This is a genomic window from Companilactobacillus crustorum JCM 15951 (genome assembly GCF_001434585.1).
Classification (GTDB): domain Bacteria; phylum Bacillota; class Bacilli; order Lactobacillales; family Lactobacillaceae; genus Companilactobacillus; species Companilactobacillus crustorum.
The window spans coordinates 1-46,555 of the sequence record NZ_AZDB01000017.1; the positions used below are offsets into that span (position 1 = coordinate 1).

General features: G+C 34.9%; 41 protein-coding genes, 1 tRNA gene and 1 pseudogene. 11 read left to right on the top strand and 32 right to left on the bottom strand.

The features are described 5' to 3' along the window. Positions 1 to 884: 884 nt before the first annotated feature. Genes FD26_RS06015 through FD26_RS06025 form a run of 3 tightly spaced genes read right to left on the bottom strand, consistent with a single transcriptional unit; the run spans position 885 to position 4,431 of the window. Positions 885 to 2,039 (bottom strand): hydroxymethylglutaryl-CoA synthase, encoded by a 1,155-nt coding sequence (locus FD26_RS06015; RefSeq protein ID WP_057867529.1) that lies wholly within the window; start codon positions 2,037 to 2,039, stop codon positions 885 to 887. After that, positions 2,039 to 3,280 carry a hydroxymethylglutaryl-CoA reductase, degradative gene (locus FD26_RS06020; RefSeq protein ID WP_057867530.1) on the bottom strand — a complete coding sequence of 414 codons (1,242 nt, stop codon included), beginning with the start codon at positions 3,278 to 3,280 and terminating at the stop codon, positions 2,039 to 2,041. The genes FD26_RS06015 and FD26_RS06020 overlap by 1 nt, the downstream gene beginning before the upstream one ends. Next, positions 3,277 to 4,431: a thiolase family protein gene (locus tag FD26_RS06025; protein ID WP_057867531.1), complete on the bottom strand. Its 1,155-nt coding sequence runs from the start codon at positions 4,429 to 4,431 to the stop codon at positions 3,277 to 3,279. The genes FD26_RS06020 and FD26_RS06025 overlap by 4 nt, the downstream gene beginning before the upstream one ends. Positions 4,432 to 4,523: 92 nt before the next feature. Here FD26_RS06025 and FD26_RS06030 point away from each other — a divergent pair, with 92 nt between their 5' ends. After that, on the top strand, positions 4,524 to 4,808 hold the full coding sequence (locus tag FD26_RS06030) for a hypothetical protein (protein ID WP_057867532.1): 285 nt from the start codon (positions 4,524 to 4,526) through the stop codon (positions 4,806 to 4,808). Here FD26_RS06030 and galU read toward each other — a convergent pair whose 3' ends face one another. The 3 genes from galU to map are packed head-to-tail and all read right to left on the bottom strand — an operon-like array spanning position 4,809 to position 7,498. Continuing rightward, a complete protein-coding gene (gene galU / locus FD26_RS06035; RefSeq protein WP_057867533.1) occupies positions 4,809 to 5,729 on the bottom strand; it encodes a UTP--glucose-1-phosphate uridylyltransferase GalU in 921 nt (306 codons plus the stop codon). Further along, entirely contained in the window at positions 5,729 to 6,688 is a 960-nt protein-coding gene (locus tag FD26_RS06040) for a YihY/virulence factor BrkB family protein (RefSeq protein WP_057867534.1), read from the bottom strand. The genes galU and FD26_RS06040 overlap by 1 nt, the downstream gene beginning before the upstream one ends. A 15-nt stretch (positions 6,689 to 6,703) precedes the next feature. Then, positions 6,704 to 7,498, bottom strand: coding sequence for a type I methionyl aminopeptidase (gene map / locus FD26_RS06045; RefSeq protein WP_057867567.1), 795 nt, complete (start codon positions 7,496 to 7,498; stop codon positions 6,704 to 6,706). Positions 7,499 to 7,631: 133 nt separating this feature from the next. Here map and FD26_RS06050 point away from each other — a divergent pair, with 133 nt between their 5' ends. Both FD26_RS06050 and FD26_RS06055 read left to right on the top strand, forming a co-directional pair. Further along, positions 7,632 to 8,087 carry a flavodoxin gene (locus FD26_RS06050; RefSeq protein ID WP_057867535.1) on the top strand — a complete coding sequence of 152 codons (456 nt, stop codon included), beginning with the start codon at positions 7,632 to 7,634 and terminating at the stop codon, positions 8,085 to 8,087. A 2-nt stretch (positions 8,088 to 8,089) separates the two neighbouring features. Beyond that, positions 8,090 to 8,548: a GtrA family protein gene (locus FD26_RS06055; protein ID WP_057867536.1), complete on the top strand. Its 459-nt coding sequence runs from the start codon at positions 8,090 to 8,092 to the stop codon at positions 8,546 to 8,548. 128 nt (positions 8,549 to 8,676) lie between these two features. Here FD26_RS06055 and wecB read toward each other — a convergent pair whose 3' ends face one another. Continuing rightward, complete coding sequence (wecB, locus tag FD26_RS06060; RefSeq protein ID WP_057867537.1) at positions 8,677 to 9,819, bottom strand: non-hydrolyzing UDP-N-acetylglucosamine 2-epimerase; 1,143 nt, start codon at positions 9,817 to 9,819, stop codon at positions 8,677 to 8,679. Between the two features lie 397 nt (positions 9,820 to 10,216). On the opposite strand from wecB, the gene fba reads away from it, so the two are divergent. Further along, positions 10,217 to 11,086, top strand: a complete 870-nt coding sequence (gene fba / locus FD26_RS06065; RefSeq protein WP_057867538.1) for a class II fructose-1,6-bisphosphate aldolase — start codon at positions 10,217 to 10,219, stop codon at positions 11,084 to 11,086. A 527-nt stretch (positions 11,087 to 11,613) separates the two neighbouring features. Here fba and FD26_RS06070 read toward each other — a convergent pair. Further along, a complete protein-coding gene (locus FD26_RS06070; protein WP_057867539.1) occupies positions 11,614 to 12,966 on the bottom strand; it encodes an FAD-dependent oxidoreductase in 1,353 nt (450 codons plus the stop codon). A 209-nt stretch (positions 12,967 to 13,175) separates the two neighbouring features. Between FD26_RS06070 and FD26_RS06075 the strand changes: the two genes are divergently transcribed. Next, entirely contained in the window at positions 13,176 to 13,610 is a 435-nt protein-coding gene (locus FD26_RS06075; protein WP_057867540.1) for a GNAT family N-acetyltransferase, read from the top strand. Between the two features lie 61 nt (positions 13,611 to 13,671). Then, positions 13,672 to 14,355 (top strand): EAL domain-containing protein, encoded by a 684-nt coding sequence (locus FD26_RS06080; protein ID WP_057867541.1) that lies wholly within the window; start codon positions 13,672 to 13,674, stop codon positions 14,353 to 14,355. A 67-nt stretch (positions 14,356 to 14,422) separates the two neighbouring features. Here the strand turns inward: FD26_RS06080 and FD26_RS06085 are convergent, their stop codons facing one another. Beyond that, positions 14,423 to 15,787 (bottom strand): FAD-dependent oxidoreductase, encoded by a 1,365-nt coding sequence (locus tag FD26_RS06085; protein WP_057867542.1) that lies wholly within the window; start codon positions 15,785 to 15,787, stop codon positions 14,423 to 14,425. Between the two features lie 276 nt (positions 15,788 to 16,063). Between FD26_RS06085 and FD26_RS06090 the strand changes: the two genes are divergently transcribed. Next, the gene (locus FD26_RS06090; RefSeq protein ID WP_057867543.1) at positions 16,064 to 17,260 is read left to right on the top strand and encodes a GGDEF domain-containing protein; all 1,197 of its coding nucleotides are present in this window, start codon (positions 16,064 to 16,066) and stop codon (positions 17,258 to 17,260) included. A gap of 904 nt (positions 17,261 to 18,164) precedes the next feature. Here the strand turns inward: FD26_RS06090 and FD26_RS06095 are convergent. The 4 genes from FD26_RS06095 to FD26_RS06110 form a co-directional block, all read right to left on the bottom strand. Beyond that, a complete protein-coding gene (locus tag FD26_RS06095; protein ID WP_307724362.1) occupies positions 18,165 to 18,749 on the bottom strand; it encodes a DUF6198 family protein in 585 nt (194 codons plus the stop codon). 204 nt (positions 18,750 to 18,953) lie between these two features. After that, entirely contained in the window at positions 18,954 to 20,414 is a 1,461-nt protein-coding gene (locus tag FD26_RS06100; protein WP_057867544.1) for a multicopper oxidase family protein, read from the bottom strand. Positions 20,415 to 20,684: 270 nt separating this feature from the next. After that, the gene (locus tag FD26_RS06105) at positions 20,685 to 21,314 is read right to left on the bottom strand and encodes a DUF421 domain-containing protein (RefSeq protein ID WP_057867545.1); all 630 of its coding nucleotides are present in this window, start codon (positions 21,312 to 21,314) and stop codon (positions 20,685 to 20,687) included. 8 nt (positions 21,315 to 21,322) lie between these two features. Next, positions 21,323 to 21,772: a DUF3290 family protein gene (locus tag FD26_RS06110; RefSeq protein WP_057867546.1), complete on the bottom strand. Its 450-nt coding sequence runs from the start codon at positions 21,770 to 21,772 to the stop codon at positions 21,323 to 21,325. A gap of 194 nt (positions 21,773 to 21,966) precedes the next feature. Between FD26_RS06110 and FD26_RS06115 the strand changes: the two genes are divergently transcribed. Beyond that, complete coding sequence (locus tag FD26_RS06115; RefSeq protein WP_057867547.1) at positions 21,967 to 22,365, top strand: MarR family transcriptional regulator; 399 nt, start codon at positions 21,967 to 21,969, stop codon at positions 22,363 to 22,365. A 143-nt stretch (positions 22,366 to 22,508) separates the two neighbouring features. Here FD26_RS06115 and FD26_RS06120 read toward each other — a convergent pair whose 3' ends face one another. From FD26_RS06120 to FD26_RS06140, 5 genes and pseudogenes are all read right to left on the bottom strand, one after another. Further along, positions 22,509 to 23,015 carry an acyl-CoA thioesterase gene (locus FD26_RS06120; RefSeq protein WP_057867548.1) on the bottom strand — a complete coding sequence of 169 codons (507 nt, stop codon included), beginning with the start codon at positions 23,013 to 23,015 and terminating at the stop codon, positions 22,509 to 22,511. A 275-nt stretch (positions 23,016 to 23,290) separates the two neighbouring features. Next, positions 23,291 to 23,364: transfer RNA gene (locus tag FD26_RS06125), tRNA-Arg, on the bottom strand. A 163-nt stretch (positions 23,365 to 23,527) separates the two neighbouring features. Continuing rightward, complete coding sequence (locus tag FD26_RS06130; RefSeq protein WP_057867549.1) at positions 23,528 to 24,103, bottom strand: hypothetical protein; 576 nt, start codon at positions 24,101 to 24,103, stop codon at positions 23,528 to 23,530. 224 nt (positions 24,104 to 24,327) lie between these two features. Then, on the bottom strand, positions 24,328 to 25,548 hold the full coding sequence (locus tag FD26_RS06135; protein WP_057867550.1) for a DEAD/DEAH box helicase: 1,221 nt from the start codon (positions 25,546 to 25,548) through the stop codon (positions 24,328 to 24,330). Position 25,549: 1 nt separating this feature from the next. Continuing rightward, positions 25,550 to 26,545: pseudogene (locus tag FD26_RS06140) on the bottom strand (Gfo/Idh/MocA family protein). A gap of 123 nt (positions 26,546 to 26,668) precedes the next feature. On the opposite strand from FD26_RS06140, the gene FD26_RS06145 reads away from it, so the two are divergent. The 3 genes from FD26_RS06145 to FD26_RS06155 all read left to right on the top strand — a co-directional run bounded on the left by FD26_RS06145 (position 26,669) and on the right by FD26_RS06155 (position 30,291). Beyond that, positions 26,669 to 28,009 (top strand): APC family permease, encoded by a 1,341-nt coding sequence (locus FD26_RS06145; protein WP_057867551.1) that lies wholly within the window; start codon positions 26,669 to 26,671, stop codon positions 28,007 to 28,009. Positions 28,010 to 28,078: 69 nt separating this feature from the next. Continuing rightward, on the top strand, positions 28,079 to 29,404 hold the full coding sequence (locus FD26_RS06150) for a PTS transporter subunit EIIC (protein WP_057867552.1): 1,326 nt from the start codon (positions 28,079 to 28,081) through the stop codon (positions 29,402 to 29,404). Continuing rightward, positions 29,404 to 30,291 (top strand): alpha/beta hydrolase, encoded by an 888-nt coding sequence (locus FD26_RS06155; protein WP_057867553.1) that lies wholly within the window; start codon positions 29,404 to 29,406, stop codon positions 30,289 to 30,291. Before FD26_RS06150 ends, FD26_RS06155 begins: the two co-directional genes overlap by 1 nt. A 211-nt stretch (positions 30,292 to 30,502) precedes the next feature. Here the strand turns inward: FD26_RS06155 and FD26_RS06160 are convergent, their stop codons facing one another. The 14 genes from FD26_RS06160 to FD26_RS06225 all read right to left on the bottom strand — a co-directional run. After that, positions 30,503 to 30,685, bottom strand: coding sequence for a hypothetical protein (locus FD26_RS06160; RefSeq protein WP_057867554.1), 183 nt, complete (start codon positions 30,683 to 30,685; stop codon positions 30,503 to 30,505). 9 nt (positions 30,686 to 30,694) lie between these two features. Next, on the bottom strand, positions 30,695 to 32,053 hold the full coding sequence (gene rlmD, locus FD26_RS06165; RefSeq protein WP_057867555.1) for a 23S rRNA (uracil(1939)-C(5))-methyltransferase RlmD: 1,359 nt from the start codon (positions 32,051 to 32,053) through the stop codon (positions 30,695 to 30,697). A 406-nt stretch (positions 32,054 to 32,459) separates the two neighbouring features. Next, positions 32,460 to 33,464 (bottom strand): diacylglycerol kinase, encoded by a 1,005-nt coding sequence (locus FD26_RS06170; RefSeq protein WP_057867556.1) that lies wholly within the window; start codon positions 33,462 to 33,464, stop codon positions 32,460 to 32,462. Between the two features lie 12 nt (positions 33,465 to 33,476). Next, positions 33,477 to 34,907, bottom strand: coding sequence for an Asp-tRNA(Asn)/Glu-tRNA(Gln) amidotransferase subunit GatB (gene gatB / locus FD26_RS06175; RefSeq protein ID WP_057867557.1), 1,431 nt, complete (start codon positions 34,905 to 34,907; stop codon positions 33,477 to 33,479). Then, positions 34,907 to 36,364, bottom strand: a complete 1,458-nt coding sequence (gatA, locus tag FD26_RS06180) for an Asp-tRNA(Asn)/Glu-tRNA(Gln) amidotransferase subunit GatA (RefSeq protein ID WP_057867558.1) — start codon at positions 36,362 to 36,364, stop codon at positions 34,907 to 34,909. The genes gatB and gatA overlap by 1 nt, the downstream gene beginning before the upstream one ends. Further along, on the bottom strand, positions 36,364 to 36,663 hold the full coding sequence (gatC, locus tag FD26_RS06185; RefSeq protein WP_057867559.1) for an Asp-tRNA(Asn)/Glu-tRNA(Gln) amidotransferase subunit GatC: 300 nt from the start codon (positions 36,661 to 36,663) through the stop codon (positions 36,364 to 36,366). The genes gatA and gatC overlap by 1 nt, the downstream gene beginning before the upstream one ends. 12 nt (positions 36,664 to 36,675) lie before the next feature. Further along, positions 36,676 to 37,809 carry a CamS family sex pheromone protein gene (locus FD26_RS06190; protein ID WP_057867560.1) on the bottom strand — a complete coding sequence of 378 codons (1,134 nt, stop codon included), beginning with the start codon at positions 37,807 to 37,809 and terminating at the stop codon, positions 36,676 to 36,678. A 10-nt stretch (positions 37,810 to 37,819) separates the two neighbouring features. After that, positions 37,820 to 39,838, bottom strand: coding sequence for an NAD-dependent DNA ligase LigA (ligA, locus tag FD26_RS06195; RefSeq protein WP_057867561.1), 2,019 nt, complete (start codon positions 39,836 to 39,838; stop codon positions 37,820 to 37,822). 11 nt (positions 39,839 to 39,849) lie between these two features. Further along, entirely contained in the window at positions 39,850 to 42,078 is a 2,229-nt protein-coding gene (pcrA, locus tag FD26_RS06200) for a DNA helicase PcrA (protein ID WP_057867568.1), read from the bottom strand. A gap of 279 nt (positions 42,079 to 42,357) precedes the next feature. After that, entirely contained in the window at positions 42,358 to 43,653 is a 1,296-nt protein-coding gene (gene purB, locus FD26_RS06205) for an adenylosuccinate lyase (RefSeq protein WP_057867562.1), read from the bottom strand. 3 nt (positions 43,654 to 43,656) lie between these two features. Next, a complete protein-coding gene (locus tag FD26_RS06210) occupies positions 43,657 to 44,787 on the bottom strand; it encodes an ATP-grasp domain-containing protein (protein WP_057867563.1) in 1,131 nt (376 codons plus the stop codon). Between the two features lie 18 nt (positions 44,788 to 44,805). After that, a complete protein-coding gene (locus FD26_RS06215) occupies positions 44,806 to 45,387 on the bottom strand; it encodes a xanthine phosphoribosyltransferase (RefSeq protein ID WP_057867564.1) in 582 nt (193 codons plus the stop codon). 51 nt (positions 45,388 to 45,438) lie between these two features. Beyond that, positions 45,439 to 46,083 carry a glycoside hydrolase family 73 protein gene (locus FD26_RS06220; protein ID WP_057867565.1) on the bottom strand — a complete coding sequence of 215 codons (645 nt, stop codon included), beginning with the start codon at positions 46,081 to 46,083 and terminating at the stop codon, positions 45,439 to 45,441. Between the two features lie 92 nt (positions 46,084 to 46,175). Then, positions 46,176 to 46,555 (bottom strand): MFS transporter (locus FD26_RS06225; RefSeq protein ID WP_156401777.1); only part of this gene is annotated, 380 nt, incomplete at its 5' end.

Here is a 46,555-nt window from a genome sequence, read left to right on the forward strand (position 1 = left end):
TATCAACTCTATTTATCGTACAGCCTTTAATTTAGACACAAAAAGAACCCTCACCTACTGACGATGAGAGTCCTTTAAAAATAAGTGGCAAGATGAAATTTACTGTAGTTTCATCAACGTTAAATGAATCTAAACTTTAAATGAACCTTACTACTTTTAAAACATATCTTATTAAAAATAAATATGTTACTCGTTCAACTAATGAATCCTAGCACACCCATATATTGTGCGCGCGACTACTTTTATAGGTCGATCTTATGTTAACTTTTGGTGCTAGTTTCAAAAATGTCTTCCAAACTGTACAGACACTAACTTTTTCTTTGTTTTTACTGATCTTACCAAATACGATAAACTTTTCGAATCAAAAATATTTTTAGGCCTACAGTTTTATGACACTTCATCTTTACCACAACCTTAATATATCATCTTCCGAAATCGTTTACAACAATTATGTTTATTACAACTTTATGCAAAAAAAAAGAGCTCCCTCTCTATGGGAACTCCTAGTTAGATATAAGTGGTAAGATGAAATTTACTGCAGTTTCATCGAATTCAAAATGAATCTAAATCTTAAATGAATCTTACTACCTAAAACATATCTTACTATATGTATATTTTTGTTCAACTATAGGATCCTAGCGAACTATGTATTGAGCTTGCGCGACTACTTAATTAGGTCGATTTTATGTTAACTTTTATCGCTAGTCCCTAAAATGCCGTTGAACTGTAATACCTCAATTTTCTTTTGTTTTATACTAATCCTACCATCTCCTGAAAAACGATAAAATTTGTTTAATCAAAATCCTTTCTTAGTTTTACAGTTCCTAGCACTTCATCTTTACCACGTCTTTAATATAGCATTTTGAGTAAGCGCTTGCAACATTTTAATTTAACTTTTTATAAAGTCGTTCGTTTTCTTTAATTTCGCTCAAATAGAACTTTTCTTGTACCGTTTTAGGATCGACAATTGTTCCATTTTGATATTCAACTTGATACATTTTCTCATAATCAGCAATGCTCATTTTTTGACGATTATCTAATAAATTCAATATTTTATCTTTATTGATTGCCTTGTCAAAACCAGGTTGAATTTGGCCACTATATAGTTCACCTACGGCACCGGAGCCATAGCTGAACAAAAGTAACTCTTCATTAGGTCGAGCACCATTAACTAAATATGACAATAATCCCAAATAAAGTGAACCAGTGTAAAGATTTCCAACTTCACGACTAAATTTGATACTTGCTTGATAATGATCAGTTAACTCTGCATACTTCTCATCGCTAACTTTACCCTCAAGAGTTCTAAGTGCTTTGGTACCCATTTTCGTATAAGGAATATGGAACAACATGGTTGAAAAATCATTGGCTGTAACATCAAATTTAGCCTGATACTTTTGCCAAAGTGTCTGAAAGAAATCAACATAAACTTGATTGGAGAATTTACCACGAGCAAAAGCTGTCTTAGAAAATGTTGGACGCCAGAAATCACCAATGTTACGAGTCATATAAACTGACTTATGTTCTAATTTCAAAATACGTGGGTTCTCACTGATGACCATTGCCACAGAACCTGCTCCTTGAGTAACTTCACCTGGAGTTTTAATTCCATAACGGGCAATATCAGTGGCAATAACAAGTGCTTTTTTGCCTGGGTTAAGACTGACAAAATCAAAAGCACTTTGTAAACCTGCCGTGGCACCAAAACAAGCTTGTTTAATTTCGAAAGCTCTGATATCTTCGGGAAGCTCCAGTAGATCCATCAAAAAAGCTGCAGTTGATTTAGACTCATCAATACTGCTTTCCGTACCGACAATTAACAAGCCTAAATCTTTCTTATCCTCGGCTGTCAAAATACTATCAGCAGAACTAGCTGCCATAGTTACAGCATCTTGATAAGGCTTAGGAACTGCTTGCTTGTCTTGACCAATTCCAATAGTAAACTTGTCGGGATCAACATCCCGAGCCTTTGCTAATTCAACTATATCAATATAATTCTGAGGTACATAAAAACCTATTTTATCAATACCAATATCCATTATTTATTTCTCAACTCCAATAAAATATTTTGAGCATTTTTAATCGTGTAATCTTTAGTCTGATTTAATTTAGCAGAAACTTGATCAATTTCCGTTCCCACTGCCCCAGCAGAGACAGCCAAGGATTTACTTTGTAAAGACATATGTCCAGCTTGAATACCAGTTGTTACTAAAGCTCTTAACGCAGATAGATTGTTAGCTAAACCTACCGCTCCAACAACTGATTGCAATTGCTTGCTATCTTTAATTTTCATAATAGCTAAACTCAATTGTGCCATCGGCAAAGCACGAATTGCTCCACCAACGCTGCCTAATTCAATTGGCATCTTTAAAGTCCCAATCAATTTAGTTCCACTTACTTTCCAAACAGTAAAAGGTTGATACTGTCCAGATTCTAAAGCATAACTGTGAGCCGCTGCTTCTTGAGCTCGAAAATCATTTCCCGTTGCCAACAAAACGGCATCAATTCCATTCATGATTCCTTTATTGTGAGTAACTGCCCGTTTAACTGACACCTTAGCAAAGTTCGCTAGCTGAACAATTTTTTGAGCAACCTCTGAGCCAGTCATACTTTTAGTACTCAATTGTTCGAAATCAACCACTGCTTCAACTGTAATGATCTGCCCTTGTCCACTATTAGACAAGATGCTGCACAGAATTTTGGAGGATACCATTGTAGAAATCTTTTGAGCCGTTTTTTCCAAAATAGTATTAACAAGATTAGCGCCCATCGCATCAACGGTATTAATGCCTAATTCAACTTCTAAATAGTCGTCGTATCGATTGAACTTCAGTGAAACAATGCCACCGCCACGTTTAATTAAACTAGGATGGGCTTCTTGAGCAAACTCAAAAATTTCAGCATTATGTCGTTCTAATTCATCAACTTCTGATTTTGTTACCTTTTCCAAAACTATTTGACCATAAACTATTCTTGCGGTTGGAAAAGTCTTAAAACCACCACTATTTTTGATTCTCTTAGCTGCATTAGAAGCTGCTGCAACTACAGAAGGCTCCTCAATGACCATCGGTACCAAATACTCTTGATCATCGATCAAAAAGTCAGTTGCAAAGCCATATGGCAAACTAAAGCTTCCAATTTGATTCTCGCTCAAACTGTCAGCCAGGTCTGTTGAAATTGTAGCTCGATCTTCTAACAGTTTTGCTTGTTGCTTAGTAATATAACCACCATCAACTAATAACTTTCGTCTTTGCTCATCTGTCATTTCATAAATTTTCATACAAGTTTCACACCCATAGCCATACCCATGCCACCACCAATACATAATGAGGCTAAGCCAGTAGCCTTTTGTTCTTGCTGCAAAGAATTGATCAGAGTAGCAATCATTCTTGCTCCTGTGGCTCCTAAAGGATGTCCTAAGGCAATTGCGCCGCCATAAATATTTAAACTGTCTTCAGGCAATTTCAAATCTCGACTAACGGCCACAGCTTGAGAAGCAAAAGCTTCATTAACTTCATATAAGTCATAATCAGCTACACTAGTCTTGTAACGATCAAAATACTTCTTAATAGCATAATATGGTGCATAGCCCATATAATTAGGGTCGATTCCAATCTCAGTATAACCTGTAACCTCTGCTACGTAATTAAGTCCTAATTCCTTAGCTCGACTGGCTCTCATTAAAATTAGAGCAGCAGCACCATCATTAATTGGTGATGAATTACCGGCAGTAACTGTACCTTTTTTGTCAAAGACAGTTCTTAGTTGTCCCATTTGTTCCAAAGTTGTAGTAGGACGAATTGATTGGTCAGTATCAACTTGATTGCCATCAACATCAATTGCCAAAATTTCCTTAGCTAGCTTATCATGGGCCTGATGAGCTTTTTGATGAGAACTATATGCAAACTCATCTTGCTGTTGCCGAGTTACATGATATTTTTTAGCAATGTTTTCAGCAGTGATACCCATTGGTAAATGATTGAAGGCATCATTTAGGCCATCATTAAAGAGTGAGTCAGACAATTTAGGACTAACTTCCATTTTGCCAGTTCTAGGTGCATAAAATGGAGCATTCGACATGCTTTCAACTCCACCGGCAACAACGATTTCAGCATTTCCCATCGTAATAGCGGAAATTCCCTCATAGATAGCCTTCATCCCTGAGCCACAAACCTGATTAATTGTCATGGCAGTAGCATCGACGCGTCCACCAACATCCAGTTCAATCTGTCGAGCAGTATTTTGCCCCATACCAGTTTGATAAACATTTCCAAAAATAAATTGATCCACAATTTTAGGGTCAACCTGATTATTTTTTAATAGTTTTGAAACTAATTGCGTTCCTAATTGAACTGCCGTCAAATCAGCAAATTGCCCTCTGAATTTGCCAATCGCAGTTCTCTTTGCATCTATAATTACAATTGGATCCATAATTTTTTCCCTTCAAACTTGGTAGAATATCTTTAAGCCTTAATCATAATTTAATTAACCAATAAAAACAAATAAAACGGTGGAAAATTCTTATGCGTACTATTGATTTAATCTTATTATTAAACGATTTTAAAAAGAATAATCGAATTTTCGTTGAATCTAATGATCAAAAATTGCCAGTCGTTGATATTGAGATTGTCGACGATGAAGTTATTCTTAAAACATCTTCTCAAATGCACGGTCTCAAGAACTGGGAGTTCTTAATTTTGCTTAATCAAAAAGCTTATTATGAAATGCCGATATTCTTCAATAATAAAAACAGCCATCAACAGCTCTTTGGATTCAGAGTTGCTAATGACTGTCTATTACTCGGTTAATTATTTAGAAGACTTTTTGCTGTTATTGGCAGGTTTGTCTTCTGCTTGAATCTTTTTAGCCAAATCAAGAATATAAGGCTTTAATTCGTCCTTAACTTCAGGGTGAGTCAAACCATATTCAATATTGGTCTTAACATAGCCAAATTTATTACCAACATCAAATCTTTGACCTTTGAATTCATGAGCAAAGACGCGTTGTGTCTTGTTCATACGATCAATTGCATCTGTCAATTGAATTTCATTACCAGCGCCTGGTTTTTGAGTTGCTAGTAAATCAAAGATTTCAGGTGTTAACAAATAACGACCAATAATAGCTAAATTACTTGGAGCATCTTCAACTTTTGGCTTTTCAACGAATCTCTTAACATTATATAATCCTGGTTCATTTTCACCTTCTGGATCAATGACACCATATTTAGAAACATCTTTTTCTGGAACCTTCATAACAGCAATAGTAGAAGCATGAGTCTTCTCATAATCTTCAATCAATTGCTTTGTCAAAGGAACCTTATCCTTCATCAAGTCGTCGCCTAGCATAACGATAAATGGTTCATCAGCAATAAATGATCTTGCTTGAGCAACCGCATCACCTAACCCATTTGGATGAGCCTGACGACTGTAGTACAAGTTGACACCTAAGTGAGTTGTATCTTGAACGACCTTCAATAATTCAGTCTTGTTCTTAGACTCAAGGTTTTGTTCCAATTCGGGTACGGAATCAAAATGATCCTCAATTGAGCGCTTATTCTTACCAGTAATAATCAAAATATCTTCAATACCTGAAGCCTTAGCTTCCTCAACGATAAATTGAATTGTTGGCTTATCAACAATTGGTAACATTTCCTTTGCCAAGGCTTTTGTAGCTGGCAAAAATCTTGTTCCTAATCCTGCTGCTGGTATAATTGCTTTTCTGACTTTCATTAATTATTCTCCTTTTCATGCGACTGCAAATAACTAGTTAATCTACCAGTACTTTTCCTTAAATATGGACCGCCGATTGCCTCGGCAAAAGCGACATTCATCGCGTTTCCAAATAAAAAGATTGTCACTGACATATTCACCCATAACAAAAACACAATGATGGCTCCAATCGCGCCGTAATTGTCCCAAGCTGATCCAAAATATTTTAAATAATACGAAAATAATTGTGATAAACCTAATAGACCAATACTTGTGATGATTGTACCCGTTATTATGTAATAAAATTTCAAATGAATATTCGGTAAAAAATAAAATAAAGCAAAGACGATCAAAAACATTATAACAATAGCGAACGGCCATTTCCATCTCATAAATTCTTCTAAAAGCCTAGAGTTCACGTGCCGCAATGGAATCAACCAATTTAAAAAAACTTGGCCAAATGTAAACGTTACAATTGCTGCTACACCAATAACTAATAACATTAACGTTGTCACAAAAGCCAGACCTCGTCGAATAATATAATTCAAAAAGGTTTTTTCAACAAACAAACTATTTACATCCAGACCGTACGCCTCATTCATGGTCATCTGTGCAATATTTAATCCACGGGAGATCGCCCAAAGAGATACGATAATACCAATCGACAAGATACCCTTATTAGAATTAGACAAAACCTTAATAATTGTCGGCAATAAATAATGATGCAAATCATCCGGTAAAATGAATTCAATATAACCAATAACCGTAGGTTTATCCAATCGCAATAATGGAATTAAATTTCCAATAACAATAATTGCTGGAAATAGCGACAACAGAATATAGTATGTGATTGCCTTGGAAGCCATGGGTACATTCGAATCGCTCATGGCTTGAGTAATATATTTAACAAAACCAATAAATTTTTGTTTTTTATTTATCGATTGCTTAAATAATGGTACCTGCTGTTTTTTATCTTCCATTGTTTACTCCAATAATTACAGTAAGTATTTAGCATCATACTCAGGATCTTGAGATGTTAAAATCTTCGGACCATCTTTTGTAATAGCAATGGTATGTTCATATTGAGCAGAGTCAGTTCCATCAGCTGAAACAAAGTATTCCCAACCGTCTGCTTTGACAAATTTATCTTTGATCTCCCAAGTACCGAGATTAACCATTGGCTCAATTGTAATCGTCATACCTTCACGTAATCTTAAACCTTGACCAGGTTCTCCATAATGAGGCACATTTGGTGCTTCATGCATTGTTGGCTGAATACCATGACCAATCAAATCACGAACATCCCCCATATGATTTTCATCTTCAACATAATGTTGAATAGCATAACCGATATCACCGATACGATTGCCAATAACTGCTTGGTCGATTCCTAAATAAAGAGCCTTATGAGTAACATCCATTAATTTTTGATCCTCAGCTGAAATATCTCCGACCGCATAAGTCCAGCAAGAGTCACTTTCATAGCCATTCAAATTAACAGTCATATCAACTTTTAGAACATCCCCACTTTTTAAAATAAGATTTTTTCTAGGAATACCATGTGCAACTTCGTCATTCACGCAGACACAAGTAGCATATTTATAGCCTTCAAAACCCTTTTCTGATGGATGGCCACCATGGGATTCAATATAATCGTTGGCAAAATTTTCAATTTCCATTGAAGAAATTCCTGGTTTGATAATATCACGCAAACCAATATGTGTATTAGCAAGCAGTTCTCCGGACTTTCTCATTCCTTCTATTTCTCTTGCAGATTTTAATGTAATCACTTTTTTAACATGTCCCTTCGAAAAAAATGTTAATTTCATTATAACATTTTGCTGGTTTTGGAATTAGTTAGCTGCTAATATTAATTTTTGCTATAATATCTCAAGATATATAAAAATGAGGCGACATATTAATATGACAAAAGTAAAAATCGTATACGCTAGTATTACCGGTAATGACGAAGATATTGCATACGTTTTAACAGAAAAATTTGAAGACCTTGGATGCAAAGTTGATATGAGTGAGGTTTCACAAACCGATGCAGCTGATTTTGAGGATGCTGACATCTGTGTTATTGCTAGTTACACTTACGATCAAGGAATTGTCCCCGATGAAGCCCTAGATTTCTATGATGACATGAAGGATTTGAATCTTAATGGCAAAGTATATGGCGTCTGTGGCTCTGGCGATACTTTCTATGAAGATTTCTGCCGTGCAGTGGAAGAGTTTGCTAAAGTCTTTGATGATGTTGGAGCTGCTAAAGGTGCTGACCTAGTCAAAATTGAACTTGATCCTAGTCAAGAAGATATTGATCGTTTGGATGACATGGCCGAAAAAATCTATAAAAAGGCACAAGAAATGGATCTTTAATAATGAACTTTATAAAAAAATATCGTAATTTTGGAGTCTATTGCTTCTTTGGTTTTCTTGCATCTTTAATCAATATCGCCATCTTCGACGTTTCCCACAACTATTTTCAAATCCCATTATGGATAGCTAATACTATCGCTTGGTTCGTTTCAAATTTCTTTTCATTTTTTGTAACCAAACTTTATGTTTTCAAATCTGAAATGGAAAGTTTTAAAAAACTTTTCCAAGAAGGTTTGATTTTCCTAGTTTCAAGACTATTTTCACTGATTTTTGATGATATTTTCATGATCGTAGCTGTTTTTATTTTTCCTTGGAACAATCTAATTATCAAAGCTATTGATCAATTAATCGTAGGACTATTCAACTACTTTTCTTCAAAACTGATTTTCAACTACAATAATCGTCATTTAATTGAAAAACTTAAGAGTTTGAAGAAGAAAGAAAGTCAGGATGAAATTTAATAGCGGAACAATTAATTGGAATCTCGTTCAGGGCATTTAACTTTTTCTTTACCTCACAAATAAAAATATCCTCATAATTATCGGCTACTTACCAATAATTATGAGGATATTTTAATGTAGATTATTTTTTATTCAAATTCGTTTGGTCTATCGTCTGTTTGTTTGAAGTAATAGCTTATTGAATCTAAGATACGATTGGAAGCTTTACCATCACCATAAGGATTCTTAGCATTTGCCATACGATCATACTCAGCTTTATCAGTGATTAAACGAGTCATTTCTTTTTCAACTACGTCAGCGTCAGTTCCAACTAATTTCAAAGTACCAGCTTCAACACCTTCGGGACGTTCGGTTGTATCACGTAAAACTAAAACTGGCTTTCCAAGTGAAGGAGCTTCTTCTTGAACACCGCCAGAATCAGTCATAATGAAATAACTTCTTGATGCTAGATTATGGAAATCTACTACATCTAATGGTTCAATCAGATGAACTCGATCAACCTTTCCCAAAATATCCTTAGCAGTCTTTTGAACAACAGGGTTCAAGTGCACTGGGTAAACTAATTCAATATCATCATGTTTTTCGACAACCTTCTTCATAGCTTGGAAAACTTGTTTCATCGGTTCGCCTTGATTTTCACGACGATGCATTGTGATTAAAATCATTTTCTTTTCAGGATCAATAACATCTAAAATATCATGATGATAATCCTTGTGAACAGTGCTTCTCAAAGCATCAATAGCGGTATTACCAGTTACAAATATATGCTCGCCATTGTGGTTTTCTTTAAGCAAATTAGCCTTGCTTTCACCAGTTGGTGCAAAGTAAATATCAGTTAAATCATCAGTCATTTGGCGGTTCATTTCTTCTGGCCATGGAGAATACTTATTCCAAGTTCTCAAACCAGCTTCAACATGTCCAATAGCAGTTTGATGATAGAAAGCAGACAAAGCAGCACTGAAGGTCGTTGTCGTATCACCATGTACTAAGACAATATCAGGCTTTTCTTTTTCAATAATGCCATCTAATTCTTTCAAAACTAAACCTGTGATACCGCTCAATGTTTGACGTTCTTTCATAATATTCAAATCATAATCGGGTTTTATTTTGAAGATTTCCAAAACAGAATCCAGCATCTCACGATGTTGTGCCGTAACAACGGTCACTGTTTCAAAACGATCACTATTTTGTTTTAATTTCAAAACTAATGGTGCCATCTTAATTGCCTCTGGTCTCGTACCAAAGACAGTCATAACTTTAATTTTATCCAAAATTATCACCTCAATAAATTAGTTCCAGTATATCAAAGATAACCGCATTAATATAGGTAGTCACGTTTCCTATCGCTTTATGAAAAGATATGTTTATAATTGGTTATTATGATAAATTTGACTGTATTAGTAATTCTAAGTATTTTAACAACCTTAATTGCTTTCTTTGCCGTCATGGCTCTCTACAACACTTTTATTAAATCTGACAGCAAAAAATATTGGTGGTTTATTTTGCTAATTTTAATAATCTTCTATTTAATTACCTTTTATATCTATTTTCATTTTAAGTAAAACGCTTACTGAAATAGTTTGTTAAAAAACGTATTAATTTCATTCACTTTGAGTTAAAATTACTATTGTATTCAAAATAATGAATGGAATTTTTGGAGGATTATCGATGGTTTTAACAAACGGTAACGAAATTTTCAATAACGCCCGTAAAGGCAAATATGCTGTTGGTGCTTTTAACATCAACGACTTGGAATGGACACGTGGTATTTTAGCCGCTGCTCAAGAAACAAATACACCTATCTTGGTTCAAACATCAATGGGTGCTGCTAAGTATATGGGTGGTTACGAACTATGTCTACACCTTGTACAAGACACAATCAAATCAATGGGTATTACAGTTCCAGTTGTAATGCACTTGGATCATGGTAACTACGAAGCTGCCAAGGAATGTATCGAAGTTGGTTACAACTCAGTTATGTTCGATGGTCATGACCTACCATTTGACGAAAACCTTGAAAAGACAAAGGAAATCGTTAAGTTAGCTCATGCTAAGGGTATGTCTGTTGAAGCTGAAGTTGGTTCAATCGGTGGTACTGAAGATGGTATTACTGGTCTTGGTGAATTAGCTGATGTTGAAGAAGCTAAGACACTTGCTGCTACTGGCGTTGACTACCTTGCTGTTGGTATTGGTAACATTCATGGTGTTTACCCTGACAACTGGAAAGGCTTAAGCTTTGACCGTCTACAAGAATTAGCTGCTGAAATCTCAACACCACTTGTTCTTCACGGTGGTTCAGGTATCCCTAAGGAACAAATCGTTAAGGCTATCTCAATGGGTATTTCAAAGGTTAACGTTAATACTGAATTGCAATTAGCATTTGCTAAAGCAACTCGTGAATATATCGAAGCCGGACATGACCAAGATGTTGATGCTAAGGGTTATGACCCACGTAAATTGCTTGCACCTGGTACAAAGGCTATTACTGATACAACTATCGAACGTATCAAGTGGTTCGGTACACCTTCAGTTAAATAATTTGACCGTAATTTTAAGACAAGGACTTTGGTTCTTGTCTTTTTTGTGCAAAAAAAATAATAATATAACTAGATCGTCCCCCTAGTCCTTTATTATCAATGTTTTTATTACTCTATGAATCTCTTTAAGGACAATCACTAATATTGTGAAATAAATTATTTCTTGCTATACTATAGTTGCACCAAATAAGAAAGCGCCAACATAGAGAAAGGAGGGGCTAAAATAACAACTTTGTTAATATTTGGAATAAGTTATCAAAGCTTATTTTTTGCCTCCCGTATGGAAAATTGTAATATCTATGACTAGATGCTTATTCCAGATACCAGTTGATTTATGTAATTAACAATTACATTGATAGGATAAAAAACTCATTTTTTAATTTGCCCAAAGATACCATTTAACCATAATAATCTCCCCGATTCATTGAATACCCCATCATTCAATGATGAAAATTAATTTCTTATTCCTATCAGTAAAATCAACCATATAAAAAAGACCAGTAGGTTCCCCGCCTACTGGTCTTTTCGTTACTCTACTTTTACTGCATCTTCTTTAGCTATTGCCTGCTGTGCCACTAAATTTAAATAATTAAACGGATTATCATAATTTGGTTGGAATAGCATGTCGACATATGCTAGATCATCAATTGTATTATTATTTTGAATACAGATGGAAATAGCATTTGCGGACTGAGCAACTTCATGTTTACTAAATAATTGAGCGCCTAAAACTTTTCTCGTATCTTTATCATAAATAAGATAAATAGTTAACATATCATTGGTTGGCATATAAATTGGACGATAATAACCATGGTAAACAACATAATCAGCATTAATTCCATTGGCTATGGCCTTTTTCAAAGTCAAACCAGTTTCTGCTAAGGTGTAACCAAAGATCTCCATAGCTGTTGTTGACTGGGTTCCCATATACTTACGAATATTACCAAAAATATTAATCCCAGCTAAGTTTCCTTGACGAACTGCACTAGAAGCTAAAGGAACGTACTTCAACTCACCAGTTGGATTAAATTTAACTACGCAAGAATCACCAGCTGCATACACATCTGGATCAGATGTCTGCATATAATCATTGATGATAATAGCACCATATCCATACATTTGAACTTGTCCACGTAGTAAGTCTGTATTAGCAAAAAATCCAGTACATACAATAACTAAGTCGGCCTTATATGCATGTCCAGCTTTAGTTTTAATGGTCAATTGATCGCCATCTTCAATTTCAGAAACACGCTCGCCTAATTGCACTTTTACGTCGTGCTCTTTTAATTGTTCAATAATCGCATCTGACAAACCATCGTCAACATAATTATTCAAAATCTGATCCCGTGATTGAATCAAAGTAACATCATGCACTGTATTAGCATAACTTTCTGCTAGCTCTACACCAACATAGCCTGCTCCCACAATAGCAATACTTGGATAATTCAAAGCTGATTCATAAATTTTCTTTGCTTGATCATAACTCTTACAGAGCAAAACTCTAGGATTATCCATTCCGCCAATAGGTGGAATACCCACTTCTGAACCTGTACTCATAATCAATTTATCATAAGTATCTTCAAAAATATCTTGAGTCTCTAAATCTTGTACTAGAATTTTTTTTTTTTTTGTATCAATCTTTAGAACATTATGTTTCATATGTACCTTAGCACCATAACCTTCAAGTGTGGTAGGGTCTGCATAAAACATATCTTCAAGACTATTTACTATTCTGCCCAAATACAAAGCAATTCCACATGACAAAAATGCAATATTATCCTCACGTTCATAAACTGTAACATCAGTTTCTGGATGCTTCTTTAGTATTTGTTCAACTGCAGCTGTTCCAGCATGTGTACATCCGACAACAATTACTTTCACTAGTCGGTTCCTCCTCTACAGTACCAATTCCAATTCGTACTTGCTTTCATTCTTTACAGCATAACACAACATATAAGTAAATTATATCAATCTAGTTTTTATTTCATTTATTAGATTATGTATTTTTTTCTATCAGTTTTAGAACCGTTATTCGAACATATTTGTAATATAATAGATGTGTATTTATTTTTTTAGACGGAGTTTATACTATGAAAAAAATCAGACACAGCAACAATCTAAATTCTGATATTTACCGTGATAGTCTTAATATTAGAAAAAACGTATTTATTATCGAACAACAGGTTCCAGAGAACTTAGAAATAGATAACTCCGAAAACAAATGTACTTATTTTGTATTGTATCTAGATGAACAGCCAGTGGCAACAGCCAGATTTTTCCCAACTGACGATCAAGGAATTCATATTCAAAGAGTTGCAGTTTTAAAACCATATCGACACCAAAATTTGGGATCAGAATTAATCAATCAAATAATTTCTTACGCTAAAAAGCAAAAATATAATTATGTTATTCTAGGAGCTCAAGATCACGCTCAAAATTTCTATAAAAGTCTAGGCTTCACAGTTGTTGGTCAACAATTTTTAGAAGCTGGCATCCTTCATCATGACATGAAATTAAACTTGTAGTAGTATTTAATTGATATGCAACAACCAGAAGTTATGGGGAGTGCTGTAAAGGAGTTTGACCATGTATAGATTTTTTATTCAACCTCAACTGGATAAAGTTAATAATTCATTAATAGGATACGAACTATTAATGAAGAAAAAAACGGATCAAGGTTGGAGACCACCAGCTAACTTTTCTGATGTGCCTTCACATACAATAGCCTCAGTTTTAGTCGCAACTACTAAATTATTGTCTTTAAAAATCGGCTCGGTTTCGTTCAATATCAATCGTAATCAATTGATGGACAAAGAAGTTCGTGAAGCAATTATTGAATCGCAACGGATTCTACGTCCTTTACGTGTAGTAGTAGAATTAACTGAAGATATTCCTGACAAAAATTGGCCTAGTGAACAACTAGTTCCTTTAATTAAGGACTTCATCAATTACGGTATGGATTTCAGTTTAGATGATTGTGGAACTGGCGTTAATCAGCTTGATCAAATTCAAGATTTGGTTCCATTAGCCTCTGAAATCAAATTTGCTATTCAAAATTTTGGTGAAAAATTACGTGATCCTGATATTGAGGACAAGGTTATTTTTTGGAGAGATTTTAGTAAAAAACATAATCTCCGTTTCATTCTTGAAGGTATCGAAGATGAAAATGATGATAAATTGGCAGATTCGTTAGATATCGACTTACGCCAAGGTTATTATTATGGCAAACCACGTTTGCTTAAATTAAAGCCTGATGACGATAAATTTTAATTTAATAATTTAAAAAAAACTAGGTAGAAGGTAATTATTTACCGACTACTTAGTTTTTTACTTATTACTATTTAGTTTCTGACTTTTTTTCCTGACGCTCTTTAGCTACAGCCTGTTGAGCAACTAAATTCAAATAGTTAAATGGATTATCATAGTTTGGTTGGAATAGCATATCCATAAAAGCCAAATCATCAATCGTATTCTTATTCTGAATACATACAGAAATTGTATTAGCAGATTGAGCAACTTCGTGTTTACTGAATAATTGGGCACCCAAAATCAAATGATTATCCTTGTTATAAACTAACTTGATCGTCAACATTTCAGTCGTAGGCATATAGTCTGGACGATAATAATCGTGATACTCAACAGTATCGGCATTAATGCCATTATCTAAAGCATGTTTATAAGTTAAACCAGTTGAAGCAATTGTATATCCAAACAATTCCATTGCTGAAGTGGCTTGAGTTCCCATATATTTTTGAATATCTCCAAAAATATTAGTTCCAGTTAGAGCACCTTGACGAATGGCATTAGTGGCTAATGGCATGTAAGCTGATTTACCGGTAGGATTAAAGTTAACGGTACAAGCATCCCCCGCTGCGTAAATATCAGGATCTGAGGTTTGTGTATATTCATTAATGATAATGGCACCGTGACGGTCCATTTCAACTTGTCCACGCAATAATTCAGTATTAGGGACAAAGCCAGTGCAGACGATAACCAAATCTGATTTATGATCAGCCTCATTTGTTTCAATCACAACGTTATCATCGTCGTCACGGTTAAAACCTGTAACACGTTCGTTCAAATAAACATCAACGTCATGCTTATTCAGTAATTCAATAACATTCTTCGACATATCGAGATCTAAATAGTTATTTAAAACTTGATCACGTGATTGAATCAAAGTAACTTTATGATCTGTATTGGCGTAGCTTTCAGCCAATTCAACTCCGATATAACCACCACCAACAATTGTAATATGTTTATATTCCTTAGCAGTCTCATAAATCTCTTCGGCCTGAGCATAACTCTTGCACATTAAAATTCTAGTATCAGAAATTCCCATAATTGGTGGTACTGCAACGTACGATCCAGTTGTCATGATTAATTTGTCATAAGAATCATTAATTATCTCATGTGTCTTCATATCTTCACACATAACGGTCTTATTCTTAGCATCAATTTTTAAAACATCATGCTTCATTTTTACTTTAGCACCCATTTTTTCCAAATCAGCCGGACTAGAGTAAAACATATCTTCCAAGCGTTTTACTTTTCTCCCCAAGTAAAGAGCAATTCCACAAGACAAGAATGAAATATTATCATCTCGTTCATAAACCGTTATTTCAGTTTCAGGATGCTCTTGTAAAATTTGATCTACTGCTGCCGTACCAGCATGTGTACAACCAACAACAATTACCTTCATAATTTGTTCCCCTCATTTTTCGAAATTTATTTATATGAAATTTTGGCCTTTTAACATAACTTTAAAAGAATAATAGCCCATGTAGACTATTATAACCTTATATTTTTATAAATGAATAAGTGTATATTAATAGTATGATTATTTAAAAATGTTTTTTTGCTAAGATTATAGATAATTATTTTTATTAATGTGATAATTATTAAGAAAAAGTGTTTATATATATTTGCTTATATAAAAGTCATAATTAAAATACAAATTATTAATTGAGGAGTAACATTGCCAGATATTATTTTAAAAAAAATCATCAGTAGTTACCTGAATATCAATTCAGCAATTATTACCTTAGTAACAATTGGCTTAATTACCATCATTACTATCGTAGCTTATTCGCTTGAAAGAAGAATTCGGAAAACTTCCCCATTTTATCGTCGAGCCACAGTCCATATCTTTGAAGGCGTCGTTTTAGGATTTAGTATGGTCATGTTGCAACAAATATTCCATATTCTCAATAACGGCTCAGTCAACGGTGGCGGGCTTTATGCCAATGCTCAGTTAACCATTTTGCTGTACTGCATGTATTTGATCCGCAATAAGATTACTTTGCTGATCAATATTTGTATGCCCTTCCTTTACTACAGCTCAATGAATACTGAACGGATGAACAACAAAGACTTGCCGTTATTTTTAATCTCCTATCTTTTTCTGGTTGCCATCGTTGCTTTTATTTACTGGCAAACTGACAATTTACAAAATTCTGAATGGAAATATACCATCATGCAAGTACTGTTTGGACTTTCCTGGTGGATTTTATTATGGGTCGATCATGATTTCCCTTTAATTGAGATTATCAATATGTTGATTGTCTTCCTAATTTACATGACTATTATTCGTTTCTGTGCTAAAAAATTACAGGAGACCATGATCGATTACAACGACTTACAAACTCAAGTTAATTATGATGAATTAACCGGTGTTCGAAACAGAGCTAACCTAGATAAAACTACTCAAGAAATTTTTAGTACCTATTCTCATGAAAAAGTTCCACTAACAATTGCTATGTTCGATATTGATCATTTTAAAGAATTTAACGATCAATACGGCCATTCGATTGGTGATGAAGTTTTAAAACATGTCGCCCACACCATGGAACGGGAAATGTTTTTAACTGATGCTAAGGGACAATTGTTCCGCTTTGGTGGTGAAGAATTTATTATTATCTTCCGTGGAAAAACACCTAATGAATGTAAACCTATCGTTATAGATTTACGCAATGCTTTAATCAACACTCCTTTGTTTATCAATGGTCAAAAACTTGATATCACTATTTCTTTTGGAGTTTCTAAATTAGCTGCACAAGATAGTAGTTTTAAGGATCTATTCAATCGTGTTGACCAATATCTTTACAAATCTAAAAATTCAGGTAGAAATCGCTTAACTGTTGAAGGAAATACTTTTGATTTTGAAAAGCCATAAAAGGGAAGCCGCTAAACATCCAATAATGGTTCTTACTCAAGTTTGGTTATAGCGTGAATATACTAACTGGTGTGGTTGAAATATGCCATCGTCCGCAAAAAATCTGTGGGCCACTGGAACGTGGTGGACGCGACTTAGAGCTAATAATTCCACACTTCGTGCGTAATTATGGATCTCTAAGATCGGTCTTGTACTAACCTTGCTTCGCAAGCTAAGTAGAATATCACCACTGAGGGCCCACAGATTTTTTACTACCGATTAAGTCCCTGGTTCTAATATTATTGAATAAATTTGCAGTGTAGGGATTTTTGTCTCTGTATATTAATTAAATAGAAACTTTAAATTAAAAAACGGCCACTATTAGGTATTCCAGACATACATTTATGCTTGGATTTCTTAACAGTGACCGTTTTTATATGCTATTTAAATTTTACAATAATTAATGAATAAAGTAGGAGTCAGTCCGGAGCAAAAAGTGGGAATGCGTTCAGCTATGAAATCATTGTTACCGGCTTTGCCGGTTACAATGAGGCCGAGTTTGGAAATCCATTATTTTGCACGAAGTGTAAAATGATTAGTTTCGAACCGGCCCATAGCGTTCCAACAGCATTCCCAATTTTTGTGGAGGACGGGAATTTAAACATACTTATGCTATAACCAAACTTGAGTAAGAGCCCGATAATTGATGTTTAGTAGCTTCTTTTATTTAATATTTGGACAAAAAAATAGTGAGAAATTAATCTCACCGTCGGGAAGGAATCAGTTGTTTTTGAATCTGGTAGTCCCTACTAGCAATAGTAAACCATGTGACCGTTCACCGCAAGCGTATAAGTAAATTATTTTACTCCTTTTATCGAATAAGTTATCAGTATTTACCTTTTTTTAATTGTATTGTTATAAAATTTTAAAATGAGTAATGATGCTTTAACGAAGGCAAAACAACTTTATTTGATATACCAATAATTACTCCTTGGCAAAACATCGCTAAAATTGTTCCTATACCAACGGACAATATTTGTCCGGTCACGCTAAAGCATATCGCCATAATGATCACTGGTGGCGTATAACTTATCAATTGTCCCCAACCGGCTGAACCATGTAAATATTTAAACCTTAATAAATAAGCCAATTCATCATTGGGATGTTGAATCAAATTACAACGCTGATAAATCGAAGTCCCTACTGACACGCCGATCAAACCTAAAATATCTACTAACAAGCGCCACACTACAGGCAAATTATTCAATTGCAGTGGATTCAAAATGTCTGAAAAAAATCCTACTAAATAACTAAAAGGCAATGAAAAAAGTAAATTAGATACAAAGATATTTCGATCAAATTTTTTGAGCAATATTTGATTGGCAATTGTAACAATCACTGCATAAACAAACAAAGTCGTTCCATAAGTCGAATGTAAGACAGATGATATATTGACCGCTGAGGCTGTCCAAACCGCGCTTCCCATATTGCTATTGATCATTAATAGCATTGGCAAAGGCATCTAGTACAATAGCCAAGCTCAAATACCCTAAACGAATTTTAAAACTTCCTTTTTCCAAATCTAATTTCACTTCTTCCAAATAAAAAAGTCCCCCTACAACCATTCTCATGGTCATGAGAGGAACTTTTCCTTGATGACATTATTGATTGCTTAGTTCAGTCTAAATTAGGCTGAAAGCGTTGTCAATAGTCTTTATTTACTAGGATGATTCATTTCATCCATACTAATCAAATGATACTTATGTTCATGATTTGGATCATAGGCTTCAATTTGTGCCATCATTCCGGTATCTTCGTGCTCTAGAATATGGCAATGATACATGTAAACACCAAATTTAGTGAACTGAACAGCAATTCTAACAGTTTCTCCAGCATTGACGCCAACGGTATCTTTCCAACCATGTTCATTAGGATATGGAGCTTTTCCATTCCGACTAATAACTAAGAATTGGCAACCATGCATATGGAATGGATGAATCATACCGCCATCCATATCATTAGTATTAACAACATCCCAAAGAACTGTATCTCCAATCTTTTGACGACGGTCAATTCTTTGCATATCAAAGAGTTTTCCATCAAGACGGACTTGATCGTCCATACCGGACATAACTGTTCTAGTAACTGGCAATCCTGGGGTAACTTCTGGAACATTAATGGTTGTAAGATGTTCTGGAAGTTTTGTATTATCAGGAGCATACTCGCCGATCTTAAATTTCATAAGAGGCACATTGTCAGACATTAATGTGACAACATCGCCTGGTTTCTTGTCACCGAAATCAACGATAACCTCGGCACGTTCAGCACAAGTCAACATCAATTTTGTAAACTTAACTGGTTCAGGTAAAGTTCCACCATCCGAAGCTATTTGGGTAAATTCATGATTATCATCAAAATGCAATCTCCATTCACGACGATCTGAACCATCCAAAATTCTTAAGCGAACTTTTTGAGTTGTAACATTGAAAACGCCATTAATTGTTCCATTAACCAAAGCATACTTGCCTAAAGTACCATCAACATCATAGTCGGCTTTATAGTCAAGCTGATTGTCATGATAACTTCTATCTTGTAAAATAACTGGAATATCATCAACACCATAGTTTCTTGGAAATGGCAATTTAGCTTCTTCATCATCAGTCACAACTACTGCTGCTGCTAAACCATTCCAAACCTGACGAGCAGTATTTGGACATGGATGTGGATGAATCCAATCAGTTTGAGCTGGTTGATCCAACGTAAAGTCAATATCACGACTGCCACCAGGATAAACAGGAGCATGTGGACCACCATCAACAATTGGACCTGTAACATTCAAACCATGCCAGTGGAAAGTGGTTACTTCTGGCAACTTATTAACGAGGTGAACATGGTAATGGACACCCTTTTTCAAAACAATCGTTTGCCCAAGCAATGAAGCATTATAGCCCCATGTCTTTGTCTTAGCACCAGGAAGAATCTGGGTTTCACCCTCTTGAGCTGTAATTGTGTAGTAAACATCATTTCCATCGACCTTATCTGGTTGCAAAGCCGTAGGGATGTTTAAAGGTTGATCAGGAATATCAACCTTTTCTAGTGGAACATATCCACCATCATGCAAATCAAAAATTGGTTCATCGAAAAAGTAATCTGTGTAAACTTTTGAATCTGACATTTATAATCGCCACCCTATTTAGTTTTTGATTGAAACGTGCAAATACAATTTACTAAAGCTTCTATAAACATACCGATTCCCATCATATACATTGCTATCATATTTTTATCAGCAAAGACAAAGTATAATAAAATTGCATAAAAAATAAGCATGAATAATGAAAAGACTCTAGATCCACCTGCCATGTTATCACCACCATAATTTAATACAACTCTATTTTAATACAGTTTCTGCTACTTTAAAAATAAACTTTGGCAAACCTAAAATATTTTAATATTTATAAATAATTAGCTGTCCATCAATATAATTGGCCAAATAAATTTCTGAAGCTTCAACCTTATGTTTGTCTAATTCGTTATCGATCCAGGCCTCGTCTTTGCCAATTGTCTCTAATTCTTCATAGTCAATCTTGCCATCTAAAATAATAGGATACTTTAGACTATCTTCATTTTTCATCACTATTGTCAACTGACCGTTACGTTCAAAAACAGCTCGCTTAACATTTCTTACATCCATCACGCCGGCCTGACGTAATTTGAAAGTAAAATCATTAGCCGAAAGACCATTGCGTAATGCCAAATTAACATCAATACGACCATTTTTTACAATTAATTGTGGCGTTCCTTCAATTACCTTTTTGAAGAAATTATTATGGTTCGTTAAAAATTTAGCTACAAACACTACCATTGTCCAAATCAACAAAACCATGGCAAATTGCATCAAGGAAATACTAGAGTTATAAATCATACCTCCGACAATTCCACCTAAAACGTAGTTTTGAAGCTGATCAATTGCACTGGTAGGGGCTATATTTCCTCGTCCAAATAAATTAATCTGTAACACCATGATCAAAAATCCAATAATAAATTTTAAAGTTAAATCACCGTAATCTAAAACCATTTGCGCACCTACTTCTTAATTAATGTAATTTTGCCCGAATTTATTAAACTAGCGTTCGACAAAGTATAACTGCTTAAATTATTGTCAAAGCTAACTCGATAAATATTTTTACCTGATTTAATCAACATACCTTCAGTTAAACTAGAACTGTTAGAATATAATTTTTTAGCCGATACCTTCTTGTCCTTAGCTACTGACCGCATCAACTCTAAAGTCTGGTTAGTTTTATTGTTAATATCCAATTGCTGCTCATAATTGTTGTAATTAATCCCTATAAACAAAACTATCCCAAAGGCAAAAATAATTAAAAGGGCACGATACTTATTATTAGACCGATTTTTAAAGTATAGAAAGGCCGTTACAAAAATAGCCAACGCTAAAATAATAATTCCAATAATGAAGAGAAAATTGGGTTCATTATTATGTTCCACTAAATACTGATACGAATAAAAGCTCATATACATACCTCACATCCATATATATACGATTAGTATAGCAAAAAATGATTTCTATATAGCTCGTAAACCATTTGATTTAATTAATTATCTTTGCTTGTGCAAACATTAAATAAGTTTCATAATACATAAATGTTAATATTTTTATGGAGGTGATTACTATCAATAATAATTCTAATCTTTGTACCTGGTTGAATATGAAACACTTTGAAAATGACATTCAAACCCGGTTAGAAAAAGTTTTACTAAAATATGACCTATCACCTGTAGAATTTAGCTTTCTACATTATTTATATGACCAATACGACGCCCAAGCTAGTCTATTGGAAATTAAAGATTCCTTGCATCTAAGTTCAGCTGCAGTCTCTCGAATGGCTGTCCGTTTGGAAGAAAAAGATTGCAAGCCAATCGTACGCTATCACAGCGATGACAATCACAAAGAAGTTTGCCTAAAAATGACTTCATCTGGCATTGAACATTTCAAGGAAACCTTTGGAGTCGTCGATCAAACCCTGAATGAACTATTTTCTAGCTCAGAATTTCAAAACTTACGTAAGGAAATTTTAAATATAGACACCACAACTAAAAAATCTTAATTAACTCTTTTTTATTTATCGGTTTTGGTGGTGTACTCTTTGCCATCTGTGCCCTGGTGGTTAATCTGAAATTTAAAAATGTAAACAAAAAAGTTACCGATTAATTTCGATAACTTTTTTTCTTGAAAAAATTTAATTCTACTTTATTGTTGCCAAGGAAATTTCAAACTTATATTCTTATTAAACTTTTCCTGTTCCATTAGCTTCTTTAAGCGTTCGCCTTGTCGATCATGGTAGCCGCTGCAGACGTACTCTGCTTCATCATTATCAGGCAGAACTGCTGGCAAAACAATTTCTTTATCCGTTACAACGAAGGTTGAAAAACAAGTTAATCCTAGGAACCTTTTACCAGTTTTTAAATGCTCTCCAATAATCTTGGTAAAGACTTCAATTGAACGACTACCTACTCCAGAAACATAGGATTCAGTACACATTGAATCTTGTAAACCAAATGGCAGGATAAAATTAACTTGATCAATTGAGGCCGTGACGGTTTCAATTCTAGCCACCCGCGACGCTGCAATTGAAGAATTATCATCAATTATCATCAACGTTCTGCCACCAAATACTGTATTATGCTCATTCAAATCTGAAGAAAAGACTCGATGATTACTAATTGAAAGTGTTTGACTACATTTAATTTCTTTCATAATATAACCTCTTTATATTGATAATAAAAAACTCACATCCACTTAAAATAGATATGAGTAATTCATTTATTCTCTCTAAAAAAACCTAAAATCTATCTGGTGCCTGTACTGATTTCAACTTTAAAAAAGTTTTCTAACTACCAAGTTTTTTTTAAGTAGCCGTATCAGTTATATCAATTTTTGCCAGTTGTTCATTCAGAACTTTACCAATATTAGGTAAATCTATTAGTCGATCTATATTCAATTCATCTCTAATATTTATTGTCTTAACAAAATGATCCCTCCCGGAATCGAACCGGGGACCTACTGCTTAGGAGGCAGTTGCTCTATCCAACTGGGCCAAGGGACCGAGATATTAAACTACTATATAAAATTATATTATCAATCCAAAAAGTATTCAACCTTATAAAATTTATTAATAAATAATTTGAATAAAAAAGCACAATATGGAAATTTCCATACTGTGCTTTTTTATATAAGATCCAAGTAATATTTATCTCTTACTCTTCTATTTAAAATCTAGCAGTTACATTGGTATCTTCTGTACTTAACCATTCATTAATTCCAATACGGTGAGCAGCTAATTCTACTGGAAAACCAGTTCCAATAACATACAGTTGATCGGTTCTCCAAGCTGTATTGGGATCAACAAATTTTCCAGTTTTATCACCATATGAATCATATACAGGCGCTTTGACATTATTTTTGACCGTTATAACTTTGGCATCGGAGTCAAAATAATTGTCAACCTGACCAGGTAATTTCTGAGTTGGCTGTGGTGCGATTATATTTATATCACGTTTTACCCACTCATTAGTAGCTACATGATAATAGGCTGCATCTGAGTTTTCACCGAAATTAACTTCCTTTAATTGATTATAATACCAAGCACTTTCTGGTCCTAAAGCCCTAGAAGTACTGGCCACAAAGTCTCCCTGATCATTTAAATTATAAATTGTTGTTTGCTTTCTAGCATATAGAATTCCCGTTACATCACTTGTGTTAGTGCTTGCCTTCACTGATGTTGAAAAGCCAAATACACTAACAAGCGTCAGAAGAACTGCTAATATAATTGAATGTCTTTTCATAGCTTATTCATCCCCTTAAACTGTTATCGGTTACAAATTAAATTTTATAACTTTTCTATAATCAAAGCCATCGTTTTCACGGTTTGTTCAAAGACAAAATGTAACTGTTTTCATTCATTTACAGCATAAATATACAACAGAACTCATTTTCTTCCGTTTCACGACAAAACGCACAATATTCATAATGCGAATATTGTGCGTTTTATGCTACTATATTTGATACTTTATTTTTTATTAGGATGGTAGCCTTTATTCTTTTGATCACGGCGTCTCTTTTTAGGCTTACTCTTATGAGTCTTTTCAACAGATTCTTCACGACGAACATTCTTTGTAAAGGGAACATATTCTTCAGTTAATTTACCATCATTGGTTATATAAGCTGTATTGACTTTAACTTCAACTAGATCTTTAAGGTTTCTAAAATCATGATTATTACCAAATGTTATAACATTACCCTTTTTACCCATTCGACCAGTCCGACCAGCACGGTGCACATATTCGCTATCATCACGTGGAATCATAAAGTTAACAATCGTATTAATGTTGTTAATATCCATTCCACGAGCTGCAACATCAGTTGTCAACATTAGATTAACTTTCTTGGTTGAGAATAGTTGTAACGCCGTTTTACGTTGCTGAGAACTCATTTTACTATCTAAAGAAACAAAGTTAGTTTTGTCATGGTTCAAACTACTAATAACTTTATGGAGCGAACGAGAATTATTGAAGAAAACAATTCCCAAGAACTTTTTATTGTGAGCTAATTCTCGAATCATTGCGCTCTTAATATAATCTGAATTTGCTTCGACAAAGTAATGCTTAATACCGGAAGTGTAGCTGGTATCATTACGTTGGTCAATCAACAAGAAATCTTGACCAAACCATTTGTGCATATCGTTATAAATATCATTACCTGTAGCTGAAAAGAAAGTCATTTGGACATCTGCAGGCATTTCAGATATAGTGCTACGAACGCTTTCTAGCTTGGATTCATTCAACATTTCATCCGCTTCGTCAACTATAACGGTGTTAATTTTCCCTAATTTAACTTTACGTGACTCAACTAATTCATTCAAACGTCCTAAAGTAGCCACAATGATCTCAGGCTTCTCTTTTAACTTCTTCAATTGGCGAACCGGGTTGGCACCTCCAGTTAAGGCTTGTACCTTACAATCAACAAGCTTAGCCAATGGTTGAATGACATCACGCACCTGCATAGCTAATTCTTGTGATGGCTCTAAGATCAAAACTTGTAATCCATCTTTGGGTACTATGGTTTCAAGCATTGGCATAACGAAGGCCAAGGTTTTTCCTGACCCCGTTGGAGCCATAGCGATTAAATCTTTACCCTCTTTGAACGGCATGTAGACCGTTTCTTGAATTTTAGTCAGAGCCTTAAATTCATTTTGTTTAAAATAATCCTGATATAATTTTGGTATTTCCAATTTATTTTTCCTCATCTGCATCGAAAACAAGTCCAGCACTCGTTCTGGCTTGTTCAAGAACTCTATTTACTATTCTTGCATATCTTAACAGTTTATCATAAGTTTCTGTATCATTTTCATTCATTACACGAGCAAATTCACTAGCTTCTGAATCCATAGGATTTTCACTTTTATTAGTTGGTACATCGGTAATATTCTTATTATCGTCAGCCCAATCTAGGTGATTTATATCGCCACCATTATCGAGCAATAATGTATCCTTACCAAAATAAATTTCGGAAGACATATAGGAATTTTTGGTCTTACCAATAATGATATCAACATCAAAATCAGAGTACTTTAATGTCAAGCTGCCACTGCCATCGATTCCTGATGCTAAAAACTCTGCATTGTAAGAAACCTTTTCTGGTTGACCGAATAAAACAACCGCATCATAGACAGTATATACACCTAAATCGTACAATGCTCCACCGGAGAACTTAGTTGTAAACACATTAGGATTTTCTCCATTTTTATAAGCGTCATAACGACTAGAATATTTCATATAAGAGAACGTAGCTCCGCTTAAATCACTACGATGTTTTTCAACTACAGCCTCAATCTTCTTAAAAATAGGTTCATGAATGTGACGAGCTGCCTCAAACAAATAAACATTCTTTTCATGAGCTAATTTATCTAAAATAGCAAATTCTTCAATTGTCGAAGTACTTGGCTTTTCAACAATCACATTTTTACCATTCTCAATGGCCTATTTTGCTTGAATGAAATGCAAGGCATTGGGTGATGCAATATAAACTGTATCAAAGTCTTCCTTAAAGAATTTTTTTAAATCAGTACTTATACTGATATCCCTTTTACCTAAATCATCAATAAATTCCTGAGCTTTTTGCTCTGTACGTGAATAAACGTTAGTTAAGCCAAATGCCTTAGTCTCATCAGTTGCCTTAACAAACTGTTTCGTGATCCAATTTGTTCCTATTATTCCTAAACTAATCATAAAATCACCTCTGCTTTTAATTTTACTTATATGTAAGCGCAATTACCAACAAAAAAATATTCGAACGGTATCAATATGGTATATAATTTTATTTTATACCATTGAGGGGAGAACTTTTGCTTTATGAACGAAGAAACAGATAAATTTAGTTTAAAAAGAGACCTCGGTTTCTTTCCTGCTCTGTCGACCGTCATGGGGTTGGTTATTGGGGGCGGAGTTTTCTTTAAAATCTCTAGTGTCACTGCCGCCACAGGCTCATCCAGTTTAACTATCTTTGTTTGGTTACTGGCTGGATTTATTACAATTAATGCTGGTTTAACAATTGCTGAACTTGCTTCTGCACTGCCAGTTGCTGGAGGTATCTATAAATATATTGAATATATTTATGGAAAAGTTCCAGCCTTCCTCTTAGCTTGGGCACAATCTGTGATTTACTATCCAGCAGGGATTTCTGCCTTATCGATCATCTTTGCTACTCAAGTTATGAATCTCTGCAATATTTCTAGTACTTGGCAAATCCCAATAGCAATTTCTCTTGCAGTTTTCTTATATGCAGTCAATCTGATGGGAGCTAAGGTTGGAGGTCGAATCCAATCCATTTCTCTTATCGCTAAATTAATTCCTATCGTTTTAATTATTATCGTTGGTATTTTTACGCCTACGAGTCACAGTGTTACCTTATTTCCAATCACATCTGGTCATCATGCTAACTTTTGGTCATCAATGGGTGGCGGCTTACTTGCCACTATGTTTGCTTTTGATGGTTGGATGAACGTTGGTAATCTAGCTGGCGAAATGAAAAAGCCTGAAAAAGACTTGTCTAAATCAATTATCGTTGGTTTATTCTTTATCACTCTAATTTACGTCTTGATCAGCTTTGTTTTCATCAAAGCTTTGCCATTTCATTTAATACCTGGCAACCAAAATGCTGCTTCAGAGGCTGCCATCAAAATTTTTGGCGAAATTGGTGGGAAAATTGTTACCATTGGTATTCTAATTTCCGTTTTCGGTTCCGTCAATGGATATACAATGACAGGTCCTAGAGTTAGTTACGTTTTAGGCACCGATGATGAAATTGTCTTTTCAAAATTTTTCGGTAAACTAACTAAGAATACTCGTGTTCCCGCAAATGCTGGTATTATTCAAACTGTTATTGCCATCATTATGATTTTCATGGGAAGTTTTGACTTTCTTACCGACATGTTAGTTTTCGTTATGTGGATTTTCTCGATGATGATGTTCATTGGAGTATTTATTCTGCGTCGAAATGAGCCTGAATTGGAACGTCCCTATAAAATCAATTTCTATCCTTTACCTCCACTGATTGCTATGGCAGGTGGAACTTATATCATTCTATCTACCTTAATCCGTCAGCCTGGACTAGCCTTCACTGGTATTGGTATTACGCTTTTAGGATTACCAATTTATTATATACATTACTTAAACAAAAAAAGGTCGCTTTAATGGCGGCTTTTTTTGTTGGAGGTTATAATTTTCCTAGAATGTAAAACAAAAGAGATTGCAGGTGTTTTCATGAAAGTTCAATTTAGCAATAAATTTGAGGAAAAATTAGTACTGGGAACTTTGAGGGTTCAAAAACTATTGATCTATCGGATTATTCAACGAACATTGCTTTTAATTTTTCCTTTTGCCCTTTTTGGCAGTTTTATTAAAATAATTCAAACTGTCGTTATTGGAAAAGAGGGATTCTTAACTGATATTTTTCCTGCCTTAAATAACGATCTTATTTATCGAGAAATTGATAATATCACTAACAGCTTATATAGCCTCTCCTTAGGATGGGTTTCAGTCATTGCAATATTTGGTGCAGCTAAATACACTGCTAAATATTATCACCGTGATGATCAACTAGCTGGCTTAACTGGTATCAGTGCTCTTTTAATTGTGGATTACTCTTATTCTAAATTACAGCTTATGTCTTTTCATCCCGATATTTTAGGCATGAAGGGAATCTTATTTGCCATTGTTTTAGGTATGTTTATCGGTTGGCTTTTTAAAAAAACAAGCCGACCAGATCCTAATTTAAAAAGCGAATCATCCTCCAATGTTTTGGAAAGAGCTTTTATTTCCTTAAAACCAATTGTTTTCTCATTAATCATTGCGGTAATATTTAGCATTTTAATTAATGTTACTTACTACTCTGAAGCACCCGGTAACTTCATTAATTCTTTAGCTGCTGAATCCTCTTCTAGCAATAGTTGGACGCAATTAGGGAGAACTCTACTCTTTTCTATTTACACGCTTGTGATGTCATTTTTCGGCTGGTCAGGGACATATTCGGCTCTAGGTGTCGAAAAGATGGATGTTCTTTCAACTGTCAATCTTAATTATGCGCTTGAAAAACACACCGCTTGGAATGCCCCTAATCCGTTTACTAGTTCAACCCTTTACCATGCCTTTGCGACTTACGGCGGGACCGGCTCTATCCTAGGCTTAATAATTGCCATTCTAATTGTTTCTAAGGACAAGGACTTTCAAACTGTTGCTCGTTGGGCCATGATTCCTAGTATCTTTAATATTGGCAGCGGCGTTATGACTGGTATTCCAATATTTTTTAACGTCATTTTCTTTATTCCATTTATTTTAGCTCCATTAGCCAACATGTTGATGGCTGCTATAGCTATTGTTCTGCATCTGATGCCGCCAAGCGTTTATCCGGTTCCAATCGGAACGCCAGGACCATTAATTGCCTTTATTGGTACTAACGGTAGCTGGCAGGCTCTAGGATTCTCTATTCTCGCAATAATTATTGCTACATACATTTACATACCATTCGTTAAAATGGCTGCTAAAGTTAAATTAATGGACAATCTAGGACTTGAAGAAGGTGTGATTTAATGCGCCTACGTAGTTTAACTAAAAATAAAAATTTCAAATACTTACTGTTTTTTAGTTTATTTCTTATTTTACTAGGTGTTCCTTCATACATATGGACCAAAAGAAACGTCTCAACTTTGGCCGGCAGATATAATTCTCCTATGTCGCCATTTATTATGATTCCTGGTAGCAGTGCAACCGCTAATCGCTTTGATGATTTGGTTAAAACAATCAATCACCAATACGGTGAACATCATAGTTTATTAAAAATGACTGTCCATACTGACGGTAAAATAACCTCTTCTGGAAATATTCGTCCCAATGATGATCGACCTTTTATCGTTGTGGGCTTTGAAAACAATAAGGACGGCTATGCAAATATAAAAAAGCAAGCTGCTTGGTTCGACATTGCCTTTAATAAATTAAAAGCTAAGTATCGCTTCAATAATTTCAATGCTTTTGGTCATTCTAACGGTGGTCTAGTTTGGACTTATTTCTTAGAAAATTATTTTGATGATTCAACAATCATAGTTAATCAAATGTTAACTGTAGGCACGCCTTATAATTTCGAAGAAAAAAATACTTCTAATCGAACACAAATGTTAAATGATCTGATAAAAAAGCGTGATAAAATTCCTACTGATTTAACATACTACTCTATTGCTGGAACCCAATTATACACTGATGATGGGATCGTTCCGCTCGGTAGCGTCGATGCCGGTAAGTATGTTTACGAAGGTCATATCAAACACTGTACCTTGATAACTCTAACAGGCTCTAAGGCACAACATTCCGATATGATTGCCAATAACCAATTTATTAACATTTTCCATCAGTATATCGTCGGCAACGGCATCAACGGTTCCGTACCAACCAAACCTATTAAAAAAGGTCCCGACGAAGAATAATATTTAAATCTACACGAAAATAGCTAATGACTATAGTATAAAAAGTCATTAGCTATTTTTGTATTTAAATATTTAAAATTATGCCCACAGCATTCCAATTAANATTTAAAATTATGCCCACAGCATTCCAATTAAGTTTTACTTTTGGCGGAAGGCGGGAATAACTAATTTCAAGTAAGAATTTAACTCTCAAAATATAAAACCGACAGTATTAAATCAATAGCATTATTCCATAAATCAGTAAGCAAGCCGCAAAAGCCAAACTGGATATTAAAGCAATCAATCCTAAGATCAAAGGGGTTGACTGTTTTTTCAAGCTATTAAAATATTGCTTGGAAATATATACTTGCCAGATTCCTATTAAAATAGCACCTATACCTAAAATTAGTTTCATGCTATAACCTTATTTCAATTTTAGTTGAGTAACACATTCAATATGATTTGTCATTGGGAACATATCAACTGGCGTTACATCGCCAATTTCGTAAGTATCACTTAATAATGATAAATCACGTGCTAAAGTGGCTGGATTACAACTGATATAAACAATTTTTTCTGGTTTGATATTCTTCAATGAATCAATCAATGAATTAGCTAGTCCCTTACGTGGAGGGTCAACCATTAAAACATCAACTGAAATACCATTTTTAGCCCACTCATCCAAAACGTCTTCGGTCTTGCCAACAACAAAATCAGTGTTAGTAATATTGTTTAACTTAGCATTTTGGTCAGCATCTTTAACAGCATCTTCAATAACTTCAATTCCGGTTACGTGCTTAGCTTTATCAGCTAGTGAAAGACCTATTGTACCAATACCTGAATAAGCATCGACAACATCTTCTTTGCCAGTCAATTCAGCTTTATCGATAGCCAATTGATAAAGATTTTGTGTTTGAACTGGGTTAACTTGATAGAAAGATCTTGGTGAAATACGGTAAGTATGACCTAAAATCTTATCATCAATATACTTTTTACCACCCAAAAGTGTCATCTTATTACCAAAGATAACATTCGTATTCTTAGAATTAATATTCAAGAAGAGTGATTTAACTTCAGGATTAGCTAAGATTTCTTTAGTGATGTCCTTATAATGTGAAATATCGGGTGTCCGTGAAACCAAGACAATCATCATCTCACCTGTAAAGTAAGCGCGGCGAACCATAATAGTTCTGATTTGACCCTTTTGATTCTGTTCATCATAACCACGAACATTATATTTACGTAAAATATCACGAACACGAATAATTTCAGCATCAATCTTAGGATCTTGAATCAAAAAGTTTTCCATAGGTACAAGATCATGTGAACGACGACGATAAAAGCCAGTTGTTAATTTGCCATTAACTTGACGAACTGGTACTTGAGCTTTATTTCGATAATTGAATGGTGATTCCATCCCTAAAGTTTCGTTAACGGTGATGTCTTTTAAACCAATTTTATCAAAATCAGTTACTACTTGATTATGTTTAAATTCTAGTTGCTTGTCATATTTCAAATGACTTAAGGGAGCAATCCCTGTTTGGGCATAAATTGCATCAATATCATGAACACGATCAGGTGATTCTTTCAAAACATCAAGGGTTCTAGCAAAACCGAAATTTTTGTTAATTCGTGTAACAACTGCCTTAACAGTTTCGCCAGGCAAAGCATTGTCGACAAAGAGCGTAAAATCGTCAACTTTAGCAACACCTTTACCTTCGTATGATAAATCCTCAATATTTAATTCTACTTCTTGGTTCTTTTTTAAATTTGGTTTTTCCATTTTTCACCTATACATAGAAAAAAGAAGTGTCAAAAGGATTCTTTCAAATTTGATTATAACTAATACTAACTGAATTAGTTTATGATTGCCGTCGTCCACGAAATCCCCATAGACTAAAGTTTTGTTTCTAACATTAATAACTAAAAATGCAGTATTGTGGATTTTAAAATCTCTAAATATTTATTATTTATAATCTTACAAATACATACAAGTAGAAACAATAACTAGTCCGGTATAACAAAGAAAATTGACTTAGTAGAAGGCCGAGATTGAAAACTGTTGACAAGGCCAAAAAGCTCCAAGTCGTGCCACTACGTTCCAACCAAATTTTCTTGGTACGGAGAACGGTATCCTTAACCAAATTTGAGAACGAATCCTTATTTTGATCCACTTCCCAATTCTTTTTTTATTTATCTTCTTTATCTTTATCGAGATTTTTCTCTTCTTCGATAATTTTCTCACCAGCATCTTTTTCGCTAAGAGTTGATGAATTAATTGCTTTAAGCGGAATTGAATCAACATTTGCATAGATATTGAGATGATTGTGCAAATTAGTAAATTCCATTGGTGCATCTCCACCATATTCCCCATCAAGGTTGACCATCAAGCGATTACTATCGTTTGCGTGGACTGAGATCTTCTTGGTCTTAGTATAAATAACCTTGGGATTATAAACATGACGACCACCATTTAGTACTAGGGCAATCAGATGAACTAAATCTCTTAAATTGGTCTCTTTAACAATAATCAAAGAGAAAGTTCCATCGCCAATTACCGAATTAGGAGCAATTTGCTCCATGCCACCAATTGAATTAGTTAAACCAATCAGAAACATCGTGGCTTTGCCGTCAAAAACACCATCGTCATATTCGATGTGCATATCGATAGGACTAACTCTTGGCAACATTTCAGCACCTTTAACCAGATAGGCTAAGTATCCCAAGATTGATTTATAGGCTGAAGGCACCTCATAAGTCAACTCGGTCATTGAACCACCACCGGCAATATTAATAAAATATTTCGAACCAGCCTGACCAATATCAACAGGCAACTTTTGCCCTTTAAGAATAACTTTAGCAGCTTCAACCACATCATCACGAGGTATCTTCAAAGCTCTGGCGTAATCATTAGTTGTTCCGGCCGGAATAATTGCCAACTCCGGACGTTTGTCCAAATCCGCAATTCCGTTAACAACTTCATTGATTGTACCATCGCCACCTGCAGCAACGATTAATTCAAAGCCTTCTTTAGCTACTCGTCTAGCTTCATCTTTAGCTGAGTTCTTTTTAGGTGTCGTTCGATAGGCACTAGCCTCATAACCAGCTTTTTCAATAATATTCAAAATGTCTCCAACATTACTGTTCATGGTCTCATGGCCTGAAGTTGGATTATATATAAGTCTAGCACGCATATCTTTCCCTCACTAACGACTCTTTAACTCTGCCATCAAAATCTTATTAACAACTTTAGGGTTAGCTTGTCCATGTGTTTGTTTCATAATTTGACCAACTAAGAAACCAACGGCACGATCCTTACCATTCTTAAAGTCATCAATTGATTGTTGATTATTATCAAGAATTTCTAAGATCATTGGCTTCAAGACGGCTGGATCAGATTCTTGAACAAGTCCCTTAGACTTAACCCATTCCTCTGGTTCAGTACCATTAGTAATAGTTTCTTTAAAGACCTTTTTAGCAATCTTAGAAGAAATTGTACCATCAGAAATCAAGTTAATCATCTTAGCCAAATGTTCTGGTGTTAACTTAGTATCAAGTAAACCAATTCTCTTTTCATTCAAATAAGCATTAACTTCACCCATTAACCAGTTAGAAACCAATTTTGGATTAGCTTTATAAGAAACAGCTTCATCGAAGAAATCAGACATTTCCTTTGTATCAGTCAAAACTCCGGCATCATATTCAGGAATACCTAATTCATTGATGTAACGTTCACGTCTCTTAGCGGCTGTTTCTGGCAAACCAGCTTTGATTTCAGCAATCCAATCTGGAGAAATGTCAAAATCAGGTAGATCTGGTTCTGGGAAGTAACGATAATCATCGGCACCAGACTTAACACGCATCAAGAACGTTTCACCAGTTTTCTCGTCAAAACGTCTTGTTTCTTGACCAATCTTGCCATCTTGTTTCAAAATAGCGGCTTGACGTTTTTCTTCATAAGCCAAACCTAACTTAACATGGTTAAATGAGTTTAAATTTTTCAATTCGACTTTAGTACCATATGTATCTGAACCAACAGGACGAATAGAAATGTTGGTATCAACACGCATGGAACCTTCTTCCATCTTAACATCAGAAGCACCCGTAAACTGAACAATCTTACGAAGATTTTCTAGATATTGATAAGCTTCCTCTGGTGAATGCATATCAGGTTTTGAAACAATTTCAATTAAAGGCGTACCTTGACGGTTTAAATCAACGTATGAATAGCCATTGTTTCCGTGGGTATTCTTACCGGCATCTTCTTCGACATGAAGTTCTTCAACACCGATTTTTTTCTTCTCGCCATCAACTTCAATTTCAATATAGCCATCATGACCCAATGGTTTATCTTGTTGAGTAATTTGATAAGCCTTAGGATTATCAGGATAAAAGTAGTTCTTACGATCAAAGTGAGTATGATGTTCGATTTCAGCGTTCAAAGCCAAAGCCACCATAACACCCAAACGATAACCGTTTTTATTTACAGTTGGCAATGTTCCTGGAAAACCAAAGTCAATAACATTGGTATTGATATTAGATTCAGCACCATAAGCAACTGGTGAAGGACTGTACATCTTGGACTTAGTTTTTAACTCAACGTGAACTTCTAGTCCGATAGTTGTTTCAAAATTCATTAGTCTTCCCCCTTTAGTGCAGTTGGTATTTTCTCATAAAATTTATTTTCTTCTTGCAAAGCATAGGCAGCATTGAAGACAGCTTGTTCATCAAATGGACGACCAATGATTTGAAGACCAATTGGTAGACCATCAGCTAAACCTGCAGGAACTGAAGCAGCTGGAAGACCAGCTAAGTTAGCAGGAATAGTCAAAATATCATTCATATACATTGCCAATGGATCGTCAACCTTTTCACCAATCTTGAATGCAGGTGTAGTTGTTGATGGTCCCATAATCAAATCATAGTCTTTTAAGACATTTGTCATTTCTTTAATAAAGATAGTTCTTACTTCAGCAGCTTTCTTAAAGTAAGCATCATAAGCACCCGCAGAAAGAGCAAAAGTACCTAACATGATACGACGCTTAACTTCATCGCCAAAGCCTTCTGATCTTGAATTAACGAACAATTCTTTAATGTTCTTAACATCTTTAGCACGGAAACCATATCTAACACCATCATATCTTTGAAGGTTAGATGAAGCTTCACTAGAAGCCAAGATATAATAAACTTCAACGGCATGCTTCAAACTTGGAAGACTAACTTCTTCAACAGTTGCTCCCATTTTCTTATAAGCATCAAGTGCTTTGTTAACATTATCTAAGACATCTGGATGAGTACCTTCATGCCAGAATTCCTTGGGAACGGCAATCTTAACGCCAGACATATCTTTACTCAAATTAGCACGATAATCAGGAACTTCTTTTTCAGAACTAGTTGAGTCATGTTCATCGTGACCAGCAATTACTGACAAGACGGTTGCAGAATCTTCAACACGTTTTGACATAACACCGACTTGATCCAAACTAGAAGCAAAAGCAATAACGCCCCAACGTGATACACGTCCATAAGTTGGCTTGATACCAAAAATACCATTAAAGGCAGCTGGTTGTCTGATTGAACCACCAGTATCAGTACCTAAAGCAGCAACGACTTCACCAGCGGCAACTGCGGCAGCAGAACCACCTGAAGAACCACCAGGAACACGGCTAAAGTCCCAAGGATTAACTGATGTACCATAATATGATGTCTCAGTTGATGAACCCATGGCAAACTCATCAAGGTTAGTCTTACCAATATCAATTGCACCAGCAGCTTGTAATTTCTCAAGAACAGTTGCACTGTAAACTGGCATAAAGTTATAGAGAATCTTACTTGCAGCGGTAGTTTTAATTCCTTCAGTTACAATATTATCCTTGTAAGCAATAGGAATACCTGACAAAGGACCTTCAATTCCCTTCTCATCAATGGCCTTAGCAGCTTCAGGAGCCTTATCATTAACAGTAATGAAAGTATTTAATTTCTTTTCATTAGCCTTGATTTGCTTAAGCCCATCAGTAGCTAATTCTTCGGCAGTTACTTCTTTATTAACTAATTTATCATGTAAAGAAGCAATTGTTTCTTTTTTAATATCCACTATTCATCGTCCTCCTTATCAACAATTGTTGGAACTTTGATAAGGTTATTATCAACTTCCGGAACATTTTCAAGCATTTGTTCTCTAGTTTGCGTATGAACGCCCTTATCTTCACGGAAGACAGTATTTGTGTCACCCATATTGTATGTTGGTTTGATACCAGTTGTATCAACACTTGATAATTTGCTTTCCATATTAACAATTTTATCTAATTGGTTAACAAAACTATCAACTTCATCATCTTGGAATTTCAAATTGGCCAGTGCGGCAACGTGTAAAATTTCATCTTTTGAAATCATTTGTTTCTCCTTTTAATTTGCATCATAAACGTGTGAATAGAACTTACCGTTTGTACGTGTAACTACGGCTTGTTGATTATCAACTGTTTGAATATTAATATCTATATCTGCTCCAGATGGTAAATACTTTGTCGCACTCTGTTGTACAAACTGAGTGAAACTGGTTACTTGGGCTAATCCATCAAATTGGGTATTAATCGTAATATCCATTGACTTAAGGTTAGTGCCATCATAGTGAGCTTGGGCAGTAACACCTGAAAGGTTAGGGAAATAATTTTGAATGTGATCCTTAAAATTAGAGAAGGCATCTGAATCACTGCTACTAATAGCCGTATCGCCATTAACTGTTGGTAACATTTGATTCTTATAATTCAACGTACTCCAACTACCTAAATCATCACTCTTACTTACTGCATATTGGAAGTAAGTACCACCAACTAATGTATCCTCTGGCGCTACAGAATATAATCCCACAACAATAGGAATGTTACCGACTTTACTATCCTTACGCAAGCGTTGAACTACTTCTTTAGCGATTCGTTCACCTTGAGCTTTTTGCTCTTCAGTTGAAATAGTTGTCTTATATGTAGCTCCATATTGTTTCTTTTGATAGTAATCGATCTTATTCATCGCGATACCAATTGACATCCCAGCCAATTTATATTTACCATCTTGCTTTTGAAGATAGTCTTCTTCAAGCATCTGTTGAAAATACATTGGAGCTCGTTTATCAGCTGCTGTCGAGCCATTAGATTCAGGATTCAACCCAGAAGCATTTTTCTTAGACTTTCTGGCTAACCAATCCGTTACTGTGCTAGCAGACAGAACTTGTCCCTCTTGAAAGACATAAGAATTTGTTGAAAACTGTTTTTTCGACAAATTCATTAAACCACTTTCAAAGCTGCGACTGTTGAATTGATTACTATTATCAGCTGCAGTTAGTCCAGAAATAGGACTTGTTTTATACTTCCCGCCACTCAACAAAACATCATAATTACTTGAATCTGATGCTGATGTAGTTTGCACTGAACTCTTGGAAGAGTCGCCACCACCAGATGACAAGCTAGAATTTTGTAAATTACCACAAGCAGCTAAAAGAAGCGAGCACATCAGCAATAACGATGTAGTTTTTAAGAATTTTTTCAAAACTGTTCTCCTACTCTTTGGCATCATCTAAATAATTAGACAATGTTGTTTCATCAATAATCTGTGTTCCTAATTGCTGAGCTTTCGTTAACTTGCTACCAGCTTTTTCGCCAGCAATCAAGATGTCAGTCTTTTTAGTAACTGAACTAGTAACTTTAGCTCCGAGATTTTCAAGTCTCTCCGACAATTCAGAACGTTTATGATTCTGTAACGTTCCGGTTATAACAATTATTTTATCAGTAAAATGACTGTTTGTTTCATTAGAATTTGAACTACTGATAAAATTCATATTAATATTTACTGATTTTAGTTCATTAATCAGCTTTTGAACATCCTCATTGGCAAAATAAGTTACAATGCTATCTGCAATTATCTCACCCATAGTATTTACTTCAAGAATTTCTTCCCTAGTAGCGGACATCAAATTATCCAAGTTGCCAAAATTTTCAGCTAAAATTCGGCCAGCCTTGGCACCCACGTGTCTAATTCCTAATCCAAAGATTAAACGTTCAACTGAATTACTCTTTGAGTTATCAATTGCTGTCAGCAAATTATTAATTGATTTTTCTTTAAAGCCATCTAAAGTTGCCAATTCATCAGCCGTTAATTTATAAATGTCGGCCACGTCTTGAACTAATTTCTTGGTATAAAGTTGTTCAATAATCTTAGGTCCCAAACCATCAATGTTCATTGCATTACGAGAAGCAAAGTGCGTCAATTGTTCTTTCACCTGAGCAGGACACTTAGGATTGATACAACGTAGCGCCACTTCATCTTCCAAATGGATTAACTCTGAACCACAGTATGGACAATGTGTTGGTATTTCAGCTGGTACTGAATCTGCTGGACGTTTGTTCAAAACAACTTGGGAAACTTCAGGAATGATATCGCCAGCTTTATGTAACAATACAGTATCGCCAATTCGAATATCTTTTTGACGAATCATATCTTCATTATGCAAAGTAGCGCGTGCTACAGTTGTTCCCGCTAAACCAACCGGGTCCATTACTGCTGTTGGCGTCAAAACACCGGTTCTACCAATTGTCCATGTAATTTCTCTTACAACTGATTCAGCCTGTTCTGGTGGGAATTTATAAGCAATTTCCCAACGAGGTACTTTAACCGTATTACCCAAAGTTTGCTGAATCGCTAAGTCATCAACCTTTAAAACTACTCCATCAATTCCATAGTCAAGTTCATCACGAATCTGACCATAGCGTTCAATAAAATCTTTAACACCTTTCAAGCCAGTTGTCACTTGTGCTGTTGGATTAACGTTAAATCCTAGTTCCTTTAAAGTTTCCAAAGCTTCATGCTGAGTTGAAACATTCAAATCATCGAATGTAACAATTGTGTACATGAAAGTATCCAATTTTCTAGAGGCTGTAATCTTAGGATCAAGTTGACGTAGACTACCTGCAGCAGCGTTTCTAGGATTGGCAAAAACTTGTTGTCCTTCAGCCTCACGTTCTCGATTCAAACGTAAAAATTCTTTCTTAGACATAAAACATTCGCCACGAACTTCTATTGAAAGTGGACGACTTAGTTTTTGAGGAATATCTTTAATCGTTTTTACATTCTCAGTAACATTTTCACCAATTGTTCCATTGCCACGAGTTGAACCTTGAATCAAGATACCATTTTCATAAATTAGTGATAGTGATAAACCATCAATTTTTAATTCAACATTATAATCAACCTCATGTCCAACATTTTTTTCAATTCGGTCATTAAATTCCGCTAATTCAGCTTCAGAAAAAACATCCCCCATAGAAAGCATTGGAATATCATGAGTAACTTTATTAAAGTCAGGAAGCGTTTCATCACCGACCTCTTGAGAAGGCGAATCTGAAGTAACTAATTCTGGATACATTTGTTCCAGCTCTAACAATCGATTATAAAGTTTATCATAAACATTATCTTCAACTACTGGAGCATCTTTAGTGTAGTAGGCGTCTCTCCAGTCATTCAATTGTGGACGAATTTTTGCTAATTCTTGATTGGCTTGTTCTTTTGTCAAATCTGCCATACTTCCACCTCTTATTCAGTAACTTTTTTAATTGGTGCATATTCAGCTAGAAGACGTTTAACGCCCTCGCTCTTAAAGGCAACATCTAATTCAGCGTTCTTGCCATCGCCGTTAACTTTAACAACAGTCCCTTGGCCCCACTTCTTATGGTCAACCTTATCGCCAACATTCCAATGCAACTTTTCAGCGCCAGAAGCACCTTTGGCTTTCAAGGTAGGTGACTTAAATGTGGCAGTTGTTGCAACATTTCGACGACGTTTACTAAATGGCAAATCTCTTTCACGTGGTCCGCCCACATTGCCAGCATTACTATTAACACGATCAATAGCATCATCTTTAATTTCTTCAACGAAACGTGAGGTTGGATTGTTTTGAAGTCGACCGTAAAGCATCCGACTGACTGCATTCGTTAAGTATAGACGTTTTTCAGCTCTAGTAATTCCTACGTAAGCTAAACGACGTTCTTCTTCCAAGTCGTCTTCCTTTAGCAATGAACGTCCTAATGGGAAAATTCCTTCTTCCATACCAACTAAGAAGACCACTGGAAATTCCAATCCCTTAGCTGCATGTAAAGTCATTAAGGTAATTTCTTGTTGTTCTTCTTCAATCTCATCTTGATCACTGACTAATGATAATTCTGTTAAGAAAGTCGTCAAACGAGTTTCATCAACATCAGGATCTGGTTCATAAGCTTGATCAAATTGTGTCGTCACAGTTAAAAGTTCTTCAATATTTTCTACACGTGCTTGTGATTCCAAATTATTCTGTTGTTTCAAGTCGTCAACATAGCCTGAATCTTCCAATAAATGATCCATTAAAACAGTCATTGATTGATCTTCAGCCAATTTAGTTAAATCATCAATAACTTTAGCAAATTCCCCGATTGTTTTGCGAGGACGAGCTGCTAATGGCGACAATTCAATATTTTCGGCAGCTTCTAATAGTGACCAGCCATGTTCATCAGCATAATTTTGTAATTTATCAACAGTTCCTGGACCAATGCCTCGCTTAGGACTGTTGATAACTCGTTGAAAACTCATCGAATCATCATGATTAGCAATCAAACGCAAGTAGGCCAAAATATCTTTAATTTCTTTTCGATCATAGAACTTATGCCCACCGATAATCTTATATGGCATATTAGCTTGCATAAGTTTCTCTTCAAAATTACGCGACTGTGCATTAGTCCGATAAAGAACCGCGAAGTCGCCATAATTAAAGCCTTTTAGTAGTAAATTCTTGATTTGATCAATAACATAAAGAGCTTCATCAGATTCATTTTGACCACGATAAAATTTAATCTTATCGCCATCGGAATTATCCGTCCATAATTCTTTAGGTTTACGATTATCATTATTATTAATAACTTCGTTAGCAGCCTTCAAAATTGTTTTTGTTGAACGATAATTTTGTTCCAACTTAATAGTTGTAGCTTCTGGATAATCCTTTTCAAAATTCATAATATTTTGGATATTAGCACCACGCCAACCGTAAATACTCTGATCAGCATCACCAACAACACAAACGTTACGATATTTAGCACCCAATTGCTTAACTAATTTGTACTGAGCTTCATTAGTATCTTGATATTCATCGACATGAATATATTGAAATTTTTCCTGATATTTTTCCAATACATCTGGATATTGATCAAATAACTCACTAGTTTGCATAATCAAATCATCAAAATCTAAAGAATTATTACGAGACATTTCTTTAGCGTAGGCATCATATACATTGGCAACAGTTTGTTCATATGGCGAAGCAGCCACCTTTGAATATTCAGCCGGTGTCTGCAATTCGTTCTTGGCATTGCTAATAGTTCCCAAAATGGCACGAGGATCATAACGTTTAGGATCCAAATTCATTTTATTTAAAATCTGTTTCATCAACGTTCTTTGTTCACTAGGATCAGCAATCGTAAATGTCTTAGGTTTCCCCATCTTATCAATATCTCTTCTTAAAATTCTTACACAAAGAGAGTGAAAAGTAGAAACCCACACATCATTAGCTGATTCGTCTAATAATTTACCAATTCTTTCTTTCATTTCTTTAGCAGCCTTATTGGTAAAAGTAATTGCTAAAACATGCCAAGGCATGATATTTTTTTCTTCAATCAAGTAAGCCACACGATGAGTCAAAACTCTGGTTTTACCAGATCCTGCACCGGCCATGATCAAAAGTGGTCCTTCTGTAGCCTTAACTGCCTTTTGTTGTTCAGGGTTAAGACCTTTTAACATAGTATCGTCCAATTTAAAAATCCCTCAAATCTTTGTGTAAAAAGTTTTAGTCGTACTTAAAATAGCTGTTTATATTGTAGCAAATTTTTGTGGTAAGAGCGAAAATCAAACGACTGATTTTGAACATATGTTTCCATATTATTTTTAAAACCTAATAATTCAAAAATACCTAATGACTTTTAAAATTTAATTCTAGCTACGAATTAAATTTAATCATTAGGTATTTTATATATATTTGAATTAAAAAACAGACTCTTCTTGTAAGTCAGCCTATGCCTTCTACTCTAATCCAACACGTTTAAAAATTTCGTCAACATTTCTTAAATGCCAATGATAATCAAAGGCATCATCAAGATCAGCATCAGACAACTTATCAGTCACGCGTGTATCATTTTCTAGCATAGTTCTGAAATCTTTCTTTTCATCCCAAGCCTTAGCAGTCATTGGTTGGACAATATCATAAGCTTGTTCACGTGAATAACCTGCTTCAACTAGCTTCAAAAGAACTCTTTGAGAGAAGATCAATCCATGAGTAATATTCATATCTTCTAACATTTTATCAGGGAAAACTGTAAGATCTTTAGTAATTTTAGTAAATCTTCTTAAGATATAATCCAACAATTCTGTTGTGTCAGGAATAATAACTCGTTCAGCCGAACTATGAGAAATATCACGTTCATGCCACAAAGGAACGTCCTCTAAGGCCGTAAAAGCATGACCTCTAATTACACGAGCTAGTCCTGTAACATTTTCTGAACCGATAGGATTACGCTTATGAGGCATAGCAGAAGATCCCTTCTGTCCGGCCGCAAAATATTCTTCAGCTTCACGAACTTCGGTTCTTTGCAAATGACGAACTTCCAAAGCAAAACGTTCAACAGAAGTAGCAATCAAAGCCATTGTTTGAACGTATTCAGCATGCAAATCTCGAGGTAAGACTTGAGTTGAGATTTCTTGAGGACGTATTCCTAACTTATCACAAACAAATTTTTCTACACTTGTAGAAACATTTGCGTAGCTTCCGACTGCTCCACTGATTTTTCCAGCTTCAACACCCTTAGCAGCATGATCAAAACGCTCAATATCACGCTTAATCTCTGAATACCAATTAGCCAATACTAAACCAAAAGTTGTTGGTTCAGCATGAACCCCATGAGTTCTCCCAATCATAACAGTATCTTTATATTCAAGAGCTTTTTGTTTAACTACTTCTAAAAATTCATTCAAATCTTGACGAATAATGTCATTAGCTTGTTTCATCAAATATCCATAAGCTGTGTCTACTACATCAGTTGACGTTAAACCGAAATGAACCCATTTTCTTTCAGGTCCTAAATAGCGTGAAACGTCTCTGGTAAAAGCAACCACGTCATGTTTAGTTTCCTTTTCGATTTCAGCAATCTCAGAAACATCAAACTTTGCGTTTTGAGCAATCAGCTTAGCATCTTCAGCTGGAATTTCTCCAAGCTTACTCCAGCCTTCAACGGCAGCAATTTCTACCTCAAGCCAAGCTTGAAATCTATTTTGGTCAGTCCAAATTGGTTTCATCTGTTCAGTTACATATCTATCAATCATGAATTATTCTACTCTCCAAATATTAGTTGTTAAGATATCGTTCTTTAATTCTTCAACATCGTCTGAAAAAATCGAAATATATCCGACATCTCTGTCAGCTTGATTCTTGGCTTTGAAACCAGTGTAATAGTTAAACTTCCACTGTGACTTTTCCTGAAGCAAATCCAAACTTTGAGGTAAATTGCCTTCAATAATTTTTAAAGTAGCAGCATTAACCATTGGAAAAATTTCAGGAATTGGCCAATCACAGATGGCTCTGATATGTAATTCAAATTGCGAGATACCCGTAGCTTCTTGATAAACATTTGCTGAATAGTTAATTCCTGGGAAAATTCGTTTGACATATAAAACTCCAGTTTGGGAAACAATAAAGCCAATGCCAAAAATTCCTACGTAATTAATATTTTCAGCTACCATCAAAGCTACACGTTGCATTTCTGCCTCAATGTCAGGATCATTCTTTTTGTAAATGAAAGAACTCATCAAATGAGAACCATCGTAAATTTCTTGAATCATTGGGAAAGTATGAATCTTTTTATCCTTACTTTTACTTACCATAATTGAATATTCAGTTTTAGTGTCAATCCAAGCTTCAAGTATGTATGTCCCATCCTCAAGCAATCTTTGAACTTGTTCAACATCTTCATCATTATACAAAATATGACGTTTTAAAACGGTTTGATTGTTCTGAATTGGTTTCAAAATGCATGGGAACCCTATCTCTTCAACGGCCTTTTTAATATCGTCCACCGTAACAATTGAAAAAAACGGTGGAACATTGATATTTAAATCATTCAAAAAAGTTCTTTCAATATAACGATCCTGAACGATTCCCAACAGGTCAGCACCTTGAGCAACATTAAACGATTCAGATAACTGTTTTAAAAGCGAACTGTCAAAGTTCTCATCCATATACAAAAGGAGGTCACTTCTATGGCCCAATTCATTTAGATTTTCAATGTTTTCCAGCGTACCGACTAAGTAACTGTCCGCAGCTTGTGTTGCAATATCTTTTTCCTCATCAGTCAAAAGCATAGTTCTAAAGCCCATTCTTTTAGCTTCTAATTCAAAAATATAAGTTTCACTGCCACCGCCAATTATGCCTAACGTTTTACCGGGCGCAATAAAAGTCATAATTCCACCTTCTTATTACTAATCGTCTTCTTCTTCAAAGACCACTTGTCCATTTTCAAAAGCTTTGATACGAGCTAATGAATATATTGGAGTACCAGTTTTATCAATCATTTGTCTACCCTTTTGGAACGACTTCTCAATAACAATACCGATACCGGCTAATGTAGCACCAGCGTCTTCAATAATCGTATTTAAGCCATTAACAGCTTGACCATTAGCCAAGAAATCATCAATGATCAATACTTTATCAGAACTTGAAAGATAACGTTTATCAATACTGATATGGTTAGTAGTCTTCTTTGTAAATGAATAAACCTCTGATGTGTAAAGATCATCAGTCAATGTAACGGATTTGTGCTTTCTAGCAAAAACAACTGGTACTTGGAATTTCAAACCAGTCATAACGGCTGGGGCAATACCTGAAGATTCAACGGTCAAAATCTTATTAATTCCTGAATCTTTAAAATGATTGTAAAATTCCTCGCCCATTTTTTCCATTAACATTGGGTCGACTTGATGGTTTAAGAAACTATCAACTTTAAGCACATCTTTGCCTAAAACTCGACCATCTGTTTTGATTCTTTCTTCTAATTCCTTCATTACTTTCTCCCCTATTTAATAGAATAATTAGAGTCTATCATACTTTGATTTTCACTTGATACCTTCATCGTACTTTTTAAGATTATATTTTTGAATAATCCGAATAATTTTAGTTGTGTAACCAGGATCAGTCGCATATCCATCAGTTTGCAAAGCTACTGCTGCCTCAATATAATCTTTTGATTGAATAACTTGCTTATATTGCTGGGAATTCCACGATGTTCCATCAACCAATAATTTTGTATGATCCTTCATTGACTCACGAAAATCCGAATAAACTCGAAAACGTCCGTTGATGGTTATCCACTGACCATTAGTATATTCCTTAGTCTGTAAAACCTTGGTATTAGAAGGATCTTCACCTTTAATACCAAAATAGTTATTATACTGGCTTGCTAAAGAACTAGTTCCCCAATTACTTTCTAAAATTGCTTGCGCAATAGTAATACTTGGTAAAACCCCGTATTGTTTACCCAAAGTTACTGCATAAGGAGCAACCTTTTTTACAAAGGAATTATGTTCTTGCTGAACCATTTCAACTTGTGTTTCGCTTTTATATTGAACATATCTCCTGTATACAAAAAAACTGATAACAAACACAGCGATGATCGCTAGCAAAATAAAAGTTGTATTATTATTTTTTTTACTTCTTCGCCGATTATTCCGACGTGCTGGATATCTTTTCTTTTGTGGCAATTGATCTATCCTTTTTAATTTAATAGTTCTAATTATAGCCGATAACTTTGAAAATTTTATGATTTGGAAAATAAATTTAAGGAATGCTTAGGTTATTTATTTTTTTGAGACTTTAAATAATTTATCCACAGGCTCAATGCTAAAATTTCTAAAACAGCCGAAAACATAAAAATGCTTTTATACCCAGCTAAGGTTGCAATCCAGGCCGCAAACATTGGTCCTAAAACATTTCCAAATGATTGAGCGGATTGATTATAACTAAATATTCGACCAAAAATAGTCTGAGGAACGTTTTGAACAGTCAATATTTGAATTGATGGAATTAATGCTGCATCAGAAATTCCTAAAACAAACCTCAAAAAAATCAATTCTTCTATATTTTGAACCATACTGGTCAAGATAAGACATATTATCGCTGAACTTAAAAAAATAAACATACTTTTTAGGTAGATTGTAAAATTAATCCGAACGC

What these genes read in the sequence shown, in the direction of transcription:
- FD26_RS06015 (WP_057867529.1), bottom strand. Translation starts at nt 2,039, where the DNA reads ATGGATATTGGTATTGATAAAATAGGTTTTTATGTACCTCAGAATTAT.
- FD26_RS06020 (WP_057867530.1), bottom strand. Translation starts at nt 3,280, where the DNA reads ATGAAAATTTATGAAATGACAGATGAGCAAAGACGAAAGTTATTAGTT.
- FD26_RS06025 (WP_057867531.1), bottom strand. Translation starts at nt 4,431, where the DNA reads ATGGATCCAATTGTAATTATAGATGCAAAGAGAACTGCGATTGGCAAA.
- FD26_RS06030 (WP_057867532.1), top strand. Translation starts at nt 4,524, where the DNA reads ATGCGTACTATTGATTTAATCTTATTATTAAACGATTTTAAAAAGAAT.
- galU (WP_057867533.1), bottom strand. Translation starts at nt 5,729, where the DNA reads ATGAAAGTCAGAAAAGCAATTATACCAGCAGCAGGATTAGGAACAAGA.
- FD26_RS06040 (WP_057867534.1), bottom strand. Translation starts at nt 6,688, where the DNA reads ATGGAAGATAAAAAACAGCAGGTACCATTATTTAAGCAATCGATAAAT.
- FD26_RS06050 (WP_057867535.1), top strand. Translation starts at nt 7,632, where the DNA reads ATGACAAAAGTAAAAATCGTATACGCTAGTATTACCGGTAATGACGAA.
- FD26_RS06055 (WP_057867536.1), top strand. Translation starts at nt 8,090, where the DNA reads ATGAACTTTATAAAAAAATATCGTAATTTTGGAGTCTATTGCTTCTTT.
- fba (WP_057867538.1), top strand. Translation starts at nt 10,217, where the DNA reads ATGGTTTTAACAAACGGTAACGAAATTTTCAATAACGCCCGTAAAGGC.
- FD26_RS06075 (WP_057867540.1), top strand. Translation starts at nt 13,176, where the DNA reads ATGAAAAAAATCAGACACAGCAACAATCTAAATTCTGATATTTACCGT.
- FD26_RS06080 (WP_057867541.1), top strand. Translation starts at nt 13,672, where the DNA reads ATGTATAGATTTTTTATTCAACCTCAACTGGATAAAGTTAATAATTCA.
- FD26_RS06085 (WP_057867542.1), bottom strand. Translation starts at nt 15,787, where the DNA reads ATGAAGGTAATTGTTGTTGGTTGTACACATGCTGGTACGGCAGCAGTA.
- FD26_RS06095 (WP_307724362.1), bottom strand. Translation starts at nt 18,749, where the DNA reads ATGCTATTAATGATCAATAGCAATATGGGAAGCGCGGTTTGGACAGCC.
- FD26_RS06100 (WP_057867544.1), bottom strand. Translation starts at nt 20,414, where the DNA reads ATGTCAGATTCAAAAGTTTACACAGATTACTTTTTCGATGAACCAATT.
- FD26_RS06105 (WP_057867545.1), bottom strand. Translation starts at nt 21,314, where the DNA reads ATGGTTTTAGATTACGGTGATTTAACTTTAAAATTTATTATTGGATTT.
- FD26_RS06110 (WP_057867546.1), bottom strand. Translation starts at nt 21,772, where the DNA reads ATGAGCTTTTATTCGTATCAGTATTTAGTGGAACATAATAATGAACCC.
- FD26_RS06115 (WP_057867547.1), top strand. Translation starts at nt 21,967, where the DNA reads ATGAAACACTTTGAAAATGACATTCAAACCCGGTTAGAAAAAGTTTTA.
- FD26_RS06120 (WP_057867548.1), bottom strand. Translation starts at nt 23,015, where the DNA reads ATGAAAGAAATTAAATGTAGTCAAACACTTTCAATTAGTAATCATCGA.
- FD26_RS06130 (WP_057867549.1), bottom strand. Translation starts at nt 24,103, where the DNA reads ATGAAAAGACATTCAATTATATTAGCAGTTCTTCTGACGCTTGTTAGT.
- FD26_RS06145 (WP_057867551.1), top strand. Translation starts at nt 26,669, where the DNA reads ATGAACGAAGAAACAGATAAATTTAGTTTAAAAAGAGACCTCGGTTTC.
- FD26_RS06150 (WP_057867552.1), top strand. Translation starts at nt 28,079, where the DNA reads ATGAAAGTTCAATTTAGCAATAAATTTGAGGAAAAATTAGTACTGGGA.
- FD26_RS06155 (WP_057867553.1), top strand. Translation starts at nt 29,404, where the DNA reads ATGCGCCTACGTAGTTTAACTAAAAATAAAAATTTCAAATACTTACTG.
- FD26_RS06160 (WP_057867554.1), bottom strand. Translation starts at nt 30,685, where the DNA reads ATGAAACTAATTTTAGGTATAGGTGCTATTTTAATAGGAATCTGGCAA.
- rlmD (WP_057867555.1), bottom strand. Translation starts at nt 32,053, where the DNA reads ATGGAAAAACCAAATTTAAAAAAGAACCAAGAAGTAGAATTAAATATT.
- FD26_RS06170 (WP_057867556.1), bottom strand. Translation starts at nt 33,464, where the DNA reads ATGCGTGCTAGACTTATATATAATCCAACTTCAGGCCATGAGACCATG.
- gatB (WP_057867557.1), bottom strand. Translation starts at nt 34,907, where the DNA reads ATGAATTTTGAAACAACTATCGGACTAGAAGTTCACGTTGAGTTAAAA.
- gatC (WP_057867559.1), bottom strand. Translation starts at nt 36,663, where the DNA reads ATGATTTCAAAAGATGAAATTTTACACGTTGCCGCACTGGCCAATTTG.
- ligA (WP_057867561.1), bottom strand. Translation starts at nt 39,838, where the DNA reads ATGGCAGATTTGACAAAAGAACAAGCCAATCAAGAATTAGCAAAAATT.
- pcrA (WP_057867568.1), bottom strand. Translation starts at nt 42,078, where the DNA reads ATGTTAAAAGGTCTTAACCCTGAACAACAAAAGGCAGTTAAGGCTACA.
- purB (WP_057867562.1), bottom strand. Translation starts at nt 43,653, where the DNA reads ATGATTGATAGATATGTAACTGAACAGATGAAACCAATTTGGACTGAC.
- FD26_RS06210 (WP_057867563.1), bottom strand. Translation starts at nt 44,787, where the DNA reads ATGACTTTTATTGCGCCCGGTAAAACGTTAGGCATAATTGGCGGTGGC.
- FD26_RS06215 (WP_057867564.1), bottom strand. Translation starts at nt 45,387, where the DNA reads ATGAAGGAATTAGAAGAAAGAATCAAAACAGATGGTCGAGTTTTAGGC.